37 protein-coding genes are annotated in these 41,347 nt (G+C 71.8%); 19 read left to right on the forward strand and 18 right to left on the reverse strand.

Going from position 1 to position 41,347, the window contains the following annotated elements:
- The 3 genes from ACF1A1_RS35670 to glgB form a co-directional block, all read left to right on the forward strand.
- The coding region (locus ACF1A1_RS35670; protein ID WP_392005768.1) for an alpha-glucosidase C-terminal domain-containing protein at nt 1-230 on the forward strand (230 nt) is incomplete at its 5' end.
- Nucleotides 231-504: 274 nt separating this feature from the next.
- Entirely contained in the window at nt 505-1,875 is a 1,371-nt protein-coding gene (locus tag ACF1A1_RS35675; protein ID WP_392005770.1) for a maltokinase, read from the forward strand.
- A 13-nt stretch (nt 1,876-1,888) separates the two neighbouring features.
- The gene (glgB, locus tag ACF1A1_RS35680) at nt 1,889-4,717 is read left to right on the forward strand and encodes a 1,4-alpha-glucan branching enzyme (RefSeq protein ID WP_392005772.1); all 2,829 of its coding nucleotides are present in this window, start codon (nt 1,889-1,891) and stop codon (nt 4,715-4,717) included.
- Between the two features lie 66 nt (nt 4,718-4,783).
- Here the strand turns inward: glgB and ACF1A1_RS35685 are convergent, their stop codons facing one another.
- From ACF1A1_RS35685 to ACF1A1_RS35710, 6 genes are all read right to left on the reverse strand, one after another.
- Nucleotides 4,784-5,143 carry a hypothetical protein gene (locus ACF1A1_RS35685; RefSeq protein WP_392005774.1) on the reverse strand — a complete coding sequence of 120 codons (360 nt, stop codon included), beginning with the start codon at nt 5,141-5,143 and terminating at the stop codon, nt 4,784-4,786.
- 98 nt (nt 5,144-5,241) lie between these two features.
- Nucleotides 5,242-6,663, reverse strand: a complete 1,422-nt coding sequence (locus tag ACF1A1_RS35690) for a cytochrome (RefSeq protein WP_392005776.1) — start codon at nt 6,661-6,663, stop codon at nt 5,242-5,244.
- 75 nt (nt 6,664-6,738) lie between these two features.
- On the reverse strand, nt 6,739-8,970 hold the full coding sequence (locus tag ACF1A1_RS35695; protein WP_392005961.1) for a HelD family protein: 2,232 nt from the start codon (nt 8,968-8,970) through the stop codon (nt 6,739-6,741).
- A 208-nt stretch (nt 8,971-9,178) separates the two neighbouring features.
- Nucleotides 9,179-9,511 carry a thioredoxin family protein gene (locus ACF1A1_RS35700; RefSeq protein WP_392005778.1) on the reverse strand — a complete coding sequence of 111 codons (333 nt, stop codon included), beginning with the start codon at nt 9,509-9,511 and terminating at the stop codon, nt 9,179-9,181.
- A gap of 2 nt (nt 9,512-9,513) precedes the next feature.
- A complete protein-coding gene (locus ACF1A1_RS35705) occupies nt 9,514-9,936 on the reverse strand; it encodes a MerR family transcriptional regulator (protein ID WP_392005780.1) in 423 nt (140 codons plus the stop codon).
- 29 nt (nt 9,937-9,965) lie between these two features.
- Nucleotides 9,966-10,484, reverse strand: a complete 519-nt coding sequence (locus ACF1A1_RS35710) for an Lrp/AsnC family transcriptional regulator (RefSeq protein ID WP_392005782.1) — start codon at nt 10,482-10,484, stop codon at nt 9,966-9,968.
- Nucleotides 10,485-10,604: 120 nt separating this feature from the next.
- Here ACF1A1_RS35710 and ACF1A1_RS35715 point away from each other — a divergent pair, with 120 nt between their 5' ends.
- Both ACF1A1_RS35715 and ACF1A1_RS35720 read left to right on the forward strand, forming a co-directional pair.
- A complete protein-coding gene (locus ACF1A1_RS35715) occupies nt 10,605-11,567 on the forward strand; it encodes an NAD-dependent epimerase/dehydratase family protein (RefSeq protein ID WP_392005784.1) in 963 nt (320 codons plus the stop codon).
- Nucleotide 11,568: 1 nt separating this feature from the next.
- Nucleotides 11,569-12,477 carry an aldo/keto reductase gene (locus tag ACF1A1_RS35720; protein WP_392005786.1) on the forward strand — a complete coding sequence of 303 codons (909 nt, stop codon included), beginning with the start codon at nt 11,569-11,571 and terminating at the stop codon, nt 12,475-12,477.
- 806 nt (nt 12,478-13,283) lie between these two features.
- On the opposite strand, the gene ACF1A1_RS35725 is transcribed toward ACF1A1_RS35720, so the two are convergent.
- Nucleotides 13,284-15,113 (reverse strand): MFS transporter, encoded by a 1,830-nt coding sequence (locus ACF1A1_RS35725; protein WP_392005788.1) that lies wholly within the window; start codon nt 15,111-15,113, stop codon nt 13,284-13,286.
- A gap of 178 nt (nt 15,114-15,291) precedes the next feature.
- Here ACF1A1_RS35725 and ACF1A1_RS35730 point away from each other — a divergent pair, with 178 nt between their 5' ends.
- The 3 genes from ACF1A1_RS35730 to ACF1A1_RS35740 all read left to right on the forward strand — a co-directional run bounded on the left by ACF1A1_RS35730 (nt 15,292) and on the right by ACF1A1_RS35740 (nt 16,849).
- Nucleotides 15,292-15,915 (forward strand): TetR/AcrR family transcriptional regulator, encoded by a 624-nt coding sequence (locus ACF1A1_RS35730; RefSeq protein ID WP_392005790.1) that lies wholly within the window; start codon nt 15,292-15,294, stop codon nt 15,913-15,915.
- A gap of 166 nt (nt 15,916-16,081) precedes the next feature.
- A complete protein-coding gene (locus ACF1A1_RS35735) occupies nt 16,082-16,405 on the forward strand; it encodes a hypothetical protein (RefSeq protein ID WP_392005792.1) in 324 nt (107 codons plus the stop codon).
- A gap of 87 nt (nt 16,406-16,492) precedes the next feature.
- Nucleotides 16,493-16,849 carry a DUF805 domain-containing protein gene (locus tag ACF1A1_RS35740; RefSeq protein WP_392005794.1) on the forward strand — a complete coding sequence of 119 codons (357 nt, stop codon included), beginning with the start codon at nt 16,493-16,495 and terminating at the stop codon, nt 16,847-16,849.
- A gap of 221 nt (nt 16,850-17,070) precedes the next feature.
- On the opposite strand, the gene ACF1A1_RS35745 is transcribed toward ACF1A1_RS35740, so the two are convergent.
- Nucleotides 17,071-18,504: a cation:dicarboxylate symporter family transporter gene (locus ACF1A1_RS35745; RefSeq protein WP_392005963.1), complete on the reverse strand. Its 1,434-nt coding sequence runs from the start codon at nt 18,502-18,504 to the stop codon at nt 17,071-17,073.
- Between the two features lie 123 nt (nt 18,505-18,627).
- On the opposite strand from ACF1A1_RS35745, the gene ACF1A1_RS35750 reads away from it, so the two are divergent.
- Both ACF1A1_RS35750 and ACF1A1_RS35755 read left to right on the forward strand, forming a co-directional pair.
- Nucleotides 18,628-20,280, forward strand: a complete 1,653-nt coding sequence (locus tag ACF1A1_RS35750; protein ID WP_392005796.1) for an ATP-binding protein — start codon at nt 18,628-18,630, stop codon at nt 20,278-20,280.
- Nucleotides 20,277-20,984, forward strand: coding sequence for a response regulator (locus ACF1A1_RS35755; protein WP_392005798.1), 708 nt, complete (start codon nt 20,277-20,279; stop codon nt 20,982-20,984). Before ACF1A1_RS35750 ends, ACF1A1_RS35755 begins: the two co-directional genes overlap by 4 nt.
- A gap of 239 nt (nt 20,985-21,223) precedes the next feature.
- Here the strand turns inward: ACF1A1_RS35755 and ACF1A1_RS35760 are convergent, their stop codons facing one another.
- Nucleotides 21,224-21,781: a hypothetical protein gene (locus ACF1A1_RS35760; protein WP_392005800.1), complete on the reverse strand. Its 558-nt coding sequence runs from the start codon at nt 21,779-21,781 to the stop codon at nt 21,224-21,226.
- Between the two features lie 45 nt (nt 21,782-21,826).
- Between ACF1A1_RS35760 and ACF1A1_RS35765 the strand changes: the two genes are divergently transcribed.
- Complete coding sequence (locus ACF1A1_RS35765; RefSeq protein WP_392005802.1) at nt 21,827-22,693, forward strand: 5'-methylthioadenosine/S-adenosylhomocysteine nucleosidase; 867 nt, start codon at nt 21,827-21,829, stop codon at nt 22,691-22,693.
- Nucleotides 22,694-22,815: 122 nt separating this feature from the next.
- Nucleotides 22,816-23,580, forward strand: a complete 765-nt coding sequence (locus ACF1A1_RS35770; RefSeq protein WP_392005804.1) for an XRE family transcriptional regulator — start codon at nt 22,816-22,818, stop codon at nt 23,578-23,580.
- Nucleotides 23,581-23,592: 12 nt separating this feature from the next.
- On the opposite strand, the gene ACF1A1_RS35775 is transcribed toward ACF1A1_RS35770, so the two are convergent.
- Nucleotides 23,593-24,618 (reverse strand): ATP-dependent 6-phosphofructokinase, encoded by a 1,026-nt coding sequence (locus ACF1A1_RS35775; RefSeq protein WP_392005806.1) that lies wholly within the window; start codon nt 24,616-24,618, stop codon nt 23,593-23,595.
- Between the two features lie 210 nt (nt 24,619-24,828).
- Here ACF1A1_RS35775 and pta point away from each other — a divergent pair, with 210 nt between their 5' ends.
- The 3 genes from pta to pyk all read left to right on the forward strand — a co-directional run bounded on the left by pta (nt 24,829) and on the right by pyk (nt 29,668).
- Nucleotides 24,829-26,943, forward strand: coding sequence for a phosphate acetyltransferase (gene pta / locus ACF1A1_RS35780; RefSeq protein ID WP_392005808.1), 2,115 nt, complete (start codon nt 24,829-24,831; stop codon nt 26,941-26,943).
- Nucleotides 26,940-28,148, forward strand: coding sequence for an acetate kinase (locus tag ACF1A1_RS35785; protein ID WP_392005810.1), 1,209 nt, complete (start codon nt 26,940-26,942; stop codon nt 28,146-28,148). The genes pta and ACF1A1_RS35785 overlap by 4 nt, the downstream gene beginning before the upstream one ends.
- 89 nt (nt 28,149-28,237) lie before the next feature.
- The gene (gene pyk, locus ACF1A1_RS35790) at nt 28,238-29,668 is read left to right on the forward strand and encodes a pyruvate kinase (RefSeq protein ID WP_392005812.1); all 1,431 of its coding nucleotides are present in this window, start codon (nt 28,238-28,240) and stop codon (nt 29,666-29,668) included.
- Nucleotides 29,669-29,770: 102 nt separating this feature from the next.
- On the opposite strand, the gene ACF1A1_RS35795 is transcribed toward pyk, so the two are convergent.
- The 4 genes from ACF1A1_RS35795 to ACF1A1_RS35810 form a co-directional block, all read right to left on the reverse strand.
- Complete coding sequence (locus ACF1A1_RS35795) at nt 29,771-31,213, reverse strand: hypothetical protein (RefSeq protein ID WP_392005814.1); 1,443 nt, start codon at nt 31,211-31,213, stop codon at nt 29,771-29,773.
- Nucleotides 31,203-31,814 carry a DUF6114 domain-containing protein gene (locus ACF1A1_RS35800; protein WP_392005816.1) on the reverse strand — a complete coding sequence of 204 codons (612 nt, stop codon included), beginning with the start codon at nt 31,812-31,814 and terminating at the stop codon, nt 31,203-31,205. Before ACF1A1_RS35800 ends, ACF1A1_RS35795 begins: the two co-directional genes overlap by 11 nt.
- A 118-nt stretch (nt 31,815-31,932) precedes the next feature.
- Nucleotides 31,933-32,568 (reverse strand): DUF6230 family protein, encoded by a 636-nt coding sequence (locus ACF1A1_RS35805; protein WP_392005818.1) that lies wholly within the window; start codon nt 32,566-32,568, stop codon nt 31,933-31,935.
- Between the two features lie 649 nt (nt 32,569-33,217).
- Nucleotides 33,218-34,198 (reverse strand): tetratricopeptide repeat protein, encoded by a 981-nt coding sequence (locus ACF1A1_RS35810; RefSeq protein ID WP_392005820.1) that lies wholly within the window; start codon nt 34,196-34,198, stop codon nt 33,218-33,220.
- Nucleotides 34,199-34,430: 232 nt separating this feature from the next.
- Here ACF1A1_RS35810 and ACF1A1_RS35815 point away from each other — a divergent pair, with 232 nt between their 5' ends.
- A complete protein-coding gene (locus tag ACF1A1_RS35815; protein WP_392005822.1) occupies nt 34,431-35,048 on the forward strand; it encodes a TetR/AcrR family transcriptional regulator in 618 nt (205 codons plus the stop codon).
- 132 nt (nt 35,049-35,180) lie between these two features.
- On the opposite strand, the gene ACF1A1_RS35820 is transcribed toward ACF1A1_RS35815, so the two are convergent.
- The 4 genes from ACF1A1_RS35820 to ACF1A1_RS35835 form a co-directional block, all read right to left on the reverse strand.
- Nucleotides 35,181-36,881: a methylmalonyl-CoA mutase gene (locus ACF1A1_RS35820; RefSeq protein WP_392005824.1), complete on the reverse strand. Its 1,701-nt coding sequence runs from the start codon at nt 36,879-36,881 to the stop codon at nt 35,181-35,183.
- 79 nt (nt 36,882-36,960) lie between these two features.
- Complete coding sequence (locus ACF1A1_RS35825) at nt 36,961-37,299, reverse strand: DUF3817 domain-containing protein (protein ID WP_392005826.1); 339 nt, start codon at nt 37,297-37,299, stop codon at nt 36,961-36,963.
- Between the two features lie 43 nt (nt 37,300-37,342).
- On the reverse strand, nt 37,343-37,852 hold the full coding sequence (locus ACF1A1_RS35830) for a MarR family winged helix-turn-helix transcriptional regulator (protein ID WP_392005828.1): 510 nt from the start codon (nt 37,850-37,852) through the stop codon (nt 37,343-37,345).
- Nucleotides 37,853-37,965: 113 nt separating this feature from the next.
- Nucleotides 37,966-38,952: a matrixin family metalloprotease gene (locus tag ACF1A1_RS35835; protein WP_392005830.1), complete on the reverse strand. Its 987-nt coding sequence runs from the start codon at nt 38,950-38,952 to the stop codon at nt 37,966-37,968.
- Nucleotides 38,953-39,137: 185 nt separating this feature from the next.
- Here ACF1A1_RS35835 and ACF1A1_RS35840 point away from each other — a divergent pair, with 185 nt between their 5' ends.
- The 3 genes from ACF1A1_RS35840 to ACF1A1_RS35850 are packed head-to-tail and all read left to right on the forward strand — an operon-like array spanning nt 39,138 to nt 41,217.
- Complete coding sequence (locus ACF1A1_RS35840) at nt 39,138-39,890, forward strand: hypothetical protein (protein WP_392005832.1); 753 nt, start codon at nt 39,138-39,140, stop codon at nt 39,888-39,890.
- Nucleotides 39,887-40,567: a DUF4166 domain-containing protein gene (locus ACF1A1_RS35845; protein ID WP_392005834.1), complete on the forward strand. Its 681-nt coding sequence runs from the start codon at nt 39,887-39,889 to the stop codon at nt 40,565-40,567. Before ACF1A1_RS35840 ends, ACF1A1_RS35845 begins: the two co-directional genes overlap by 4 nt.
- Nucleotides 40,564-41,217 carry a TetR/AcrR family transcriptional regulator gene (locus tag ACF1A1_RS35850; RefSeq protein WP_392005837.1) on the forward strand — a complete coding sequence of 218 codons (654 nt, stop codon included), beginning with the start codon at nt 40,564-40,566 and terminating at the stop codon, nt 41,215-41,217. The genes ACF1A1_RS35845 and ACF1A1_RS35850 overlap by 4 nt, the downstream gene beginning before the upstream one ends.
- The last annotated feature ends 130 nt before the right edge of the window (nt 41,218-41,347 follow it).

Genomic DNA, 41,347 nt, shown 5'->3' on the forward strand with positions numbered 1-41,347 from the left:
CGGCCGTACTCGCCTTCCTGCGCGAGTACGAGGACGACCTCGTCCTGTGCGTCCACAACTTCTCGCGCTTCGCCCAGCCCACCGAACTGGACCTGAGCCGCTTCAAGCACCGGTATCCGGTCGAGCTGTTCGGCGGGGTCCGCTTCCCGCCGATCGGCGAACTGCCCTACCTGCTCACCCTCGGAGGTCACGGCTTCTACTGGTTCCGGTTGCGCAGGGACGCCGCCTAGGCCGTGCCTTCCGGATCGGCCCGGCTCGGGGCCGCGGCGTCCGGCTGCCGCCGGTGAGCGGGGCTCGGTGCGTGCAGCCGCAAGGCGGAGGAGGGCGTCGACACGAAGCATTGACGCCCGACGACAACGCGGCAGAGGTGCGTGCCGGGCCCCGCGGCCCCGACCTGATCCGAAGGACACGGCCCAGAACCCTGCGGCGGGGCGGTTTCCCCTGCCCCGCCCGGGGCACGCATCAGTAGCACCCCGACCCTTCCGGGGAAAGGAATGTGACGCAATGGCGGACACTGTCACACTTTCCGGCAAGACGAGCCCCGGTCTCCTCGCGTCACTGACGCCCCTGTTGCGGGAATGGCTCCCACGGCAGCGCTGGTTCGCCGGCAAGGGGAGTCCGGTCACCGGTTTCTCGCTGGTGGCGGCCACCGAACTGCTGCCGGCCGGATCCCGGCTGGGCCTGTACCACCTGATGGTGCGCGCCCACCAGCCGGCCTCGCCCGGCGACTGCTACCAGCTCCTGATAGGCGTGCGCGAGGCGCTGCCACCCCGGCTGGCGCCCGCGCTGATCGGCCATGTCCCCGACGGTCCGCTCGCCGGACGGACGGTGTACGACGCCCTGTACGACCCCCGGCCCGCCGAGGTGCTGCTGGAGGCGCTGCGCACCCGGGCCCGGATCGGCGTCCTGCGCTGCGAACGGGACCCGGCGCAGGAGATACGCTCCGGCCTCGTGCCACGCCGGCTGACGTCCGAGCAGTCGAACTCCTCGGTCGTCTATGGAGATACGTTCATCCTCAAGCTACTGCGCCGGGTCGTCCCCGGCGTCAACCCCGACCTGGAACTGCCGCTGGCGCTGGCCCGCGAGGGCTGCCCCAGGGTGCCGGCGCCGACGGCGTGGATGCACGCCGAGCTCGACGGGGAGTCGTACGTCCTGGGCGTGCTCCAGCCGTATGTGCAGGGCGCGACGGACGGCTGGGAGCTGGCTCTGCGGGAGCTGGCCAAGGGGGAGGACTTCGGCGCCGAGGCGCGGGCGCTGGGGCAGGCCACGGCCGAGGTGCACACCGCACTCGCCCGCGCGCTGCCCACGGCGACCCTGGGCTACGCCCAGCTGGGGCCGCTGGTGGACGGCATGGTCGAGCGCCTCGACGCGGCCGTGCAGGCGGTGCCCGCGCTGCATCCGTACGCGCCCGCCCTGCGCACCGCCTTCGCGGCGCTGGCCGACCTCGCGGCCGAGGGCCACACCTGGACCGCCCAGCGCGTCCACGGCGACCTGCACCTCGGGCAGTGTCTGCGCGCGCCCTCCGGGGAGTGGGCGCTGATCGACTTCGAGGGCGAGCCGGCCCGGCCGCTGGCCGAGCGCAGGATGCCGCAGCCGACGGTGCGGGACGTGGCGGGCATGCTGCGGTCCTTCGACTACGCGGCCCACTCGGCCGACCCGCCGGCACCCGGCTGGGCCGAGGCGTGCCGGGCGGCGTACTGCTCCGGGTACGCCGAGGTGACCGGCGTGGATCCGCGCACCGATCCCGTACTGCTGCGGGCCTACGAGACGGACAAGGCCGTCTACGAGGTCGTCTACGAGGCCCGGCACCGCCCCGACTGGCTCCCCGTCCCCCTGTCCGCGATACGCAGGCTCGCCGCGTCCGACCAGCTCTGAGGAGGCTTCGCCCGTGACCCCCAGTCCCCCGTCCGACGGTTCGAACCCGAAGAAGGAAGCCACCGCGAAGAAGGCAGTGGCGAAGAAGACGGTGGCCAAGAAGGCTGTGGCGAAGAAGGCGGTGGCCAAGAAGGCTGTGGTCAAGAAAGCGGCGAGCGAGAAGACCGCGGCGGTCAAGAAGGTCCCCGCCGAGAACGCCACTGTGAAGAAGGTCCTCGCCGAGAACGCCACGGCCGAGAAGGCCCCGGCCGGCACTGCCAAGAAGGTCACTGCCAAGAAGGTCACTGCCAAGAAGGTCACTGCCAAGAAGGCCGCCGCCAAGAAGGCCGCCGAGAAGGCCACCGCGAAGAAGGCCCTGACCAAGCAGGCCGTGGCCGAGAAGGCCACCGCGAAGAAGGCCCTGACCAAGCAGGCCGTGGCCGAGAAGGCCACCGCGAAGAAGGCCCTGACCAAGCAGGCCGTGGTGAAGACGGCGCCCGCGAAGACCGCAGCCAAGAAGGCACCCGCGAAGGCCGCGGCGAGGGTTCCGGCGCAGAAGACCGCGGCGAAGAAGGTTCCGGCACAGAAGGCCCCGGCGAAGAAGGTTCCGGCGCGGAAGGTTCCGGCGCAGAAGACCCCGGGGCGCAGTCCCGCCGTCGAGCCCCCGGCAGTGGCCCCCTCCCCCGCCCTGGACGCCGTCGACCGCGAGCGGTTGCTGCACGGCACGCACCACGATCCGCACTCCGTGCTCGGCGCGCACCCGGCGCCCGGCGGGGTCGTCTTCCGGGCCTTCCGCCCCTACGCGCTGTCCGTCACGGTCCTCTCGGGCGATCTGCGCGCCGAGCTCCACGACGACGGCGACGGCTTCTTCTCCGGCCTGCTGCCCCTGGAGGAGGCACCGGACTACCGTCTCCTCGTCACGTACGAGGGCACGGTCCTGGAGACCGAGGACGCGTACCGCTTCCTGCCCACGCTGGGCGAACTGGACCTGCACCTGATCGGTGAGGGCCGGCACGAGCAGTTGTGGACGGTGCTCGGGGCGCACCCGATGACCCACCAGGGCGTGACCGGCACCCGCTTCTCCGTGTGGGCGCCGAACGCGCGCGGGGTGCGGCTGGCCGGCACCTTCAACTTCTGGGACGGCACCGGGTTCCCGATGCGGTCGCTCGGCTCCTCCGGCGTCTGGGAGCTGTTCGTGCCGGGCGTCGGGGAGGGCGAGCTGTACAAGTTCGACATCACCCGCCCCGACGGTTCGCACACCCTGCGCGCCGACCCGCTGGCCCGCCGTACGGAGGAACCGCCGGCCACCTCGTCGGTCGTGCACGCCTCGCACTACGAGTGGGGCGACGAGGAGTGGCTGGCGCGGCGGGCCGACCGGCCGGTCCACGAGGCCCCGTTCTCGGTGTACGAGGTCCACCTGCCGTCCTGGCGGCCGGGTCTGTCCTACCGCCGGCTGGCCGAGCAGCTCCCGGCGTACGTGAAGGAACTGGGTTTCACGCACGTCGAGCTGATGCCGGTCGCCGAGCATCCCTTCGGTGGCTCCTGGGGCTACCAGGTCACCGGTTTCTACGCGCCGACGGCCCGCCTGGGCACCCCGGACGACTTCAAGTACCTGGTCGACGCCCTGCACCGGGCCGGGATCGGGGTCCTCATGGACTGGGTGCCGGCGCACTTCCCGCGCGACGACTGGGCGTTGGCCGAGTTCGACGGGCGGCCCCTGTACGAGCACGAGGACCCGTTGCGGGCCGCGCACCCCGACTGGGGGACCCTGGAGTTCGACTTCGGGCGGCGCGAGGTGCGCAACTTCCTGGTGGCCAACGCCGTGTACTGGTGCGAGGAGTTCCACATCGACGGCCTGCGCGTCGACGCCGTCGCCTCGATGCTCTACCTGGACTACTCGCGCGAGCCCGGCCAGTGGACGCCGAACGAGCAGGGCGGCCGGGAGAACCTGGACGCGGTGGCCTTCCTCCAGGAGATGAACGCCACCGTGTACCGCAGGAACCCGGGCGTGGTGACGATCGCCGAGGAGTCGACCGCCTGGGACGGTGTCACCCGGGCCACGCACCACCGGGGCCCGAGCGGCTTCGGCGGGCTCGGTTTCGGCCTGAAGTGGAACATGGGCTGGATGCACGACACGCTCCAGTACGTCAGCCACGAGCCCGTCCACCGCAAGTACCACCACCACGAGATGACCTTCTCGATGGTGTACGCCTACAGCGAGAACTACGTGCTGCCGATCTCCCACGACGAGGTCGTCCACGGCAAGCGCTCGCTGGTGTCGAAGATGCCCGGCGACTGGTGGCAGCGGCGCGCCGACCTCCGCGCGTACCTGGGCTTCATGTGGGCCCACCCGGGCAAGCAGCTCCTCTTCATGGGCCAGGAGTTCGCCCAGGGCGCGGAGTGGTCCGAGGCGCACGGCCCGGACTGGTGGCTGCTCGACCCCGACTACGGCGCCGAGGCCGACCACCGGGGCGTACGGGACCTGGTCCGCGACCTGAACGCCGTCTACCGGTCGACGCCCGCCCTCTGGGAGCGGGACACCACCCCGGACGGCTTCCAGTGGGTGGTGGGTGACGCGGCCGACGACAACGTCCTCGCCTTCCTGAGGTACGACGCCGACGGCACGCCCCTTCTGGCCGTCTCCCACTTCTCCCCGGTCGTCCGCCAGGACTACCGCCTCGGCGTGCCCGACGACATCCCCGCCTGGCACGAGGTCCTCAACACCGACGCCGCGTCCTACGGCGGCAGCGACGTCACCCATCCCGACCCGGTCAAGCCGGAGCCGCAGGGCTGGCACGGACGCCCGGCGAGCATCCGGCTGACCCTGCCACCGCTGGCCACGGTGTGGCTGCGGCCGGCCTGAGAGACGGGGAAGGACCGTGGAGCCCGGTGGCCGGCGCCACCGGGCTCGCGGCTGTGCCCGGTCCGCTCAGCAGTCGGCGCGGATGCTGTACACGGGCGTCCAGTTGCCCCTGACGGGACCGTAGTTGGCCGGCGTGGTGTAGATCCGGTCTCCGTTCGCGTCGAACATCCGGACCACGCCGTTCCCCGGGAGGCGGTTGTTCCAGGTACCGCCACCGCTCCACGGGATGCCCCGCGACATGCCGCAGTACAGGACGAGACTGCCTCCGCTGTCGCTGGTCGCGCAGAACGCGCCGGAGACGTGGCAGGTCGCCTGGACCCGGGTGCCGGTCTCGGCGTGGGCGGTCGCGCCCGCCCCGGTGGCGGCGAGCGTCACCGTGGCGGCCGACAGGCCCAGAACCGACAGGACGTTGCGCTTCTTCCTCATGTGTGCCCCTTGTGTGCGAACGGGTGTCGTGCTCTCACCGTGCCGGGGCGGGCTTCGGGCAACCTTGGGGAATTCTGCAGTCGGGCCGCACGGGCCGGTCAGCCGCCGGGCGGCCTCGGGGCGTTCCTCGCCGAGATCAGCCGCCGCAACGCCATCAGCACTCCCCCCGGCCGGCCCGCGCCGCCCTCGGGACCGGTCGCGGTGGCCGGCGGGAACTCCGGGCGGCCGGGGGGCAGGACGCCCGGGGCGAGTTCGTAGCGCACCGGCAGCACCCTGAGGCCCCGCACCACCGGACCCGACCGCCAGGGCAACTGGTCGGGCGGGAGGGTCAGTTCCGCCTGGGCGAAGTGGTCGAAGACGCGGCCGACCGCCGTGGTGACGATCAGGGAGCCCAGTTCGCGGGCCGCGGTCGGGCACTGGTGGGGGCCGGCGCCCCAGCCCAGGTGGGCGCGGGTGGAGACGGTGGAGCCGACCATGTGGGAGGAGCCGAGGTCCAGCAGGTCGCGGTGGGCCGAGGCGGCGGACGGGGAGACGGCGTCCCCGGCGCGGATCCAGTAGTTGCCGAGCAGCACGTCCCGCGCGGCGAAGCGGAAGCACATGTTGGCGACCGGCGGGTTGGCGAGGGCGGCCCGGTTGACGGTCTCGCCGAGCTGCCCGGCGGACAGGCTGCGGCGGACGGTGGCGTTGCCGCGCAACACCTCCAGCAGGGTGTTGAGGACCATGTTGCCGGTGATGTCGTTCAGGTAGACGGCGTTCATGAACAGTTCGCGGCCGAGCTGTTCGTCGCTCAGGTCGGGATCGGCGAGCAGCAGGTAGGACGTGAAGTCGTCGCCGGGGCGGGCCCTGCGGTGGGCGGCGAGCCGGGTGAAGGCGGCCAGGGCGCGGGCGGTGGCGGGGCCCGCGCCGGGGCCGCCGTCGAGCATCCGCCACAGGTCCATGACCAGTTCGTCGCGCAGCTCGACCGGGCAGCCGAACAGCCTGGTGGTGACCATCAGCAGCAGCGGCCGGGTGTACTGCGCGCCCAGGTCGGCGAAGCCGGTCCGGCCCGACTCCGCGGCGAGCAGGGCGACGAGTTCGTCGGCGGAGCGGGCCACGGCCGCGCGCAGCCCCCAGCCCTCGGGACTGCGGGCGTCCTGGAAGGGGCGCAGGGCGGCGTGGTGGACGCGGCGGGCCGTCCGGTGCTCCTCCTCGTCCATGAACATCGTCTGACGCACCTCGTAGCCGGCCAGCAGCGGCCACTGCGGGGGCAGTTCGCCCAGCGCCCGGGCCCGCCAGTGGCGTACGTCGCGCCGCCACCGGCCCTCGTTGCGCAGGACGTCGAGGACCTCCCGGTACTCCAGCACCAGCCACACCGGTACGCCCATCAGGCCGACGGGCGCGACCGGACCGTGGACGCGCCGCAGCCGCTCGTACACCGCGCCGGGGTCGGCGTCGAACTCCGCGGTGAGCAGCGGCTCCACGGGCAGCGACCCGAGCGCGGGAGCGTCGGCCGGTGCGGTGGCGTGGGGGTGGGCTTCCATACCGCAACGCTTACCGCACCGCCCGTGCACGCGCAGTGATCACGGCGTGAACTGTTACGTCTTGGTGATCCCGCGTTACGAGAGGGCCCCTGCCAGCGCCTTCGGCAGTTCCCCGGTGTGCACGACGCCGAGCCGCTGGGTGGCCCGGGTCAGGGCGACGTACAGGTCGCTGGTGCCGTACCGGCCCGGTTCGACCACGAGCACGGAGTCGAACTCCAGGCCCTTGGACTGGCGGGGATCCAGCAGCACGACCGTCCGGGTGAGGTCCGGTTCGGCGCCCGCGGTGACCCCGTCCAGCCGGGCCGCCAGGCGGCGGTGCAGCTCGCGCGGGGCGATCACCGCGAGCCGGCCCTCGGCGGGGGTCAGCTCCTCGACCGCCTTGGCGACGGCGCCGGGCAGGTCGTCGGTGGCGCGCGCCCAGGGCCGTACGCCGGTGGAGCGCACCGAGCTGGGCGGCACGAAGTCCGGGTCCTCGGCGCGGACCACGGCCGCGGCCACCTCCATGATCTCGGCCGGGGTGCGGTAGTTGACGCCGAGCCGGGTGTGCTCCCAGCGGTCCTCCACGTACGGTTCGAGGATCCCCGACCAGGAGCCGACGCCGGCCGCCTCCGCGGTCTGGGCGGGGTCGCCGACCAGGGTCATCGAGCGGGTGGGGCTGCGCCGCATCAGCAGCCGCCACGCCATCGGCGACAGCTCCTGCGCCTCGTCGACGATGATGTGCCCGAACGCCCAGGTCCGGTCGGCCGCCGCCCGCTCGGCGGCGCTGCGGTGGTCGTCCTCCTCGTGCCGCTCGGCGAACCGCTCGGCGTCGATGATGTCGTGCGCGGACAGCACCTCGCTGGCCTCGGGATCGCTGTCCTCCTTGTCCTCGAACTCGTAGGTCCGGGAGGCGAAGGAGACGTCGAGGACGCCCTGCGCGTAGGCGATCTGCGTCTGCCGTTCGCGTTCCGCCCGGGCCCGCGCCAGCCGGTCGTCCTCGCCGAGGAGTTCGGCCGCCTCGTCGAGCAGCGGTACGTCCGCCACGGTCCACGCGCGGGTCACCGGGCGGCGGATGGCGGCCGCGTCCTCGTCGCCGACGTACCCCTCGGGGTCGGCGAGGAAGTCGGCGACCACGCGCTGCGGGGTGAGCACCGGCCACAACCGGTCGATGGCGGACCACACTTCGGGGTTCTCGGCGAGTTCGTCGCGGATCTGGGTGATGTCGCTGGGGTCGAGGAGGCTGGAGCCGTCGTAGGGGTCGGTGCCGACGCGCTCGGCGTACAGCTCGGTCAGCGTGTTCAGGATGTGGCCCTCGAAGTACTCACGGGCCGCGTTGTGCGGCAGCTTCGCGGCCCGGGTGCGCTCACGGGCGACGCCCACGAGTCCGTCGTCGAGCATCAGGACCTCGCGGTCGTGCTCGATCGCGATCACCGGGTCGGGCAGCGCCTGCCGGTCGCGTACGACGGCGGCGAGCACGTCGGCCATGTCGGCGCGGCCCTTCACGGCGGCCGCCTCGGGGGTGTCCGCGGCCGTCGCCTTCACGCCGGGGTACAGCTCGCCGACCGTCGCGAGCAGCACGCCCGTCTCGCCCAGCGAGGGCAGCACCTCGCCGATGTAGCCGAGGAAGGCCGGGTTGGGGCCGACGATCAGGACCGCCCGCTTGGCGAGCAGTTCGCGGTGCTCGTACAGCAGGTAGGCGGCCCGGTGCAGGGCGACCGCCGTCTTGCCGGTGCCCGGGCCGCCCTCGACCACCAGCACCCCCCGGTGCGGGGCGCGGATGATCTCGTCCTGCTCGGCCTGGATGGTCTGCACGATGTCGTGCATCCGGCCGGTGCGGGCGGCGTCGAGCGCGGCGAGCAGCACGGCGTCGCCGGCCGGGTCCTCGAACCCGGTGCGGGTGGCGTCGCCGAGGTCGAGGAACTCGTCGTGCAGGGCGGTGACCCGACGGCCCTCGGTGGTGATGTGCCGGCGGCGGCGCAGGCCCATCGGGGTGTGGCCGGTGGCCAGGTAGAAGGGGCGGGCGACGTCGGCCCGCCAGTCGACGAGGACCGGGGTGCGCTCGGCGTCGTCCCGGCGCAGCCCGATCCGGCCGATGTGGTGGCTCGCGCCGGAGGCCAGGTCGATCCGGCCGAAGCAGAGGGAGCCGTCCACGGCGTTCAGCGCGGCGAGCAGCCCCGAGCGTTCGGCGACCAGGATGTCCCGCTCCAGCCGGGCCTGCATGGGCTTGTCGCCCTGGGCGAGGGCGTCGGCGACGGAGGCCTCGGTGTGGCCGCGCAGCGCGTCCACGCGGGCGTACAGTCCGTCGATGAATTCCTGTTCACCGCGCATTTCACCGTCGGTGAATTCGGTGTTGGACTCGGTGTTTGACAATTCCGCTCCCGCCCGGATATACTCTGCTCACTGACTTCTTCACGACCACATCCCCGTGAAGTCGCGAACCATTGAATATACGCGCAGAAAACCCCCGGGCGCAATTGCCCGGGGGTTTTTCCGTGTACCGGCTCGGTACGGAGTTCGGGTCAGGGGCGGGGCCGGGTCAGAGCACGTCCGACAGCTCCTCCAGCAGCCGCCGCTTCGGCCGCGCCCCCACCATCGCCTTCACCGGCTCACCACCGCGGAACACCATGAAGGTCGGCATCGACAGCACCTTGTAGTGGTTGGTCGTCTCCGGGTTGTGGTCCACGTCCAGCTGCACCACCTTCAGCCGCTCCTCCTCCTCCGCCGCGAGCGCGCCGAGCACCGGCGCCATCTGCCGGCAGGGCGGGCACCAGTCGGCGGTGAACTCCACCAGCACCGGCAGATCCGCCCCCAGCACCTCCGCCCCGAAGTCCGCGTCCGTCACCTCGGGCACTCCCGCCGCCTTCGTCACCGTCACTGTCCTCCCAGCTCGCACACGGGTTCCGGACCCCCCGGAACCAGCGCCTCGGCGCCCAGCTCGTCCCGCGCCCGCTCCGCTCGCGCGAGTTGTCCGGCCACCTTCTCCCGGACCGCGCCCAGCTCCCCGATGAGCGCGTCGAGCTCGTCCAGCTTGCGCCGGTACACCGCGAGCGACGCCGGACAGGAGTCGCCCTCCGGGTGCCCGGCGCGCAGGCACTCCACGAAGGGCCGGGTCTCCTCCAGGTCGAACCCGACGTCCCGCAACGTCCTGATCTGCTGCAACAACCGCAGGTCGCGCTCGTCGTAGGCACGATGACCCAGCTCGTCGCGGCGCGCGGGCAGCAGCCCCCGCGCCTCGTAGTACCGCAACGCCCGCGTCGTGGTCCCGGCCCGTGCGGCCAGCTCGCCGATTCGCATGCGTACGAACGTACGGCTTGACGCCGACGTCAAGGCAAGGGCGGCAGCAGCGGCTTCCGCTCGACCGGTGAGGTGAGCACGATCGACGTCGTCGTGCGGCCCAGCGCCGAGACCTGTTCGAGGACCTCTTCCAGGTGGACCGTGTCCGCGACGGCGACCTTGAGGATCCAGCAGTCCTCGCCGACCACGTGGTGCACCTCGATGATCTCCGGGCGGTCGATCAGCTCCAGGGTGCGGGGGTGCTTGAGGGTGTAGCCGCCGTGCGGGTCGACCCGGATGAACGCCTGGATGCCGTAGCCGAGACGGGCCGGGGCCACCCGAGCGCCGTAACCGGTGATCGCGCCGGCCGCCTCCAGCCGCCGCACCCGCTCGGTGACGGCGGCCGGGCTGAGACGCACCCGCCGGCCCAGCTCGCTGAGCTTGATCCTTCCGTCGGTCTGGAGCAGTTGCAGGATCTGCCGGTCCAGCGCGTCGAAGGCCACCGACGTTTCGTTGGCGGCGGGGCGAGGATGCCGTCGTTCTTTCGGTGCCGCGGCCGGATCTCCCATGTCTTCCCCTTCAGACCTCGTGGGTACGCCGGGAGAATTATGGTCATGGAAAGGGCAGGCGAGGCAAAGACGGAGCAGGCAGAGGCCCGGGTGGCAAAGGGCGACGGGGCAAGGACGGGAGTGGAAAAGACCGACGACGCAAAGGCCGACGGCGCAAAGGCCCGCGAGGTATTGGTGATCGGCGGCAACCGGTATTTCGGGAAGCGGCTGATCGAACGACTGCTGAAGGCCGGGGACCGGGTCACGGTCCTCAATCGCGGATCGTCACCGCCACCGCCGGGCGCGATTCACCTCGTCGCCGACCGCGACGACGAGCGGTCGCTGATGACGGCGCTCGGCACGCGCACCTTCGACGTGGTGGTCGACCAGGTCTGCTACACCCCGCGCCAGGCGACGACCGCCCTGCGCGTCTTCACCGGCCGCACCCGCCGCTACGTGATGACGTCCACGGTCGAGGTGTACGAGTACGAGGACTCGATCGCGCCGGTGCGCGAGACGGACGTCGACCCGCTGACCGTGCCCGTCGACCTCGCACTGCCCTGGGACGACCCGCAGTTCCTGGAATCCCACTACGGCGAGGGCAAGCGGCAGGCTGAGGCGGTGTTCGCGGCGGCCGGCGCCTCGGGCCTGCCGTACGCGTGCGTCCGGGTGGCCCATGTACTGGGCGGGGACGACGACTTCACCGGACGGCTGGCGCACTACGCGGACCGTATCCGCACCGGCGAGCCGATCGCCGTGCCGTCCCCGAACTGTCCGGCGACGTACATCCATGTCGAGGAGATCGCCGACTTCCTGTTCTGGACGGTGGGCGAGGACTTCACCGGGCCGGTCAACGCGGCCTCCCACCAGCCGCTGACGACCGAGGAGTTGTGCGAGGCGGTGGCCGCGCTCGTCCCCGGCGGAAAGGCCGTCTTCCAGGAGGTGGAGGTCGGCGAGGTCTCGCCGTTCGCCTTCCGCCGCCGCTATCCGATGGACAACTCCCGTGCCGTGCGGCTGGGTTTCCGCTTCGGGTCTGCCCGGCGGTGGCTCGGGCGGGCGGTGGCGGAGACGCTCGGTGCCTCCGGCTCGGGGAAGGGCGTCTGACATGCGGTACCGCACCCTTGGCGACCTGCGCGTGAGCGCGATCGGGCTCGGGGCGATGCCGCTGTCCATCGAGGGCCGCCCCGACGAGGCCCGCGCCCTGGCCACGGTCCACGCGGCCCTGGACGCGGGCGTGACACTGCTGGACACGGCGGACTCCTACCACCTGCCGGGCGCGGCCTCCGGCCACAGCGAACGCCTGGTCGCCCGCGCCCTCGCCACCTACGGCGGTGCCACGGACGGCGTACTGGTGGCGACCAAGGGCGGCCGGGGCAGACCGGCCGGCGAGGACTGGACGGTGAACGGCGATCCCCGGCATCTGAAGGCCGCCGCCGAGGCCTCCCTCAGCCGGCTCGGTGTCGAGGCGATCGGTCTCTACCAGCTCCACAAGCCGGATCCGGCGGTGCCGTTCGAGGAGTCGGTGGGCGCGCTGCGGGACCTGCTCGACGCGGGCACGATCCGGCTGGCCGGCGTCTCCAACACGGACGCGGACCAGATCCGCCGGGCCCGCGCGATCCTCGGCGACCGCCTGGTCTCGGTGCAGAACCGGTACTCGCCCGCCGTCGGCGACAGCGAGCGGGAGCTGCGGCTCTGCGCCGGGCTGGGGCTGGCGTTCCTCCCCTGGAGCCCCCTGGGCGGCATCTCCCGCAGCTCCCTGGACGGGCCGTCCCGGCTGGAGGGCGAGCGGCGTTTCGGCGCCTTCCACGAGATCGCCCGCGAGCGCGGGGTGAGCCCCCAGCAGGTCTGCCTGGCCTGGCTCCTGACCCGCTCCCCGACGGTGATCCCGATCCCGGGCGCCAGTCGGCCGGAGACGGCACGGGACTCGGCGGGTGCGGCGGAACTGATCCTCTCGGAGGAGGAGTCGAAGCGACTGGAGGAGGCGGTGGAGCGGGGGCGGGCGCCCCAGAGGTGAGGCGCCGTTCCACGTCCCCCACCGGCGTCGGCCGCACTGTGGCCGGGGCGTACGGCTTGCGCCCGCTCGCACAGGTCCGCGGTGGGCGGGGCGGCCGGGGGGCGGCCCGGGGGGAGGGGCGGACGCGGGCCGGCCGGGGGACGGGGCGGACGGGGCAAGGCGGGACCGACGGGACAGGTGCGGCGGACGCGGCAGTTGGGACAGGCGCGGACGCGGCAGGCGCCGCACGCGCACTGTCGGGACCGGCCCCGCCGGCCCCCTCGACCCGCTCAGCAGCCCGGTCACCTCGACCCGCTCAGCCGTTTCCGTCCGCCCGGCCGCTTACACCCGCTCGCGCTCCACGCCGGACGACGGCGGATGCGGTAGGCGCGGCGGAGGGGCGGACACCGCCGGCGCCCTCTCGGGACCGGCCCCGCCGGCCCCTCGACCCGCTCAGCAGCCCGGCCGCCTCGACCCGCTCAGCCGTTTCCGTCCGCCCGGCCGCTTACACCCGCTCGCGCTCCACGCCGGACGACGGCGGACGCGGTAGGCCCGGCGGACGGGGCAGGCGCCGCCGGCGAACTCTCGGGACCGGCCCGCCGGCCCCCTCGACCCGCTCAGCAGCCCGGCCGCCTCGACCCGCTCAGCCGTTTCCGTCCGCCCGGCCGCTTACGCCTGCTCGCTCAGCTCCACGCCGGGCGCGGCGGACGCGGCAGGCGAGGCGGACGGGGCAGAGCGCGGCGGAGGGGCGGACACCGCCGGCGAACTTTCGGGACCGGCCCGCCGGCCCCCTCGACCCGCTCAGCAGCCCGGCCGCCTCGGCCCGCTCAGCCGTTTCCGTCCGCCCGGCCGCTTACGCCCGCTCGCGCTCCACGCCGGACGGCAGGCGCACTGTCGGGGTCGGTCCCACCCGTTCCTTCGGCCGCCTCAGGCCGCTCGGCCGCTTCCGTCCGCTCAGCGGTTTCCGTCCGCTCGGACCTTTCCGTCCGCTCAGCCGTTTCCGTCCCCTCGGTCGCGGTTTCCGTCCCCTCGGTCGCGGTCTTCGTCCTGCGCGGCAGCAGTACCGCCACCAGCACCGTGCCGATGCCCAGGACCACCGCGCCCACCAGGCTGGTGTGGGCGACCGCGTCCGCGAAGGAGGAGCCGACCGCGTCGGCCATCTGCCGGGCGTTCTCGGCGAGTTGGGTCGCCTGGGCCTTGAGCTGTGCGGCCTGCTGCGGGTCGGTCGTCCGCGCCGCCTGCTCGGCGAGTTGCGTGGCCTTGTCGGCGACGCCCTGGGCGACGGCGTACCCGGCGCCGACCGAGTCCTGGGCGGTGGCGAGGGTGCCGGCGGGGAGGCCTGCGCCGGAGGCCGCGTCCGCGAGGTGGTCCGCGTACGACGTGCCCAGCAGCGAACCGAGGATCGCGATGCCGAGTGAGCCGCCGAGTTCCAGCGAGGTGTCGTTCACCGCGCCGCCGACGCCGAGTTCGGACTCGGGGAACGCCCCCATGATCGCGTCCGTGCAGGGCGAGAGGGCCAGCCCGATCGCCAGTCCGAGGACGACGAGGGGTGCGACGAAGTCGCCGTACGACGAACTCGCGTCGACCCGGGTGAGCAGCGCGAGCGCCGCGGTGCCGCCGGCCATGCCCGCGCCCACCGTCCACTTCATGCCGACGCGCGGGGTGAGGTAGCCGGTCAGGGCCGAGCCGACGAAGACCGCGCCGGCCAGCGGGAGCATGCGCAGGCCGGTGTCGAGGGCGTCATAGCCGAGGACGAACTGCAGGTGCTGGGTGAGGTAGTAGAAGGCGCCGAAGACCGCCAGGAAGAACAGGGCGACGGCGAGGTTGGAGCCGGCGAAGCGGCGGTCGGTGAAGCGGCGGACGTCCAGGACGGGCCGCGGGTGGCGCAGCTCCCAGAGGACGAAGGCCAGCAGGCCCGCGGCCGCGGCGACCGCCGCCGTGACCGCCTTCGTGCCCCAGCCGAAGTGCGGCCCCTCGATGATCATGTAGACGAGCGCGCCGATCCAGACCACGGACAGCAGCCCGCCGACATGGTCGATACGGTCCGCGTGGCCGGCGTTGGACGGCGGTACGAGGAGGAGGGCGCCGACGATCGCGAGGGCGGCGACCGGCACGTTGATGAGGAACGTCGACGACCAGCCGTGCTCCTCCAGCAGCGCCCCGGCGACCAGCGGACCGGCCGCGATGGCGAGGCCGGCGGTCGCGGTCCACAGGGTGATCGCCTTGGCGCGCTCCGCGCGCGGGAAGGTCGCGGCGAGCAGGGAGAGCGTCGCAGGCATGATCATCGCCGCGCCGACGCCCATCACGGCACGGGCCGCGATGACCGTCGTCGAGCTGTCGGCGAGGTAGCCGGAGACCGCGCCGCCGCCGAACACCACGAGCCCGAGGACCAGCGCGCCGCGCCGGCTGTACTTGTCGCCGATCGCGCCGAGCAGCAGCATCAGCGCCGCGTACGGCACGGTGTAGCCGTCGATCACCCACTGGAGGTCCGCGCTGGACAGGTCCAGGTCCTGGGTCATGTCGGGCGCGGCGACGGTGAGGGCGGTGTTCGCCATCACGATGATCAGCAGGCTCAGACAGAGGACGAGGAGCGCCCACCAGCGTCGGCGGTAGGGGCCCTCCATCCGTTCGACCGGTTCGTTCATGACGAGTCGCATGGGCAGGGATCGCCTTCCTCGGGACGTACGCGGGAACGTGCGCGACGACGCACCCACTTGATTTGCACAGCGCTGTGCAATTACTGGGTCCTGTGCAATGTAGGTCGTTGCACACGAGTGTGCAAATCGTGGTGAGGAGAACGAGCCAGGGAGGGGAGGCGGAAGGAAGGCGGGCACAATGGCCGCCATGACCACGGGCAACACCAGCCGCGCCGACGCCAACCGCCGCCGCATCCTCGACGTGGCCCTCGCCGAGCTGCTGCGCGACCCCGACGCGTCCATGGACCAGATCGCCCGCGCCGCCGGTGTCGTACGCCGCACGGTCTACGGGCACTTCCCCAGCCGTGAGGCGCTGATCGGCACGCTGGTCGACGGGGCGGTGGAGGCGCTGGCGAGCGCCGACACGGCGGGCCGGGAGGACGTCGCGGACCCGGCGGAGGCACTCGCCCGCTCGGTGCTCACGGTCTGGGAGGTCGCCGACCGCTACCGGCTGCTGGTCGCGCTGGCCCAGCGCACGGTCACCATGCAGGGCATCCGGGAACGGCTCGCCCCGGTCCGCGAGAACAAGGTCCGGTTGCTCCGGCGCGGGCTGGACGAGGGTACGTTCGCCTCACCACTGCCGGCACCGGCCCTGGCGTACGTCCACGAGCAGATCCTGTTCGCGCTGATGGAGGCCGTGAACGACGGCCTGCTGAGCACACGCGAGGCGGGCCACTCGGCCGCGGTCACGGTGCTGACCGCGGCGGGCGTGCCCGCCCACCTGGCCACCGCGCTGGTGGCGAGGGTGAGCGGGTCCGACTGACGCGCCGGCCGACCGACCCGTCCGCTTTCCCGCTCGTCCGTTGGTCCGACTGGACGATGAGCTGCCGATGACGCCGATCGCATGACGTGCCGCCACATCCGCAACCGGGCCGGGCGTCACGGCGCTCCTGTACGGCAGATCCGCAGCCAGTTGTGAGGAGACAGACGTGACCGCCACCACCGTCGAGCACAGCTCGCCCCGTACCGTCGTCGACCCCTACGCCGTCGACGACGCCGAACCCGCCCGGCCGGCCCCGGCCGGACAGCCGCAGGACGCGGACGCGGACTACCTGCTGCCGCCGCCCGCCCCCGCCCGGCGCCCGCACCCCGCCCTCGACCCACGCGACCGCCGGCGCCTCGACCTGCACGCGGCCCTGACCGCGGCCGGCGTCCCGCCCCGCCCCGAGGACCGCGAGGCCATCGACCAGCTCAGCGCCCTCTCCCGCAGCGTCAACGCCGCCCTCCAGCGGTGGCTCCGCCACACCACCTGAAACAGATTGACGAGTACACGCCCACCCGCATACGGTCACCGCCTGCCCTGATCACTTCAGGTCGTGGATCGATCCCCGGGGGACGCAATGAGCTGGTTCATCCTCGTACTCAGAAGATCCTGGATCTTTCGCGGGCGCGCTCGCCGCAAGGAATACTGGATGTTCACCCTGATCACCGGGCTCATCTACCTCCCGCTGCTGGTCGCCGACGAGTACGTCGGCAACGAGGTGCCCTCGCTCGGCTTCACCCTCGTGATCCTGCTGCCCAGCCTCGCCGTCACGGTGCGCCGGCTGCACGACACCGACCGCTCCGGCTCGTTCGTCCTCATCGGGCTGATCCCGCTCGTCGGCACCATCGCCATGCTGATCTTCACGGCCACCGAAGGCACTCCGGGCCAGAACAGGTACGGGGTGAACCCCAAGGAGGAGCCGGTCCTGGCCTGACGCGGCCTGCGGACGTACGGGGAAAAGAGAACCGGGCGGCTGAGCTACGGGGGAGCACTCAGCCGCCCGGAGTGTGGGGCGGACACCTCGGGGGATGTCGCAGGGGATCACCGTCGCAGGTGATCACCGCAGGGGACCACCGCAGGGGATCGGCGCGAGGATTTCGGCCGGATGCCCGGCCCCGGTTCAGGCGGGGCCGGGCATCCGGAGTCCGGGGCGGGTCAGGCCTTGGCGAGTTCCTTCTCGCCGCCCTCGCGCTGCTCGGTCGCCTCGGCCTCCGCGTGCGCCGGGGCGGAACCGTGTCCGTCGTCCAGCAGGGTCGCCTCGTCGAAGGGGGCCTGGCCGGCGAGAACCTGCTCCACGCGGGTCTTGTCGATCTCCTTGGTCCAGGTGCCGATCAGGATGGTGGCGACGGCGTTGCCCGCGAAGTTGGTGAGGGCGCGGGCCTCGCTCATGAAGCGGTCGATGCCGACGATCAGGCCGATGCCGTCCACCAGGGCCGGCTTGTGCGACTGGAGGCCGCCGGCCAGGGTCGCGAGGCCGGCGCCGGTGACACCGGCAGCGCCCTTGGAGGCGACCAGCAGGAAGAGCAGCAGCGGGATCTGCTCGCCGACCGACATCGGCGTACCCATGGCGTCGGCGATGTAGAGCGAGGCCATGGTCATGTAGATCATGGTGCCGTCGAGGTTGAAGGAGTAGCCGGTCGGGACGGTGATGCCGACGACGGGCTTGCTGACGCCGAGGTGCTCCATCTTCGCGATGAGGCGCGGCAGCGCCGACTCGGAGGAGGAGGTCGACAGGATCAGCAGGAACTCACGGCCCAGGTACTTGAAGAGCGTGAAGATGTTCAGGCCGGAGACGATCTTCAGCAGCGCGCCGAGCACGATGAAGACGAAGAGGAAGCAGGTGACGTAGAAGCCGAGCATCAGCACGGCGAGGCTCTTGAGCGCGTCCACGCCGGCGGAACCGGTGACGGCGGCGATGGCGCCGAAGGCGCCGATCGGGGCGGCCCACATCACCATGGCGAGGATGCGGAAGACGAGCCGCTGGATGTGCTCGACCCCGCGCAGGATCGGCTCTCCGGCCGAGCCCATGGCCTGCAGGGCGAAGCCCGCCAGCAGGGCGATGAGCAGGGTCTGGAGCACCTCGCCGCCGGTGAAGGCGGAGACGATCGTGGTCGGGATGATGCCCAGCAGGAACTCGGTGGTGTCCTTGGCCTCCGCCGACACCTGCGCCTGGCCGGTCTCCTTGACCGCGTCGGTGATCGCGAGGCCGGTGCCCGGCTCCAGGATGTTGCCGACGACCAGGCCGATGCCCAGCGCCACCAGCGACATGACCAGGAAGTAGCCGAGGGCGATACCGCCCACGGCACCGACCTTGGCGGCCTTCCGGACGGAACCGATGCCGAGCACGATCGTGCAGAAGATGATCGGCGAGATCATCATCTTGATCAGGTTCACGAAGCCGGTACCGATCGGCTTCAGCTCGACCGCGAAGTCCGGTGCGATCAGACCCACGGCGATGCCGATGGCGACCGCGACGATCACCGCTATGTACAGGTAGTGGGTGCGGTCCCGCTTGGCGGGTGCGGCAGGTGCCGTATGGGGAGTGGTGCTGGCGGCCACGGCTGCCCTCCTTGACGTCTTCGTCGGCATCACCGGCGTGCGGCTCACGTCCGGGGGATATGGGGGAATGCCGTGACTATCCCCCCGCGCTGTGAGGGCGGTCACCCTTCCGTTCATTTAGTTCACGCTTAACCTCAGGGGCACACTGACGACATGCGCATCCCCGCCCCCCGGCCCCGCAGCCTGGCCGGCCAGCTCTTCGCCATGCAGGCCGTGCTGATAGCGGTCCTCGTCGCCGGTTACGCGCTGTTCACGTACGTCAGCGACCGCGGCCAGGCCGAGGAGGCGGCGCGCCGCCAGGCCACCGCCGTGGCCCGCTCGGTCGCCGACTCCCCCTCCGTCCGGGAGGCGATCCACACCCCGGACCCCACGGCCGAGCTCCAGCCGTACGCGATGCGGATCATGCACGACACCGAGGTCGACTTCGTCACGATCATGACCCCGGACGGCATCCGCTGGACCCACCCCGACGTGAACGAGATCGGCCGGCACTTCCGCGGCAACACCGCGCGGGCCCTGAAGGGCGAGACGTTCACCGAGACCTACACCGGCACCCTCGGCCCGTCCGTCCGCGCGGTCACCCCCGTCGAGGACGACGACGAGCGGATCATCGGCCTGGTCAGCGCCGGCATCAAGGTCGAGGCGATCAGCAAGCGCGTCTCGGACCAGGTGACGGCCCTGATCGCCGTCGCGGCGGGCGCGCTCGCGCTCGGCGCGGTCGGCACGTACGTCATCAACGCCCGCCTGCGCCGCCACACCCACGGCATGAACGCGGCCGAACTGAGCCGAATGCACGACTACCACCAGGCGGCGCTGCACGCGGTGCGCGAGGGCCTGCTGATGCTGGACGGCCAGTACCGGGTGGCGCTGATCAACGACGGCGGGCGGGAACTGCTGGGCGTCTCGGAGGAGGTCGTGGGCTGCTCGGTCGCGGACCTCGGCCTGCCCGCCCCGCTGACGGGCGCGCTGCTGGCCTCCGAGCCGAGGGTGGACGAGGTGCACCTGACGGCGAACCGGGTGCTGGTGGTGAACACCTCACCGGTGTCGGGCGGCGAACGCCGGGGCACGGTGGTGACCCTGCGAGACGTCACCGAACTCCAGTCGCTGATGGGCGAGTTGGACTCGGAGCGCGGCTTCACCCAGGCGCTGCGCTCCCAGGCCCACGAGGCGGCGAACCGCCTCCACACGGTGGTCTCGCTGATCGAGCTGGGCCGCGCGGACGAGGCCGCCGACTTCGCGACCGCCGAACTTGAACTGGCCCAGGCCCTGACCGACCAGGTGGTGGCGGCGGTGAGCGAGCCGGTGCTGGCGGCCCTGCTCCTGGGCAAGACGGCCCAGGCGAACGAGCGGGGGGTGGAGCTGGTGGTGTCGGAGGACAGCGACCTGGACGACGGGCTCCTGCCCGAGTCGCTGCCCGCCCGGGATCTCGTCACCATCCTCGGCAACCTCATCGACAACGCGGTGGACGCGGCGCAGGGGAGCGTGCGGGCACGGGTGACCGTGACGGCGTACACGGACGGTGACGCCGAAGGGCCGGGCGGCGGTGAGCTGGTGCTGCGGGTGTCCGACACCGGCTCCGGGGTGGACCCGGCCCACGCCGACCAGGTCTTCGAACGCGGCTTCTCGACCAAACCGGCGGGTCCCGGGGGCCGGGGGCTCGGCCTGGCCCTCGTCCGGCAGGCTGTACACCACCACGAGGGGACGCTGTCGGTGACGGAGGCCGAAGGGGGCGGTGCCGAGTTCGTGGTGCGGTTGCCATTGCGTACGACGGTTCCGGCCGCGCCGGTGTCGGGAGGCGAGAGATGACGGACGTGACGGGCGTGACGGGCGACGAACCGATCAGAGTGCTGGTGGTCGAGGACGACCCCGTCGCCGCCGACGCGCATGTCATGTACGTCGGCCGGGTGCCGGGGTTCGTGGCCGTGGGCAAGGCCCACACGGGCGCCGAGGCCCGGCGGCTGCTGGACCGCACGCCGGTCGACCTGCTGCTGCTGGACCTCCACCTCCCCGACGGACACGGGTTGCAGCTGGCGCGGTCACTGCGGGCGGCGGGGTATCACGCCGACGTGATAGCGGTGACGTCGGCGCGGGATCTGACGGTGGTGCGGGAGGGCGTGTCGCTGGGGGTCGTGCAGTACGTGCTGAAGCCGTTCACCTTCGCGACGTTGCGGGACCGGCTGGTGCGGTACGCGGAGTTCCGGGGGGCGGCGGGTGAGGCGAGCGGCCAGGACGAGGTGGACCGCGCGCTGGCCGCCCTGCGCGCGCCCGGCCCCGCGGCACTGCCTAAGGGGTTGAGCGGGCCGACGCTGGAGCGGGTGGTGGGAGCTGTACGGGAGGCGGAGGAAGGGCTGACGGCGGCCGGGGTGGCCGAGGCGGTGGGGATCTCGCGGATCACGGCGCGGCGGTATCTGGAGCATCTGGTGGAGGCGGGGAGGGCGGAACGGAAGCCGTTGTACGGGCAGGTGGGGAGGCCGGAGCTGGTGTACCGGTGGGTTCCGGCGGGGCGGTGAGGGCGGCGGCCGCGGCACGGACTTCGGCGGCTTCGGCGGGGGCGTTGGCCTGCGTGTAGGCGTCGGCGGCCTGGCGCCAGGCCGCGTGGGCTTCAGCCGGTTTGCCGGTTTGCAGGTAGGCCAGGGCGAGGTTCTGACAGGTCTGGCCCTTCATGTACCAGTCGTCGAACTCCTGACCTTCCCGATCACCGTGCCGCCGAACTCCGCGCCCTGGAAGTCGACATGGTCGTCGTACCGGGTCATGCCCCGCTTCCACCCCCGCCGCCCCCGAACGGCACCGCGTACCGCACGACGTACACCCCCAGACCCGCCACAGCCGCCGCCTCCACGACGGACAGGGCCAGCAACCCCGCCGAGACCTGTCCCCCGCCCCAGTACACGACCAGCCCGCCCAACGGCACGACACAGAACGCCAGCAGGTCCACCACGCACTGCACGAGCTTCCGCGAGAACCGCCGGGCGTCGTTGCGGTGGAAGCTCTCCCACCGGAAGGTCTCGGCCTCACCGGCGAGTGCGGCGAGCCGAGGCGCCAACTCCCCGCGTACGTACCGCCCGATCGCCGAGATCTTCTCGTCGTTGACCAGGTAGGTCCACCCCAGCACGACACAGACCGGCGGCAAGGCCAGCAGCATCTCCGTCCGCCCGGCCTGGGCCGCGGCCGCGATGACGGCCGCGACCACGGCCAGCGTCACGTACAGCAGGTTGTCCCGGAACCCGATCCGCGCCTTCTGCTCGTCCTTGACACTCTGGTACTCGGCGAGCAGCAACTGCCCGACGGTGACGTCCTGTTCGGCCACGGCAAGCGTCCCTTCCCCCGGTGGACATGGCAGTACCTTAAAGGGGTGTCGGAGACGAATCCCACTGTCGTGGTCCTCACCGCGCTCCCGCTCGAATACGCGGCCGTGCGCGCCCACCTCACCGACCGGGAGGAGGACGTCCACCCCGAGGACGGAACCCGCGTCGAGACCGGCCGGGTGGACGGCACGCCCTGGCGGGTGGCGCTCGCCGAACTGGGTGAGGGTGTGGACAAGGCGGCCGCGATGACCGCCCGGCTCATCGGCTGGCGCCGCCCGCAGGCCGTGCTGTTCGTCGGCGTCGCGGGCAGCCTCAAGGACGGCATCGGGATCGGGGACGTCGTCGTGGGCACCAAGGTCTACGGCATCCACGGCGGCAAGTGGACCCCGGAGGGCTTCCGGGCCCGCCCCGAGGCCTGGCGTGCCTCCAACGCCCTGGTCCAGGCGGCGCGTTCCGCGGTGCGGGACATGGCGGACGTACGGCCGCACTTCAAGCCGATCGCCTCGGGGGACGTCGTCCTGGCCGACTCCGGGTCCCTGGTCGCCCGGCACCTGCGCGAGCACTACGACGATGCCGCCGCCATCGAGATGGAGGGTTCGGGCGCGGCCCACGCCGCGCACCTGAGCGGGCAACTGGACACCCTCGTCATCCGGGGCATCAGCGACCTCGCCGACGCGGAGAAGAGCACGGCCGACGCCGGCGGTTCCCAGGAACGCGCCGCCGCGCAGGCGGCGAAGGTCGCGATGGCGGTGCTGCGCAAACACCGTCCCCGGGACGGCTCCTCCGGTTCTCGGGAGGGCTCCCGGCACGGCTCCGGCACCGGCACCGGGGACACGTACGGGGGCGACCACATCGACCTCCGGGGCGGCACCTTCCACGGCACGGTCATCGGCAAGCAGGTCGGCAGGCCGTAGGGAGTCACCCGGCTCACTCCGGCAAGAGGCGGCTACGACGCCCTCTCCCCGTCCTCGTCTTCGTCCTCGCCGCCACGAACCGACCGACCAGCGGCAGCCGTACGTTCCTACAACCGGTGACTATGGCCGAACAGCTCGTAGTCACCACCCCGCGCTCCCCCTACCTTGGCCCCGTGCCCCGACCCCCGTCCCACACCCACCAGCCCGGACCCCCCTTCGACGCCGCCGCCGCCCGCAAGCTCCGCGCGGCCCTCGGCATGAGCCCCGCCGACGTCGCCCACAACCTCCGCAGCTCCTACGGCCTCCCGCACGTCACCCCGGACCTCGTCGCCACCTGGGAACGCGGAACCACCACCCCCACCCACCCCGAGCTCACCGCCCTCGCCGGTGCCCTGTGGTGCTCCCCCGCCGATCTCATCGGCCGCCCGCGAACCCTCCGGGAACACCGCATCGCCCGGGGTCTCGCCCCCGAGGACGTCGCGCGTGCCGTCGGCCACGAGTTCCTGGCCTACGTCCGCATGGAGGAGAGCGGCCAATGGCGCGGCAGCGAGCGCCAGTCCGCCGCCCTCGCCGAGCTGCTCGGCCTCGCCCTCCCCGACCTGATCGCCGTCACCGGGCGTGCGGAGGCACTCGCCGGTCTGCTCCGCAGCGCGGCCCGCACCCGCTGGCAGGCCTACGTCAAGCCCGTCGGCGCCATCGTGCCCCTGGACCGGCGCCTGCTGGAGGAGGCCCTCCAAGAACTGCACCGGAACTATCAGGGGCACATGGTCGCCACCCTGCGCTGGGGCGACGGCAGCGCGGCCGGTGAGGCGAGCGACACCGGCCGGGACTTCCTCGACCGGATCGTCGAGACCTTCTGGGCGGCCGTCCGGGCCAGAACGGGCTGACCGGACCCCGTCTCAGAAGACGGACTCCGCCTCGTCCATCCGGTCGGTCGGCACCGTCTTCAGCTCGGTCACCGCCTCCGCCAACGGCACCATGACGATGTCCGTCCCCCGCAGCGCCGTCATGTTGCCGAACTCGCCCCGGTGCGCCGCCTCCACCGCGTGCCAGCCGAAGCGGGTGGCGAGGACCCTGTCGTACGGGGTGGGGGTGCCGCCGCGCTGGACGTGGCCGAGGATGACCGGGCGGGCCTCCTTGCCGAGCCGCTTCTCCAGCTCGAACGCCAGTGCCGTGCCGATGCCCTGGAAGCGCTCGTGGCCGAACTTGTCGATCGCGCCCTTGCCGTAGTCCATGGTGCCGTCGGCGGGGTGGGCGCCCTCCGCCACGCAGACGACCGCGAACTTCTTGCCCCGCGCGAAGCGCTCCTCGACCATCTTCACCAGGTCGGCCGGGTCGAAGGGGCGCTCGGGCAGGCAGATGCCGTGGGCGCCCGCCGCCATCCCGGACTCCAGGGCGATCCAGCCCGCGTGCCGGCCCATGACCTCGACGACCATCACGCGCTGGTGGGATTCCGCCGTCGTCTTCAGGCGGTCCATCGCCTCCGTCGCGACGCCGACCGCCGTGTCGAAACCGAAGGTCCGGTCGGTCGAGGAGATGTCGTTGTCGATCGTCTTCGGGACGCCCACCACCGGCAGCCCGGCATCGCTCAGCATGCGTGCCGCCGTCAGGGTGCCCTCGCCGCCGATCGGGATCAGCGCGTCGATGCCGAAGTCGAGGATCATGTCGCCGGCGCTCTCGCAGGCCTCGCGCAGCCGGTCGCGTTCCAACCGGGAGGAGCCGAGGATCGTGCCCCCGCGGGCCAGGATGCCGCTGACCGCGTTCAGGTCGAGCCCACGGTAACGGCCGTCGAGGAGACCGGCGTAGCCGTCCTCGAAGCCGATGACCTCGTCGCCGTAGTTGTCGACCGCTCGGTGCACGACCGACCGGATCACAGCGTTCAGCCCGGGGCAGTCGCCACCTGCGGTGAGAACTCCGATACGCATCGTGCTCCGTCTCCTGCTCGCTTTGACACCGGTGAGCCATCCCGATTCTTTCATGCCGCCGAGGAGGCTGTCGCTTGACGGGCGCCTTATCCGCGCGCGGGGGTATTGTCAAGAGGGTTCTGCTCACCTTGGTGGGCGATTTTTGTGCACGGCGGGTTCCCCTGGGCAGCCGACGAACACGACGACGACGAGACGAAACGGAGAGCACGCGTGACGCGCAGCGTGTACGTGACCGGGATCGACCGCGGCGACGGCCGCCAGGTCGTCGAACTGGGGGTCATGGAGCTTCTGACCCGCCAGGTCGACCGGGTGGGCGTCTTCCGCCCCCTCGTCCATGACGGACCCGACCGCCTGTTCGAGCTGCTGCGCTCCCGTTACCGGCTGTCCCAGGATCCGGCGACCGTCTACGGCATGGACTACCACGAGGCGTCCGCCCTCCAGGCGGAGCGGGGGGCGGACGAGCTGGTCTCCACCCTCGTCGACCGGTTCCACCGCGTCGCCCGCGACTACGACGTCGTCCTCGTCCTCGGCACCGACTACGCCGACACCCAGTTCCCGGACGAACTGTCCCTCAACGCGCGCCTGGCGAACGAGTTCGGCGCCGGCGTGATCCCCGTCGTCGGCGGCCGCCGGCAGACCGCGGAGTCCGTGCTCGCCGAGACCCGCAACGCCTACCGGGCCTACGAGGCGCTGGGCTGCGACGTTCTCGCCATGGTCGCCAACCGGGTCGCCCGGGAGGACCGGGAGCAGATCGCCGACCGGCTCGCCACCCGGCTGCCGGTGCCCTGCTACGTGCTGCCCGACGAGCCCGCCCTGTCCGCGCCGACGGTCGCCCAGGTCAGCTCCACGCTGGGAGCGAAGGTGCTGCTCGGCGACGACTCCGGGCTGGCCCGCGACGCGCTCGGCTTCGTCTTCGGCGGCGCGATGCTGCCGAACTTTCTGAACGCCCTGACCCCGGGCAGTCTGGTGGTCACCCCCGGCGACCGGGCGGACCTGGTCGTCGGCTCGCTCGCCGCGCACAGCGCCGGCACCCCGCCGATCGCCGGTGTGCTGCTCACCCTGGGCGAGGTGCCGAGCGAGGAGATCCTCACCCTCGCCGCCCGTCTCGCCCCCGGCACCCCCGTCCTGTCGGTGGCCGGCAACAGCTTCCCCACCGCGGAGCAGCTGTTCTCCCTGGAGGGCAAGCTGAACGCGGCCACCCCGCGCAAGGCCGAGACCGCCCTCGGGCTCTTCGAGCGGCACGTCGACACCGCCGGCCTGCTGACACGGGTCTCCGCGCCGAGCAGCGACCGCGTCACGCCGATGATGTTCGAGCACAAGCTCCTCGAACAGGCCCGCTCCGACAGGCGCCGGGTCGTCCTGCCCGAGGGGACGGAGGAGCGCGTGCTGCACGCGGCCGAGGTGCTGCTGCGCCGCGGCGTCTGCGACCTCACCCTCCTCGGGCCGGTCGACCAGATCCGCAAGAAGGCCGCCGACCTGGGCATCGACCTCGGCGACTGCCAGCTGATCGACCCGGCGACCAGCGAGCTGCGCGACGGCTTCGCCGAGCTGTACGCCGGCTTCCGGGCCCACAAGGGCGTCACCGTCGAGCTGGCGTACGACGTCGTCTCCGACGTGAACTACTTCGGCACGCTGATGGTGCAGGAGGGGCTCGCCGACGGAATGGTGTCGGGTTCGGTCCACTCCACGGCCGCGACCATCCGGCCCGCCTTCGAGATCATCAAGACCAAGCCGGACGCCGACATCGTCTCGTCGGTGTTCTTCATGTGCCTGGCCGACAAGGTGCTGGTGTACGGCGACTGCGCCGTGAACCCCGACCCGAACGCCGAGCAGCTCGCCGACATCGCCATCCAGTCGGCGGCGACCGCCGCCCGGTTCGGTGTGGAACCGCGGATCGCGATGCTGTCGTACTCCACGGGTACGTCGGGATCGGGCGCCGACGTCGACAAGGTGCGGGAGGCCACGGAGCTGGTCCGCGCCCGGCGGCCCGACCTGAGGATCGAGGGGCCGATCCAGTACGACGCGGCCGTGGAGCCGTCCGTCGCGGCGACCAAGCTGCCGGGCTCCGAGGTCGCGGGCCAGGCCAGTGTGCTGATCTTCCCCGACCTGAACACCGGCAACAACACGTACAAGGCCGTGCAGCGTTCGGCCGGCGCGATCGCCGTCGGACCGGTCCTCCAGGGTCTGCGCAAGCCGGTCAACGACCTGTCGAGGGGCGCCCTGGTGCAGGACATCGTCAACACCGTCGCCATCACGGCGATCCAGGCCCAGTCCCCCTCCCCGTCCTCCGCCCCGTCCCCGAGCGAGAAGGCGACCGCCCAGTGAGCTCCACGCGTGTCCTCGTCCTCAACTCCGGCTCCTCGTCGGTGAAGTACCAGCTGCTCGACATGCGCGACAGCAGCCGGCTGGCCGTGGGGCTCGTCGAGCGCATCGGTGAGCAGTCCTCCCGACTGAAGCACACGCCGCTGGCCACCGGCGAGTCCCGGGAGTGGTCCGGGCCGATCGCCGACCACGACGCCGCCCTGAAGGCCGTGGCGGAGGAGCTGGCCAAGGACGGGCTGGGGCTGGACTCCCCCGAGCTGGCCGCGATCGGGCACCGCGTGGTGCACGGCGGCAAGCACTTCACCGAGCCGACGGTCATCGACGGAGCCGTCCTCGCGGAGATCGAACGGCTGATCCCGGTGGCGCCGCTGCACAACCCGGCCAACCTCACCGGAATCCGTACGGCCCAGGCCCTGCGGCCCGACCTGCCGCAGGTCGCCGTGTTCGACACCGCCTTCCACACGACGATGCCGGAGTCGGCCGCCCGCTACGCGATCGACGTGCGGACGGCCGACGAGCACCGCGTCCGGCGCTACGGCTTCCACGGCACCTCGCACGCCTACGTCTCCCGGACCACGGCGAAGCTGCTGGGCAGGGCGCCCGAAGACGTCAACGTCATCGTGCTGCACCTCGGCAACGGGGCGTCCGCGTCGGCGGTGCGGGGCGGCCGGTGCGTGGACACCTCCATGGGGCTGACGCCTTTGGAGGGGCTCGTGATGGGTACGCGCTCGGGAGACACCGACCCGGCTGTCATCTTCCATTTGGCGCGTGTTGGCGGAATGTCCATCGATGAAATCGACACTCTTCTCAACAAGAAGAGCGGACTGATCGGCCTGTGCGGCGACAACGACATGCGGGAGATCCGGCGCCGGGTCGACGAGGGCGACGAACAGGCGAAGCTCGCCTTCGACATCTACATTCACCGTCTGAAGAAGTACATCGGCGCCTATTACGCCGTGCTCGGGCGGGTGGACGCCGTCGCGTTCACCGCCGGGGTCGGCGAGAACGCGGCACCGGTGCGTGAGGCGGCCGTCGCGGGCCTGGAGACCCTGGGCCTCGCGGTGGACGGCGAGCTGAACGCCGTACGGAGCGACGAGCCGCGGCTGATCTCGCCCGGCGACGCGCGGGTGAAGGTCGCCGTGGTGCCGACCGACGAGGAGCTGGAGATCGCCACGCAGACCTACGCATTGGTGGGAAACACAAACTGAGCAGGAAAGCAACTGAGCGCCGGCCATCTCATTTGTATCTTCCGCCAGACGGAATATTCCGTAGCGAAACAAACCGATAGGATCGCCCCATGCGCCGTTCGAAAATCGTCTGTACTCTCGGCCCCGCGGTCGACTCCCATGAAATGCTGGTTTCGCTGATCGAGGCCGGCATGAACGTGGCCCGGTTCAACTTCAGCCACGGCACGCACGCCGAGCACCAGGGCCGGTACGACCGGGTCCGGGCCGCCGCCAAGGAGACCGGCCGGGCCATCGGTGTCCTCGCCGACCTCCAGGGCCCCAAGATCCGTCTCGAGACCTTCGCCGAGGGCCCCGTCGAGCTGGTACGCGGTGACGAGTTCACCATCACCACCGAGGACGTGCCCGGCGACAAGACGATCTGCGGCACCACCTACAAGGGCCTGCCGGGCGACGTCTCGCGCGGCGACCAGATCCTCATCAACGACGGCAACGTCGAGCTGAAGGTCCTGGACGTCGAGGGTCCGCGGGTGCGGACGATCGTCATCGAGGGCGGTGTCATCTCCGACCACAAGGGCATCAACCTGCCCGGCGCGGCCGTCAACGTGCCCGCGCTGAGCGAGAAGGACGTCGAGGACCTGCGGTTCGCGCTGCGCATGGGCTGCGACCTGGTCGCCCTGTCCTTCGTCCGGGACGCCAAGGACGTGCACGACGTGCACCGCGTCATGGACGAGGAGGGCCGTCGCGTCCCCGTCATCGCCAAGGTGGAGAAGCCGCAGGCGGTGGAGAACATGGAGGACGTCGTGATGGCGTTCGACGGTGTGATGGTCGCCCGTGGCGACCTGGCCGTCGAGTACCCGCTCGAGAAGGTCCCCATGGTGCAGAAGCGCCTGATCGAGCTGTGCCGGCGCAACGCCAAGCCGGTGATCGTCGCGACCCAGATGATGGAGTCGATGATCACCAACTCCCGTCCGACCCGCGCCGAGGCCTCCGACGTGGCCAACGCGATCCTGGACGGCGCCGACGCGGTCATGCTGTCCGCCGAGTCGAGCGTGGGCGCGTACCCGATCGAGACCGTGAAGACGATGTCGAAGATCGTCACCGCGGCCGAGCAGGAGCTGCTGAGCAAGGGGCTCCAGCCGCTGGTGCCGGGCAAGAAGCCGCGCACGCAGGGTGGTTCGGTGGCGCGTGCCGCCTGTGAGATCGCGGACTTCCTCGGGGGTCGCGGCCTGGTGGCCTTCACCCAGTCCGGCGACACCGCCCGTCGCCTCTCCCGCTACCGCGCCTCCCAGCCGATCATCGCGTTCACCACGGACGAGGGCACCCGCAACCAGCTGGCGCTCAGCTGGGGCGTGGAGTCGCACGTCGTGCCGTTCGTGAACAGCACCGACGAGATGGTCGACCTGGTGGACCAGGAGATCACCCGGCTGGGCCGCTTCGAACCGGGCGAGGTCGTCATCATCACCGCCGGTTCGCCGCCCGGTGTCCCCGGCACCACCAACATGGTCCGCGTCCACCACCTGGGCCAGGGCTCCCGCGACTGAGGAGACAGCCCGTAGGGGCACGTGAACGGCGCTGAGGGCGCCCCCTGCGACAGGGGGCGCCCTCAGTGTGTGTGCGGCTCCCGAACGGGCCTGCGGGAGGCGTTACTTGGTGCTGTAGACGTGCATCCCCGGGACGTGCAGGTCGCCGCCGAACTGGCCGGCCTGGACGACCTTCACCTTGGTGAAGTAGATCAGCGGGATGTTCAGCGGCGGCGGGTGCTCCGGGCTGAACGTCACGGGGATCAGACCGAACAGGTTCCCCGAGATGCTCTCGGTGTACATGATCGTGTCGCCGTTGCGGATGGTCGACGTCGTGCCCGGGCCGGCCTGCACGTGGTAGGTCACGCCGGCCTGCTTGTCCTTCACCGTCTGGTGCAGGTCGCCGATGTCGGACCCCTCGGAGATGACGTACTTCAGGACCTTCTTCCTCGTCCCGTTGGCCGTCTTCACCTCGACGATGCCCTGGTAGTCGGCGCCCTTGAGCAGCAGCGAACTGGCGTCCAGGTACCAGGGGTCGTCCGCCAGCGGCACCTTGTTGTCGACACCGCTCTCGTCGTCGGTGGCGACCGGGCAGTCCTCCGTGCCCGTCGTCTCGCTCGCCGACGGACTCGGCGAGGCGGTGGCGTCAGCGGCGTCGGAGGCGGCCTCGTCGGCCTTCTCCGTGGTGTCCTCGGCCGCCTCGCCCGCCTGGTCGGCGGTGTCCTTCGCCGCGTCGGTGAGGGCGTCGGTGGTGTCCTTGGCGGTACCGGAGCCGTCCGTGCCGGAGCCGGTCGAACCCGAGCCGTCCGTGCCGGAACCGGTCGAACCGGAGCCGGACGAACCGGAGTCGGACGACGTGTCCCCGCCGGTGCCCGTGCCGGCCGGCTCGGAGGCCGACGGCGACGGGCTCGCACCGGCCGCCGCGTCGGATTCCGTGCCGTCGAAGAGGTCGGTGATCGCGTCGCCGATGGTCTCCAGGACGTTCTTGTCGCTCTCCGACGGCGACGGGCTCGCCGTGGCGGTGTCGCCGCCGGACGAGGACGTCGACTTCTCCGGCGCGGAGGCGGACGCCGACGGCGCGGGCTCGGCCCCGTCGCCGGAACCCGCGTCCGGCGACGAGCCGCCCGAGGCGTCCTCGCCGTCGGAGGAGCCGCCGGAGGAACCGGAGTCACCGGAACCGTCCGTCGCCTCGTCCTTGGAGCCGTCCTCGGAGCCGTCCTTGGCGTCGTCCTTGCCCTCGTCCGCCGAGTCGCCGGTGCTCTCCGAGGCGGAGGGCGAGGGAGAGGCCGACGCGTCGGCGTCCTCGTCCTCCAGGGCCGCGACGCAGTCCTTGTACTCGTCGATGGTGAGGTTCTTGGAGGACGGCTGGTCATCCGCGTTGGCGAGGGTCGGCGTGAAACCCATGCCCATGAGGACCGCCGTCGGCATGGCCGCCAGGGCTATCGCCTTGCCGGCCGGCATGTGGAGCCGGGTGAACAGCGGCTTCTTGGGTGCCGCGTGGCGCGGCCCGGTTCTCACACGGGCAGCGTCCACATCGCTCCCGGTGGTCACCTCGTCAGCCGGCACTGTGCCTCCCGTTCGCCCCGTTGGCCGGGCTCGTTCCTGACAGATCGTTCGGCTCGTCCCCGCCGTCGGCGTCCTTGGAGAGGGCCGGGCCCGTGCTGTACGGGTTCACCGTGGCGTCACCGGCCGGGACACCGCCCCCGGGGTACACGCCGGCGGGGGCGCCTCCCGGGGCCGCGGCCGCCTCCGGCGCCGGCTCCGGCGCGGGCGGTGCTCCCGGCGCCCAGGACACGGCCATCGCCCCGCCGATCAGCGAGAGCAGGAAGCCGATGAGGAAGCCGCCGAGGTTGGACACCGGGATGGACACCAGGCCGAGCAGGATCGCCGCGACGCCCGCGAAGACCCGTACGTGCTTCTGGAACCACAGGCTGACGCCCAGCACGACCAGCAGCACGCCGATGATCAGGGAGCCGGCACCCGCGGTGGTCGCCATGGCCAGCGTCAGGTGGCCGATCTGCAGGTGTGCGTACGGGAAGTAGGCGATGGGGAGTCCGCTGAGAAGGACGAACAGGCCCGCCCAGAACGGCCTCGTGCCCCGCCAGGCGCGGAACTGCTGCCTCCGGTGGGTGAACTGGCCGGTGGCGACAGGGGTCTCGGCGCTCATGGAAAACAGCTCCCTGGTGCGGCTTGCTGTGGTGGAGATGTGGGCCGCGAGTGAAGACGCGGCGCTTCAGACTGGACGGGCGGGGGCGCCAGTGGCTCCCCCGCCCGTCAGAGAGTGCTTAGTAGCACTCCTTGACACCCGTCGACAGCGACATCTTCAGGCCGCTGAGCTTGAAGGTTCCGGCGGTGGTGGCCCACGCCGTCTGCTTCACGTCGGTCAGGACGGCTGACTCGGCCTGCTGGGCGAACCCGTAGGGGTTGGCCTGCTCGCTGCCGCCCTTCATGCCCGGACCCTTGGTGAGGTCCTTGGCGGCCACGCCGATGTCGATGTTGCTGAACGTGGCGTCGGCGCTGAGGTCCTCAACGTCGATGTACAGGTTCTCGGCCTCGACCGGCTTACCGCCGCCGCCCGCCTTCAGGGTCAGGCTGACCGACCCGAGCAGCGGGATGTTCGGGGTGACCACGGACTGGCACATGTTCGTGATCGAGGCGTTCTTGAACGCCGAGACGGCGACGGGGTGAGCCGTCTTCTTGCCGTCGAGGGTGTACCCCGAGTCGAGCGCGCCGTACTGCGAGAAGCCCGTGCCGACGAGCTTGTCCGCGGTGACCTTGAACGACTGACCCGACACGCTGAACGACGCGGCGAGCGCGCCCTGCGCGAGGGCGATGCCTATGCACGCCGTGGCGGCCACGCTGGGCACCATGACCACAGCGAACCGCTTCCATCTGGTCCCGCCACGCACCTGGGACTCCATATTTCCTCCTTCTCGGACGTACATCTCCTGGCCCCGGACTCGCCCCCGAAAGCGGCGGCTCGGCCGGGCAGGGATGGGAGAAGTGCTACGTCCTCGGGAAGGGGAGCGCCCGCGCTCGGAGGCGCTAACCGCGCACCGATCACCGGCGATCACCCCCGAGCGACAACCACTGGGTCGCGCCTGACACGCATCACGCACAACCTTGCTGGACAGGCTTCGCCTCGGCGAAGACCCCCCTGCCCAAGAGCCGGCGCCACTGCCGTCGGCCCTGCTCGGTGGGGACCCAGGAAAACCCGTTGACCCAACCGGCTGTCGGGGTACGGGAACGGACCGAGCGTGGCCGATCGTGGTGCATTCTCGCCGCCCGCACAAGGGGGTTCGTTACTCGCTAGTAACGGCCGGATAACCGAACAACGACCCACAGGTCTCGGCCGACGACTGAGGGTGGCATCAAGGCCCAGAACAAAACTGTTGATCGCTGGACAGAACCTGACAGAACCACGCCCCCGACTTACTTGCAGTAACAGCGGCCGCGATTACCAAGATTTGGTAAAGCGCGGCCGCTGTGAGGCCCGGTCGGCGGAACTTTCACTCCGGCGTCACAGGCCCGGGCGTTTAGCGACTGGTCAGAACGGGGCCCTCATCCGGCTCAGAACAGCGCCCGCGCCAGCGCCCGCCGGGCGGCGGCCACCCGGGGGTCCTCGGACCCGACCACCTCGAACAGCTCCAGCAGCCGCAGCCGTGCGGCGTCCCGCTCGTCGCCGGCCGTGCGCTGCACGGTGTCGATGAGCCGTCCGAACGCGTCCTCGACGTGACCGCCCACCAGATCCAGGTCGGCGGCGGCGATCTGCGCCTGCGCGTCCTTCGGCCGGTCGGCGGCGTCCTTGCGCACCTGCTGCGGGTCCATGTCCTGCACCCGCAGGAGCAACTCGGCCTGCGCGAGGCCCAGTTTGGCCTCGAGGTTGCCCGGGTCGTCGACGAGCACGTTCTGGTAGGCGCGGACGGCACCGGCCAGGTCACCCGCGTCCAGCGCCTGTACGGCCGCTTCGAGCAGCGCGTCGTGCGGGCCGGCCGGCTCCTCGGCGGGGGCGGCCGCCGTACGGCCGCCGGGCTCGGCGTCGGGGTCGACGGTCAGGCCGGTCAGACCGAAGCGCTGCTCGGCGACGGCCACCAGCTGGTCGAGGGTCTGCCGGATCTGTGCCTCACCGGCGGCCCCCTGGAAGAGGGGCAGTGCCTGCCCCGCGACGACGGCGAACACCGCCGGGATGCCCTGCACCCCGAACTGCTGCATCAGCATCTGGTTCGCGTCGACGTCGATCTTGGCGAGCAGGAAGCGGCCGTCGTACTCGACGGCGAGCCGCTCCAGGACCGGGCTCAGCTGCTTGCAGGGCTGACACCACTCGGCCCAGAAGTCGATGACGACGGGGACCTCGGCGGACCGCTGAAGGACATCGCGCTCGAAGCCCGCCTCATCGACGTCGATGACGAGGTCGGCGGGCGAGACGGCCCCCGCCCCGCCCTGCCGGGCGGCTTCCGCGCGCGCCTGCTCCGCCTTCGCCTTGGCCTCCTGGGCCGCTTTCACCGCGGCGAGGTCGACGACTCCGCTCATGGACATGTTCCGTGGCTGCATGCGTCTATCCTCCCCCGTTCCCGCCCGTGCGTGAAAAGCGAACCGAAATGCGCGCCGGGTCCCCACCCCGCGCCGGGTCGCCGCGGCCCGCGTACGTCCGGCACGGGCCCGCTCTCCGCTTTCGCTACGACCCGTAGCGTAATACCACGGGGGTCACCCATGGGGCCGTCACCCGGTGATCTCCCTCACTGCTCCCGCCGCCGGCACGGGACCCGCCGGATATCGTCGAAAGATGCAGAGCCGCACCCCCGCAGGCCGTACGGGCCGCCCGCGCAGTGCCGCGGCGGACGCCGCGATCCTGGCGGCGACACGGGAGGCACTGGTGGAGCTGGGCTGGTCCAAGCTCACGCTGGGAGACGTGGCGACCCGCGCCGGAGTGGCGAAGACGACGCTCTACCGCCGCTGGGCCGGCAAGAACGAACTCGTCGTCGACGCCGTGGCCGAACTCTTCGACGAACTCGAACTCCCCGACCGCGGCAGCCTCGCCGCCGACATCGAGGGCGTGGTCCTCCAGTTCGCGGCGATCCTCGCCCGCCCCGAGGCCAGGAGCGGCCTGATGGCGGTGGTCGCCGAGGCCACCCGCGACGACGCCCTGCGCGAACGTATCCGCGCCTCCATCGTCGAGCCGCAGAAGGGTCTGGTCCTGGAGGGCCGGGCACGCGCCCAGGCCCGGGGCGAACTCCCCGCGGAAACCGACCCCGAGGACTCCGCCCGCACGGTCGACCTCATCTTCGACATGGTCGCGGGCGCGGTGGTCCATCGCACCCTGGTCAGCGCGCGCCCGGCGGACGAGGCGTGGGTGCACGGCTTCACCCGGCTCCTGCTGCTGGGCCTCACCGCCTCCGACTGAGCCCCACTCCGGCCGGGAGGCCGCACCAGGCACCGCACCGCACCGCACCGGACCGGACCGGCACCGGACGTGGCCGGAGCCGGTGGCCGTCCGTCGGCCACCGGCTCCGGCCACGCCGGCGCTCTCGCGCCCTCAGAACCCGGCCGGCTCCGTGTAGACCCCCCACTCGTCCCGCAGCACGTCGCAGATCTCGCCCAGCGTCGCCTCCGCCCGCACCGCGTCGAGCATCGGCTCGATCATGTTGCCGCCGTTGCGCGCGGCCGCGAGCAGGCCGTCGAGGGCGCCGCGCACGGCGGCGTCGTCCCGGGCGGCCCGGCGCGCGCCCAGCACCCGCACCTGCTCCCGCTCCACCTCGTGACTGACCCGCAGGATCTCCAGGTCCCCGGTGACGGACCCGGTGTGCGCGTTGACGCCGACGACCTTCTTCTCCCCCTTCTCCAGGGCCTGCTGGTACCGGAACGCCGACTCGGCGATCTCCCCGGTGAACCAGCCGTCCTCGATGCCCCGCAGGATGCCGGACGTGACCGGCCCGATCGGGTGCTGTCCGTCGGGGTGGGCCCGCAGCCCCCGCTCCTTGATCTGCTCGAAGATCTTCTCGGCGTCGGCCTCGATGCGGTCGGTCAACTGCTCGACGTACCAGGAACCGCCCAGCGGGTCGGCGACGTTGGCGACGCCGGTCTCCTCCATCAGCACCTGCTGCGTGCGCAGCGCGATCTCCGCGGCCTGCTCGCTTGGCAGCGCCAGCGTCTCGTCCAGCGCGTTGGTGTGCAGCGAGTTGGTGCCGCCGAGCACCGCCGCGAGCGCCTCCACCGCCGTACGCACCACGTTGTTGTACGGCTGCTGGGCGGTGAGCGAGACACCGGCGGTCTGGGTGTGGAAGCGCAGCCACTGCGCCTTCTCGCTCCTCGCCCCGTAGACGTCCCGCATCCACCGCGCCCAGATGCGGCGCGCGGCACGGAACTTGGCGATCTCCTCGAAGAAGTCGACGTGCGCGTCGAAGAAGAAGGAGAGGCCGGGTGCGAAGACGTCGACGTCGAGCCCGCGGCTCAGCCCCAGCTCCACGTAGCCGAAGCCGTCCGCCAGCGTGTACGCCAGCTCCTGCGCGGCCGTGGCCCCGGCCTCGCGGATGTGGTAGCCGGAGACGGACAGCGGCTTGTAGGCGGGGATCCCGGCCGCGCAGTACTCCATCAGGTCGCCGATGAGGCGCAGGTGCGGCTCGGGCGGGAAGAGCCACTCCTTCTGCGCGATGTACTCCTTGAAGATGTCGGTCTGGAGCGTGCCGTTGAGGACGGCCGGGTCGACGCCCTGCCGTTCGGCGGCGACGAGGTACATGCAGAAGACGGGGACGGCGGGCCCGCTGATCGTCATCGAGGTGGTGACGTCCCCGAGCGGGATGTCCTTGAACAGCACCTCCATGTCCGCCGCCGAGTCGATGGCGACCCCGCAGTGCCCGACCTCGCCCAGCGAGCGCCGGTCGTCGGAGTCGCGGCCCATCAGCGTCGGCATGTCGAAGGCGACGGACAGACCCCCGCCGCCGTTGGCGAGGATCATCTTGTACCGCTCGTTGGTCTGCTCGGCGTTGCCGAACCCCGCGAACTGGCGGATGGTCCAGGTCCGCCCGCGGTAGCCGGTCGGATACAGACCGCGCGTGAAGGGGTACTCCCCCGGCCACCCGATCCGCTCGAAGCCCTCGTACGTGTCGCCGGGCCGGGGCCCGTACACCGGCTCCACGGGGTCCCCGGAGAGCGTGGTGAAGTCAGCGTCGCGCTTGCGCGCGGCGTCGTACCGGGCCTGCCAGCGTCGGCGGCCCTCCTCGATGGCGTCAGCGTCCATGCCTTCGAATTTACTAGGACGTCCTAGTAAATGTCGATGGCTGACCGCCGCACGCGTCCGTACGGCGGTGGTGGTGGTGCTATGCCTTGGCGACGGCCGCCGCGTCCTCGGAGACCTTGGCCTCCAGCTCGCGCGAGACGTTGCGCTCCACGAAGAAGGCGGCCGTGGGGATGGTCCCGGCCAGCAGCACCCACAGCTGCTTGCTCACCGGCCACTTCGCCTTGGAGCCCAGGTCGAAGGCGAAGACGAGGTAGAGGACGTACAGCCAGCCGTGCGCGATGCCCACGACGCGGGTGAAGCCGTCGGCGCCGTCCAGCTCGAGCACGTACTTGGCGATCACGCCCAGGGTCAGCAGGACCAGCAGCACACCGGTGACGTAGGCCATGACGCGGTAGCGGGTCAGCACGCTCTTCTTCATGCCGTCGAGCGTAACGACCCGTTCCGGGAGATCTTGTGCCGGGTCACGCCTCGTCGAAGTCGTGCGCCGCGATGCGCAGGGGCCGCAGCATCGCGAAGATCTCCGCGCACTCCTCCGCGTCGTACACCCCGAGTCCGAAGTCCATCGCCATCAGGTCGCGGGTGGCGGCCTCGACGACCTCGCGGCCCTTGTCGGTGATGGTGGCGAGGGTGCCGCGGCCGTCGTTGGGGTTGGGGCGCTTGGCGACCAGGCCCGACCTCACCAGGCGGTCGACGGTGTTCGTCACGGACGTCGGGTGCACCATGAGCCGCTCGCCGATCTTCGACATGGTCAGCTCGCCCTCCTTGGAGAAGGTGAGCAGCACCAGCGCCTCGTAGCGCGCGAACGTCAGCCCGTACGGCTTGACCACCGCGTCCACCTCGGCGAGCAGGATCTGGTGGGCGCGCATGATCGAGGTGATCGCGGCCATGGACGGCACGTTTCCCCAGCGCTGCTTCCAGAGCTCGTCCGCGCGGGCGATGGGGTCGAAGGGGAGGCTGAGCGGCTTCGGCACGGCATCAGACCCTACCCGTCGGTCATATCGTGGTCAGCCCCGTCTCGACTTTCGGTCAGCGGCGCTTCTCACAAGGGGCAGCACCTGCCCCAGGGACCTCTCAGGTGACGGCGTCAGTAGATGCGGCGCAGCCCCAGGACGTCGCCGCGGCCCAGGGTGCGGGCCGCCGTGGAGCACGCGAACGAGTTCGTGAACATGGTCTGGCCCTCGTGGCCGGAACCGACGTGCCCCAGACCGAAGACGTGACCGGCCTCGTGCGTGGCGACGCTGCGGATGTCGTACGCGTTGGCGCAGCGGTCCGTGGGGTTGTCCGTGAAGGTGTAGTCGCCGGTGTTGAAGCGGACGTCGGCCTCCTTCAGCCAGTCCCGGCCGCCGGCCACCGGGCGGCTCCACGAGCAGGTCGTGGCGACGACCCCGCCGCTGAGGTCCCCGGCGTCCCAGACGCTCACCCCGTCCCGTCGGGTGCAGTGGGCCCGGCTGTCGACGTTGGCCTCACGATGGGTCAGGGTGTGGTACTTGGCCCGCGCTCCGACCGCGTCGCCGTACCCGCAGTCGTTGCGGGTGCCGATGATGGTGCCGATGGCGCTCTCGAAGGCGCGGCGGGCGGCGGCGGGGGAGAGATCGCCGGGCAGCGGGCCGTCGCCGAGCCACCAGTCGTAGGTGCCGTACTCCTTGTGCTCGCCGACGGCGTAGGCGCTGTCGGCGCAGGCGGGGCGGGCGGCGGCGGCCGGGGCGGCGGCGTGCGTGTGCTCCTCGGAGCCGGCGTCCGCCCGGCCGTAGGAGATCCTGCCGTCGGCGGCGACCTCCACGGTGAAGCCGTGCCGCGAGCCGTCCACCGACAGGGCGTCGACGGTGACCTTCGTGCCGGGCTCGGGAACCGTGACGCCGGCGCCCTCGTGGGTGACGAGGCGTCCGACGGCCGCGCAGTCGAGCACTGAGGATCCGGCGGGCAGGTCGTCCACGGTCAGCGCGCCGCGCCCGAGCGCACATCCGTCACCCGCGCGCGTGGGCGCATCACCGCCGCCCGCCGCCACCGACACCGCCAATACCACCGCCGCGACGGCCCTGCCCGTCGGTCCCGGCCCGTGATGACCTGCCACTGCGCCTCCGCCCGCCTGTCCGCCCGCCGGGCGGAACGTGATCGATTCCCGGTGAGGTTAGCCCTCCCAACCAGTCTGAAAACCATCCCGGGGTCCCCCGTTTGAGCGATCGCTCAAACGGGTGTACGGTCCCATCACAGTGTTTGAGCGATCGCTCAAACACGGTCGCGAGCTGGGGGATTCACATGGGGCTCTACATCGAGGCGCGGATCCGCGCCGATCTGGACGACCTGTGGGCGCGTACACAGGAGCCGGCCCAGCACCAACGCTGGGACCTGCGCTTCACCGAGATCGCCCACCTGCCGCGGGTGGTGGGCGAGCCGCAGCGCTTCCGTTACGCCACCCGCGTGCTGCCGTTCCTGACGATCGCCGGCACGGGCGTCTGCGCGGGTGAACGGGAGCGCCCCGACGGCACCCGCACCTCCGCCCTGCGCTTCGCCTCCCCGCATCCGCTCTCCCTGCTCGCCGAGGGCAGCGGCTACTGGCGCTACGTCCCCGACGGCGACGGGGTCCGCTTCCTCACCGGTTACGACTACCGGCCCCGCTGGGGCGCCCTCGGCGCGCTCGCCGACAGGCTGGTCCTGCGCCCGCTGATGGGCTGGGCGACGGCCTGGTCCTTCGACCGGCTGCGGCTGTGGCTGGAGCGGGGCATCACCCCGGAGCGCGCGCTGCTGAACTGGCTCGCGGAGCTCGCCGTGCGCGCCCTCGTCGTCACCGCCGCCTGCACCGGGCTCGGCCTGGAGTCCGTCCTGCGCCTCCTGGGCCCGTTCGCGGCGTCGACGGCGTACCTGTGCCCGCTGCTGCTGAGCGTCCTGGTGTGCGTGGCCCTCTTCACGGCACCGCTCGCCTCCACCCCCGCCGCCCGCCGCTGCCTGCGCACGCCTCCGGCACGCGCGCATGCGCCCCGTGTTCTGCGCACCCTGGAGAACCCGCGATGACCTCGATCTTCCGTACCGCGATGGGCTCCGACTTCGACCGTCTCCACCCCCAGCTGCGACGCCGCTTCTCGGTGGGGCTGGCGAGCGGCCGGGCATGCACGGGGCGGGGCGTGATGGACCGCATCTGGCACGGTCCGGCGTTCGTGAAGCCGTTCCTGGCGCTGGGCGCCACCCGCAACATCCTCGTCCCGCGCGCGGGCCGCTCGGTGCCCTTCGTCATCGAGAACGTGCCGTACACCGACGGGTTCGGCCGTGAGACGGTGACCTTCGTGCGTACCTTCGACCTGCCCGGCCGGGCCCGCCGGTTCGACGCCCAGATGGTGCTCGGCCCCCGGGGCGACCGGATCCTCGACTACCTGGGCACCCACCAGCACCTCGCCACCGACCTGCACTTCCAGGCCGAACCGGACGGCTCCCTGCTGATCCGCTCCGGAGAGCACCGGTTCCGGGAAGGAGTGGTGGACGCGCGCGTGCCCGAACTGATCGGGGCCACCGCCGAGGTGCGGGAGGCGTACGACGAGGCCGCCGGCCGCTTCCGGATCCGCGTCAGCGTGGTGAACCGGTACTTCGGCCCGCTGTTCGGCTACGAGGGCTCCTTCACCGCCGCCTACACCGACATCCGCTCCCGCGGTGTGCGCCCGGGGCTGCGGCCGGTGCGCGAGGAGGCCCGCGCGTGAGCCCGGAGACCGCCAAGTCCCTGGAGACGAAGACCAAACTGCTGGAAGGGGCGCTGCGCACCCTCACCGAACAGGGCATCGCCAAGACGTCGGCCCGTACGGTCGCGGCGACCGCCGGGGTCAACCAGGCGCTGGTCTTCTACCACTTCGGCTCGGTCGACGAACTCCTGGCCGCGGCCTGCCGCTACGGGGCGGAGCGCACGGTGGCCCGCTACCGGGCCCGCTTGGAGACGGTCACCTCGCTGTCGGAGCTGCTCGCCCTCGGCCGGGAGATCCACGAGCAGGAGCGGACCGGGGGCCATGTCACGCTCCTCGGCCAGCTGCTGGCCGGCGCCCAGACCCACGAGGCCCTGGGCCCGGCCACGGCCGCGGGCCTCGACCTGTGGATCGTGGAGATCGAGAAGGTCCTGCGCCGGGTACTCGCCGGGACCCCCTTCGGGGAGTTCACGGACCCGGCCGGGCTGGCCCGGGCGGTCGCGGCCTCGTTCGTCGGGATCGAGCTGTACGAGGGGGTCGACGCCGCAGGCGCCGCGGCGGCGCTGGACGCGCTGGAACAGCTGGGGATGCTGGTGAGCGCGCTGGAGGAACTGGGGCCGGTGGCGCAGCGGGCGGTGCGGCAGTACCTGCGGCGGGCCTCCGGGAAGCGGTGAGAGCGGGGGGCGGTGAGAGCCGGGGCGCGGTGAGAGCCGGGGCGATTCCGCCGTTGCCGGCACCCGCATCCCCTCCGGGGCGTCCGCGGTGCCGTCGCAAGGGCCGGAGGCGGTGACGGTCCGGCGCGAC

This window comes from Streptomyces sp. NPDC014995, assembly GCF_043080745.1.
Taxonomy (GTDB): Bacteria; Actinomycetota; Actinomycetes; order Streptomycetales; family Streptomycetaceae; genus Streptomyces.

What these genes read in the sequence shown, in the direction of transcription:
- ACF1A1_RS35810 (WP_392005820.1), bottom strand. Translation starts at nt 34,198, where the DNA reads ATGCAGCCACGGAACATGTCCATGAGCGGAGTCGTCGACCTCGCCGCG.
- ACF1A1_RS35750 (WP_392005796.1), top strand. Translation starts at nt 18,628, where the DNA reads ATGCGCATCCCCGCCCCCCGGCCCCGCAGCCTGGCCGGCCAGCTCTTC.
- ACF1A1_RS35675 (WP_392005770.1), top strand. Translation starts at nt 505, where the DNA reads ATGGCGGACACTGTCACACTTTCCGGCAAGACGAGCCCCGGTCTCCTC.
- ACF1A1_RS35755 (WP_392005798.1), top strand. Translation starts at nt 20,277, where the DNA reads ATGACGGACGTGACGGGCGTGACGGGCGACGAACCGATCAGAGTGCTG.
- ACF1A1_RS35840 (WP_392005832.1), top strand. Translation starts at nt 39,138, where the DNA reads ATGGGGCTCTACATCGAGGCGCGGATCCGCGCCGATCTGGACGACCTG.
- ACF1A1_RS35720 (WP_392005786.1), top strand. Translation starts at nt 11,569, where the DNA reads ATGCGGTACCGCACCCTTGGCGACCTGCGCGTGAGCGCGATCGGGCTC.
- ACF1A1_RS35725 (WP_392005788.1), bottom strand. Translation starts at nt 15,113, where the DNA reads ATGCGACTCGTCATGAACGAACCGGTCGAACGGATGGAGGGCCCCTAC.
- ACF1A1_RS35695 (WP_392005961.1), bottom strand. Translation starts at nt 8,970, where the DNA reads ATGCGCGGTGAACAGGAATTCATCGACGGACTGTACGCCCGCGTGGAC.
- ACF1A1_RS35745 (WP_392005963.1), bottom strand. Translation starts at nt 18,504, where the DNA reads ATGCCGACGAAGACGTCAAGGAGGGCAGCCGTGGCCGCCAGCACCACT.
- ACF1A1_RS35845 (WP_392005834.1), top strand. Translation starts at nt 39,887, where the DNA reads ATGACCTCGATCTTCCGTACCGCGATGGGCTCCGACTTCGACCGTCTC.
- ACF1A1_RS35800 (WP_392005816.1), bottom strand. Translation starts at nt 31,814, where the DNA reads ATGAGCGCCGAGACCCCTGTCGCCACCGGCCAGTTCACCCACCGGAGG.
- pyk (WP_392005812.1), top strand. Translation starts at nt 28,238, where the DNA reads ATGCGCCGTTCGAAAATCGTCTGTACTCTCGGCCCCGCGGTCGACTCC.
- ACF1A1_RS35685 (WP_392005774.1), bottom strand. Translation starts at nt 5,143, where the DNA reads ATGAGGAAGAAGCGCAACGTCCTGTCGGTTCTGGGCCTGTCGGCCGCC.
- ACF1A1_RS35815 (WP_392005822.1), top strand. Translation starts at nt 34,431, where the DNA reads ATGCAGAGCCGCACCCCCGCAGGCCGTACGGGCCGCCCGCGCAGTGCC.
- ACF1A1_RS35820 (WP_392005824.1), bottom strand. Translation starts at nt 36,881, where the DNA reads ATGGACGCTGACGCCATCGAGGAGGGCCGCCGACGCTGGCAGGCCCGG.
- ACF1A1_RS35805 (WP_392005818.1), bottom strand. Translation starts at nt 32,568, where the DNA reads ATGGAGTCCCAGGTGCGTGGCGGGACCAGATGGAAGCGGTTCGCTGTG.
- ACF1A1_RS35770 (WP_392005804.1), top strand. Translation starts at nt 22,816, where the DNA reads ATGGCCGAACAGCTCGTAGTCACCACCCCGCGCTCCCCCTACCTTGGC.
- ACF1A1_RS35825 (WP_392005826.1), bottom strand. Translation starts at nt 37,299, where the DNA reads ATGAAGAAGAGCGTGCTGACCCGCTACCGCGTCATGGCCTACGTCACC.
- ACF1A1_RS35730 (WP_392005790.1), top strand. Translation starts at nt 15,292, where the DNA reads ATGGCCGCCATGACCACGGGCAACACCAGCCGCGCCGACGCCAACCGC.
- ACF1A1_RS35705 (WP_392005780.1), bottom strand. Translation starts at nt 9,936, where the DNA reads ATGCGAATCGGCGAGCTGGCCGCACGGGCCGGGACCACGACGCGGGCG.
- ACF1A1_RS35740 (WP_392005794.1), top strand. Translation starts at nt 16,493, where the DNA reads ATGAGCTGGTTCATCCTCGTACTCAGAAGATCCTGGATCTTTCGCGGG.
- ACF1A1_RS35690 (WP_392005776.1), bottom strand. Translation starts at nt 6,663, where the DNA reads ATGGAAGCCCACCCCCACGCCACCGCACCGGCCGACGCTCCCGCGCTC.
- ACF1A1_RS35710 (WP_392005782.1), bottom strand. Translation starts at nt 10,484, where the DNA reads ATGGGAGATCCGGCCGCGGCACCGAAAGAACGACGGCATCCTCGCCCC.
- ACF1A1_RS35775 (WP_392005806.1), bottom strand. Translation starts at nt 24,618, where the DNA reads ATGCGTATCGGAGTTCTCACCGCAGGTGGCGACTGCCCCGGGCTGAAC.